The following is a 57,671-nucleotide window of genomic DNA, read 5'->3' as shown; positions in this document are numbered from 1 at the left end:
ACGGAAGAGATCGCAAAGGCCTCCTATCTAGTGAAAACGATCACAGGAATGGTAGTCCAACCGAATAAAGCGGTTGTAGGTGCAAACGCGTTCGCTCATGAGTCAGGGATCCACCAAGACGGTGTTTTGAAAAATAGAGAAACATATGAGATCATGACGCCTGAAAGTGTGGGCATCCAATCCAACCGTATGGTACTCGGCAGACATAGCGGAAGAGCCGGTTTCAAAGATAGGATTGTTCGTCTAGGATTCAGTCCTCATCCGGAAGAATTGGAAGCGGCTTACCAAAGATTTTTAGAGATCGCAGACCGTAAAAAAGAAATTTTCGATGAGGATATCCGTGCATTATTCGCAGACGAATCCAGAAAATCTTCCAACGATAAATATGTATTAGAAAGTTTTCATGTAACTACCGGAACTAAGAGCACACCTACTGCAAGTATCCGACTTTCCATCGAAGGAAATCTCAAAGAAGAATCCGCAACAGGCGACGGTCCTGTAGATTCTATATTTAAGGCAATCCAGAAGGCAACTATCTCCGATGTGGAGCTCATTAAGCTCGTGATCTCTCCTGTAACAGAAGGACAAGACGCTTTGGCAGAAGCTTCCGTTACTTTAGAAAAACATGGAGAAAGAGTTGTAGGAAAAGCAAGCTCTACTGATATTATTGAGGCTTGTTCTCAAGCGTATATCTCAGCCTTAAATCGTTTTTCTATCAATTGAAATAGTTTTGCCGAATCATGTTCGGTATCTATTTTCAAAATTCCTAGAAAAACCGTTGCCAGTTCCAAATTCAGTAAAAATCCTTTCTTAGTAGAACGAGTGTTCTACTCAAATAAAGAGAAAGGCGGACTGTGAATGTCTTCTTTAGATATTTCCCCAATCTTTCGCCCGATAGATATCGGAGCCGAAACTATTTCAAATCGTATTATCATGGGATCCATGCACTTGGGTTTGGAGGGAATGCCCCATACCGCTGATAGAATGGCTGCATTCTATGGAAGAAGGTTCGAAGGAGGAGTTGGACTAATTACCACCGGAGGAATTTCGGTAAATGCGGAAGGAAAAGGTTCTAATATTTTTTTTGATTTCCAGAAGGAAGAAGACTGCCACGAACTTGAAAAAGTCGCCTCCGTTCTCAAGCCAATGGGAATTTTCTGCGCACAATTATTCCATGCGGGAAGATACGCTTATCACAGAGAACTCGTAGCTCCTTCTGCTTTACGCGCACCTATCAACCGATTCATACCAAAAGAACTTTCAACGGAAGAAGCATGGAGAACCATCCGTGATTTCGGATCTTCCGCATTACGTGCAAAACAAGTAGGTTTCAGAGCGGTAGAAGTTATGGCTTCTGAAGGATATTTGGTAAACCAATTCTTCTCCGAAGTGACTAACAAAAGAACGGACGAGTTCGGAGGTTCTGCTGAAAACCGCAGAAGATTTGCGATCGAAACAATGAAAGAAGTCCGTAAACAAGTTGGCCCTGGTTTTCCAGTGATCGTAAGAATGTCCGGGATCGATTTGATCCCAGGCAACCCAACCTTCGAAGAAGTGATCTCACTTGCAACCGAACTAAAAGAAGCAGGAGCAGATGCACTCAATATCGGGATTGGTTGGCATGAGTCTCGTATTCCAACTATCTCTCAGTTAGTTCCAAGAGGCGCATGGGCAAAGATCGCAGGTAAAGTAAAGAATGCAGTTCCTGGAATTCCAATCATCGCTTCCAACAGGATCAATATGCCCGAGACAATCATCCAAGTACTGAATGCCGGAGAAGCTGATATAGTAAGTATGGCAAGACCATTCTTAGCGGATGCAGATATCGTAAATAAGATCAAAGAAAACCAAACGGAAAGAGTGAATACCTGTGTCGCTTGTAACCAAGCTTGTTTGGATCATACTTTTAAAGAAGAAATGGTTTCTTGTTTAGTGAATCCTTCCGCAAACAGAGAGCTGGAATGGAAATCACTTCCTCAGGCAAAAAGACAAAGAGTGGTAGTAGTCGGTTCCGGCCCAGGCGGAATGGAATCAGCAAGAGTTGCCGCTTTACGTGGGCATGAAGTTATTCTTTTAGAAGCTTCCGAAAAATTGGGGGGCCAATTGAATTTGGCCGCTGCCATACCGGGTAAATTCGAATTTTATGAAACGATCCGCTATTTCAAAAACGAACTTCCTCGTTTAAAGGTAGATATCCGTCTAAACACAAAAGCGGATCTGAAACTGTTAGATGATCTTAAACCGGATGCAGTAATCTTTGCGACTGGAGTTCTACCTAGAAACTTAAATCTTCCAGGATTAGACAAAAAGCCTCATGCAAGCTATGTGGAATTTTTGAATGGGACTTTCAAAGCAGGATCCAAAGTGGCCATCATTGGAGGTGGAGGAATCGGTGTAGACGTTGCTCATAAGCTTACAGAGGAGAAGGATCCGGATATCCCTACCTACTTCGAGAAATATAACGTAAACTCATACACACAAGCTGCGATTCAACCGGAAACAGCACATAGAAAAGTTTCTATCTTAAGAAGGAATGGAAAAGTAGGTGCAGGTCTCGGAGCCACTACCTCCTGGGCGCTTCTACAAGAATTACAATCTAAGGGTGTGGATTTCCTATCCTCTCTTACCTATAAAGAAGTGACCGATAAAGGACTTGTAATAGAGACCAAAAAAGAGGGAGCAAAAACATTAGAATGCGATTCTATCATTCTTTGCGCCGGACAAACAAGTGATGCTTCCTTATACGAAACTTTCAGCAAGGAAAGAAGCCAAATCCCTTCTTATCTGATCGGCGGAGCAAAAGATGCCTCCGGAATAGATGCCAAAAGAGCCATGTTAGAAGGTTACTTAGCGGCAACCAGGATCGGAACGGAACAAAACTAAAAAAAGTATATTAGTAAAAATTTATTTTCAACTAGGAATAACAGATGTTATACTTTTAGAATTACTGGAGGGTTACCGATTGGACGGGCAAAGAATGTTCCGTCCAACAGAATATTTCAGAAAGGTTTCCTAAAACATTCTCTAAACTTAGGTTTGTTTTGTGGCGAAGAAATGCCAAAACTATTCTTTCCCGTTGACTTTTTGTGGGTATGTTTCTTAATGGAAACCACATTTTCCTCTGGTTTCTTAGAGGAGTTGCCTAAAATGAAAGTATACTCAGCCGACAGAGTGCCGAACTCAGCAGATTATAATTTGTATGTAACCGAAGGGAGTGCCAAAACTAGGCTTAGCTTATTCGAGCCTGATATCCCTGGGTATTTTGAATTAGCTGAAAATGATAAAGTTCTAAAGTCTTTGGCATATACAGTTCTTCTAAACTACACCCAAGACAGGGAATTCGCTCTTAGAAATACAAATCGATTCCTGAATTTTCTAAATGATATTGTTCATAGAGATTCTTGGTTCTTTTTGGCAAATCGAGTAGAACAGTTTATTAAGGATGTAGAGAATTTCGGAGTCGAAATTTCCTACGACTTTTGACTTAGCCTCAAAAATCTGATTGTCCTAGGATCTTCCAAGAATATACTAACTTAAATTACGTGCCGGAACTTCCCTCCCTTCCCCGTCAAGGGCTTAACCCCGGTTGGAGCAATAAATGAACCCAAGAGTAGTGACTTTTCACTATAAATTAACAGATAAAGAAGGAAACGAAATCGATTCTTCTCAAGGAAGCCACCCTCTTTCTTATCTGGAAGGGACCGGACAAATCATTTCCGGTCTAGAAGACGAAATTAAAGGTCTGACTACGGGAGATAAAAAAGTAATCTCTGTTTCCGCTGATAAGGCGTATGGCCAAAAAAATCCTGAACTAGTTTTCGATGTGCCTAAAAGCCAATTCCCGGAAGGGGAAGAATTGAGTGTAGGAATGATGTTCCAAACCGATGAGCCGGATACTGTTTATACGATTACTGATATCAAGGGAGAATCTGTGATCGTGGACGGAAACCATCCTCTAGCTGGGGTGGATCTGATTTTCGATGTCCAGATCGTAAATATCAGGATAGCAACTGACGAGGAAGTGAGTCATGGGCATGTTCACGGTGAGGGGGGACATCACCACCACTGATCTCAAATGAGTGCGTCCTTAGAGTCACTTAACGAAAAACAAAAGGAAGCTATCGAGACCCTAAACGGCCCGGTTTTAGTGATCGCCGGTGCCGGAACGGGAAAAACAAAAACAATCGTTCACAGACTTTCCAAATTAGTTGAATCCGGCATTCCCGCCGAAAACATCTTACTTCTAACATTCACTCGAAAAGCGGCAAGAGAAATGCTCTCCAGAGCGGTATCTCTACTGGATAAACGTTGCGCCCGTGTTCACGGAGGTACGTTCCATTCTTTCGGAAGTCATATTCTCAGAAAGTACGCACCAGTGCTCGGATTTTCCTCCCAGTTTTCTGTCTTAGATGAGTCGGACACTTCTGATATATTCCAACTTTTAAGAACAGAGGGAGAATATGCCAAACAGAAGTCCAGGTTTCCTTCCAATGACACTTTGATCTCTCTTCATTCGTCCATCATCAATCGAGGAAAATCTTTAGAAGAACTTTTAGAAGCTGAATATCCTAAGTTTTTGGACCAAGAATCTGCTGTTCGTAAAATTTTCCAAGAGTACGGAGATTACAAAAAACAAAGATCTCTATTAGATTATGATGATCTTTTGACGTACACAAGAGACCTTCTGAACAAGAATGAAACCGTTCGCAAAAAGATCTCAGAACAGTACAAATATATTATGGTGGATGAGTTCCAGGATACAAACCAGATCCAGGCTCATATCACTTGCCTACTCGCATTAGATCATGAAAACATTTTGGTAGTAGGAGATGATGCCCAAAGTGTATATTCCTTCCGGGGAGCTGATGTAAACGGAATATTCAATTTTCCGAAACTGTTTCCCAAAACTAAAACGATCTATTTAGAAAGAAATTACAGAAGCACCCCATCCATTTTAAATCTGGCAAATGTGGTCCTTTCTAATTTTAGGGAAAAATACGAGAAATACCTATACACCAAAAACGAAGACTTTCAAAAACCTGCACTCGTCGGATTTTCAGACGAGTTAGAAGAAGCGGAAGGGATTGCCGATCTTATATTAGAAAGAAGAGAAGACGGTATTCCATTAAAGGAAATAGCAGTTCTATTTAGATCCGGCTGGAATTCAAACCAACTGGAACTAGTATTGTCCCAGAGAAATATCCCATTCTTAAAATTCGGCGGAAAAAAATTCGTAGAGAGCGCTCATGCAAAGGATTATCTTTCTCTTCTAAAAATTAGGGAAAATAAGACTGACTCTGTTTCTTGGCTGAGAGTTTTACTTCTTCTTCCAGGAATCGGTGCCTCAAAGGCAAGATCCATTCTGACAGATTTGGAGAAATCGGGCGGAAATCTGGAAAAGATCGTTTCCGAATCGAAAGGTGCTACTGCATCCTATTTAAAAGAATTATATGATCTGACCAACGACTCGGAAAAAGATCTAAAAAAACTTTTAAGCAATTTTATAGATTATTATTCTCCATTACTTGAAAAGAAATATGATGATTATAAAAGAAGATTAGAAGACCTGAATGCATTTTTAACTCTTTCTCAAAAATACGAAACTCTACATGAGTTTTTGGTGGATATGAGTTTAGAAGGACCTAGTCGAAGCTTAGACAAAATTTCTCCTGAGGAAGAAGACGAAAGATTGGTTCTATCCACGGTCCATTCTTCCAAAGGATTGGAATTCGATACTGTTGTAATATTGAATGTATCAGAAGGTTCTTTTCCTTCCGGAAGAGGAGAAAAAAACTTAGAAGAAGAAAGAAGATTATTTTATGTGGGAATCACAAGAGCTAAAAAGAAATTAGTACTCACCTACCCTCAGATCTCTCAACAGAAAAATACACAGTATTTTAATCGAGTTTCCAGATTTATAGAAGAGATCAGAGAACCTGAAAAAGTATTAGATAAAAGTTTTATCGTTAAAAAAGAAGAATCCTCTAATCCTTCTTCTTCTCAAAAAAACCAAAACCAAGACGAGTCAGATGCCAGAAAAAGAATTAGAGAGTTTTTCGGTTCCTGACCCTAGCCCCGACAGGAACTGGGAAGAACTTCTGGTTTCCGTTTGGGATTCTTTAAAAGGTAGGTCCAGGCGTTTCAAAGATAGTCAGGTCCGTTCCGTAGAACTCAAATTTTATCCCTACAGAAACGGAAATCACTCTGTATCTTATCATAACGGGATCTTAGCAGCCAAATTTCATACTTCCTTAATGGACGCGGAAGAAGAAACAATCCTCTCTTTTCTCTCATTACTGATTTCTAAATTATTGGGACTCAAACCGAAACAGATCTGGAAGGAAGAAGTGGCGGAGTTCTTGAATTCTCTTCCCGAATCCGGGACCGGGAATTTCAAAAAATTAAGGGAAAACGGCGTTGCTTACGATCTGAAAGCAATCTTAGAAAGAATTTCTTCTTTCTATTTTCCTAAAATGGATCCAAAACTCCTATCCATCGGCTGGGCGGATCGCCTTGGAAAAAGAAGATTGGGTAGTTACGAAAAACGGAATATGAATATACGTATCAGCCCGATCCTGGATCATAAAAACGTTCCTATCTATGTTTTGGAACATGTGGTCCATCACGAAATCCTACATCATATACTTCCTACAAGGATCAAAAACGGCCAAAATTCCATTCATAGCCCCGAATTCAAACGTAAGGAAAAAGAATACGTTAGATACCGCGAGGCGATAAATTGGTTGAAAATGGAATATCCTAAGTTCTTAATAAGACATCAAAAAGAAATCGGTCTTAGGCTTAGATCAGAATTTTACGGATAAACTTTATGCATCCGAACCATTTCGAAACAGTATATATTCGCAAAAATGTAATAGAAGAAGAACTTTCCAAACTTCTAAAAGAGTTTTCCGGTTTGAGCTACAAATCCTTATCCGATTACGACAAGGGTGTATTTGATGGATATACCCAGGCTGTTACGGAAGTATTAAGAAAAGTCCAAAGCAGAAGATAATACAGATCCGCATTCTCAAAATCCTCGGGTAATGTCTGAGTTTGGAACCTTTTGTTTATTCCGAAATATATATGGCCTATTCCTTTTTATCTCTCCGTCCAAATAATGATTTTCTTTTTTAAAGTTTGTCTTATGACTGGGATATGGCTTTCGAAAAGAAATTATTCTTTTCTATCGTTTTCCTTTTCTGCACAAGTACGATGCTGCATTCTTCTCCGTACGTTTATAACGATTTCTCAGGCTGGACAGAAGTTCATCCTTTCACTCCTGATTATTCCAAGTATTCTCCCGGATTTTATAGCCAGGAAACTTCTACTTTAAACAACTCAGAGTCCAAGGATCTACAAAAAGAAAAGGAACGTCTGCAAGTACGTCGTTCTCTTTTGGACTGGCACCAAGGTTTGGGCCTTTTGACCTGGGGATTCTGGCTCGCTACAAATATAGTGGGAGAACAAGCTCTTTCCAACCTCAAAAGAGAATACGAACCTTACGCAAATTATTTGCTGATATCGGATCCTCAAAAAAATCTGTTTTTATATACTGCGCTCATGAAATCTTCTCCTTGGGATTCGGAATCCTCCGGTAGTATGCATTCTGCTTTGGCGGGGACCACTTTTACTCTGTATGCGCTGACCGCAGGACTTGCATTCTTCTCCCCTTCCAAAACTTTAGAAAGAGAGCCTGGTCTAAGTACAATATTCACTCATAAGGCAATGATCTGGATCCATTTGCCGGCGATGCTTGCACTTCCATTCATTGGGGAAAGGATCTCTAAGGAAGGTCCGAGTGCTGCAAATGAAATGAGAGCAATCGGTTGGGCAGGTTTTGGAGCATTTAGTGTTTCTATCGCGGTTTTTTATTTTTAAGGAGTAGTTAACGTGTCTTTTATTTTACGTTTTTTGATCTTGTTTTTATTAAGTATCTCTTCCACTTTTTCGGAAGAATTGAAGCTACAAGAATCTCAGATCAATTTTATAGCAATCCATCCTTTCAAAACCGTTTATGGAAAATGTTCCGGAACCACGGTAAGTCCTACAAGTTTGACTGTCAGCGGCAACAGCTTACAAATCCCTAAACTTATAAAAATAGAGATTCCACTTTCAGAGATTAAATCCGGGGACGAGAATAGGGACGAACATATTATAGAATCTTTAGGATATCCTACGATCACCAGTATCAGCTTTACGAGCACTTCCATTACTGCAAAAGATAACGAATGGACGATCACTGGAAACTTGACAGTCAAAGGAAAAACCAAATCGATCAAGTCAATTGCAAGTATCCAGAGAGAAGGACAAGAAACAATTCTCTCAGGGAAATTCCAAGTTTTGATGAGCGATTTTGATGTGGAAAGACCTAGTCTATTATTTGCAACGGCAAAGGACGAGGTTAGTATAGAATATAGATTTCTTCTAAAACCTTAATTATCTTTTTCCTAAAAGTTCTCGGATCCCGTCTTCTAATCCGTCTACACTCAGAAAAAACATTGGAAATACTTTTTTAAGTTCGTAGATAGTAGGCGCATCCCAGTATCTTTTAGGTTCAGGATTCATCCAAATCGTATTACTAAAATGGGACTTGATCCTTCTGAAGCTGTCCAAACCGGATTCAGGATGTTCTGGCAGTTTGGATTCCTCCCTAAACCTGGAATGATAAAATCCGTAGGAAGGATCCAAAAGTTCATAAGGAGCCATGTAAGCGTCTCCCACTATGATCAGTTTGGTATCATCCTTATGTTTTTTAAAAAGATTTTTTAGAGGGATAGGATATCTGAGGTCTCCCTTAGGGTAAACTGAATCGTAAACTGAATTGTGAAAATAATAATGTCCGAATTCCTTGAAATGATTCATTTGATGGGCAGCCGAAAAAAGTTTACTTACTCTTTCGGCATGAGGAGTCATACTCCCTCCTGTATCCATTAAAAGTAATATTTTAATCCCGTTCTTTCTCGTACGATCAAATACAAGTTCCGGATCTCCCGCATTTCTACAGGTAGCATCCACTGTTTTAGGAAGATGAAATTCAGGGATCCCTTCCTTTCTTAAATTCCTGAGTTTTTTGAGCGCAATTTTGATCTGTCGAACATCCAACTGTTCGTCAGTTCTATAGTCCTTATATTTCCTTTCCATTGCCTGGAAAATCGCTGACTTTCCACCGCCTTCTCCTCCGATCCGAACTCCGCCGGGATTTACTCCGGAATGACCGAAAGGAGAACTTCCCCCTGTGCCGATCCATTTGTTCCCACCATGATGTTCCCCTTTTTGGTTCTGGAGTCGGTCCAAAAACTCTTTCCAGAGTTCTTCTGGAGGGATCATACCCGGAGGGAGTTTATTCGGATTTTCGAATATATTAGAAAGCCAATCCATAATTTCTTTACGAAAGGATTCTTTCAGAACTCCTCTTTCTCCGAAAAGTTCGGTGAATACAAGATCGAATGCATCGTAATATTTAACGTCTTTTACTAAACAAAGTCTGGAAACTCTATAGAATTCGTGAACGGAAAGAAATGTTTTGTTTCTAGTAAGAACCTCAGTCGCCTTTAGAAAATCCAGGAGTTCCACAGTCGAGATCGGGACTCCGGATGATTTCAGCCTGTAGAAAAACGGAAAAAACAAAACCTTTATCTGAACAATTTCAGATCCTCTTCATTCTTCACAAGAGCACCTATATAAGGGATCCTTCCGTCTTCCGGAAGTTTTGCTCCCATATGAATTAGAATTTGGATCCAATCCAGTAGTTCGCTTGTGCCCGGCTTTTTTTTCATATCATCCATGGTGCGGATAACATAGAAAGACTCGAGTGCCCTTTTCAAAAGGGAAGATTCAATCTTAGGAAAATGGGAAGAAACAATATCGGCCATAAAGGAAGGTTCTGGAAAATCTATATAATGAAAAATACATCTTCTTAAAAATGCCGCAGGAAGTTCTTTTTCATTATTGGAAGTGATCAGAGTCAAAGGCCTATGAATCGCCTTGATCTTACGACCGGTTTCCTGGATGACAAATTCCATTCTGTCCAATTCTAAAAGTAAGTCGTTCGGAAATTCTATATCTGCCTTATCTATCTCGTCTATCAAGACTACAGAATGTTCCTCTGCGGAGAATGCCTCACCGAGGGCGCCCAATCGGATATAATTCTCGATATTGCGTACCTTCTCCTTATCTTCCGTAAATCTGGAATCGTTCAGTCTGGAAACCGCATCATAAAAATATAAACCTTCCTTTGCAAGAGAGGTGGATTTTACATGCCAAGAATATAATTTTTTCTTAGTCTTGAAGGAAAGATAATCCGCTAAAAGTGATTTTCCTGTTCCTGGCTCTCCCTTTAATAATAAGGGTCTTGCTGTGATCTCTGCTACTTGGACCGCTTCTTCCAACTCTTTAGAAAGTAAGTATGTTTCGGGCTTATTTCTTTCTTCCGACATGATCAACCTGCTACGTGAATTTCCGAGATCAAAACATCAGGGACCTTGATAGAAGAATAACTGTCAGAATATTCGTTGGAAATCCCTTGGATCTTATGAAGCAGATCGAAATAGTTCGTATTCATTGTGATCCGATCTACTGCATGTTCCGGTTTTCCATTTTTATAATAGATACCTTGGATCCCAATAGAAATTTCCCCGGAAACCGCACTGCAGCCTGCTCCCCCCTCCAACTTGGTCACCAAAATACAATGAGTATCAGAAGCTAAAAGTTCCTCTCTGGTCTTATTCCCCAAAGGAACGATCATATTGGAAAAAGAAGTTCCGGCTCTTCCTGAATAAGAGCGAACTCCGTGGCCAGTAGGAGCAACATTGTCCTTTTTGGCGGATTCTAAATTATACAAGTAAGATTTGAGGACTCCGTTCTCCAAGACCTTGGTGCGAGCCGATGTAGGAATTCCTTCCGCATCTACTAAACGTGAACCTGGATAATCAGGAGTATGAGCTTCACAATAAATACTTAATACAGGAGATGCGACTTCATTCCCTAGTTTTCCGACCAAACGAGAAGAACCTTTTTGGACTGCATCCGCGAAATAAGGAGAAGAAAACATTCCGAATATCTGGGGACTGATACGATTTCCTAAAACGATGGTATACACACCGCTTGGGAGAGGCTTAGCCCCTAAAAGTTCAGTTCCTCTATACGCCGCTTCTTTTGCAATATAGGATGGATCGAATTGGGAAATATCTCTTCCTGAACGATAATAACTCCCCATCTTCTTGATATCGCCTTCCGCTACCACAAGACCTGTTCCGAGATAGGCAACATTCGATTCTTTTTTAACGTATACACCTTTTGAGTTTGCTATCAAACTTTGGGTGGAACTTCTTCCTACACCTACATGTGGAACATTCTCTACTCTTTTGTCCGATTCCCAAGAAGCATGGTCTAGTGCTTGTCCCAGTTCTCTCATCCAAGCAAAATCCAATTTTTCTAATTCAGGATTATAATGTTTTAGATCCACTTCTGCCAAAACTTTTGGTCCCGGTAATTCCATGTCCAAAGGATCCGTGATCTCAGTCTGGTCCATTGCATCTCTAACCATTTGAGAAAGAGCTTCTTTGCTAAAACGTTCACTGTAAGAATATCCAGGACGAGAATTGTTCAGAACTCGGATGCCCACTCCTCTGGAGCGGGAAGTTTCCGTGGAAACGATCCTTCCTTTAAATACTTCAATTCCGATATCTTCTGAATCGGTGGCGATCAGATCGAAGGAATCGATTCCGTAACGTTTTCCTTCTTCCAATACGAATCCGGCGGCTTGTTCCAAATTCATTATCTTCCCCCCACTAGGATCTCATCCACTTTCAGAGAAGGTTGTCCTACAGTAACAGGGATAGAGCCGGAAGAAGCGCCACAGGTCCCTGCAGCCAATTCCAAGTCGTTTCCTACCATGGAAATTTTAGGAAGAATTTCATGACCTTTTCCGATCAAGGTTGCTCCTCTGACAGGTTCGGAGATCTTTCCATTTCGGATAACGTAACCTTCTTCCACCGCAAAATTAAATTCTCCGGTCGCGGGGTTTACGGAACCGCCGCCCATTCTTTTTGCATAAAGACCGAAATCCACCGAGGCAAACATCTCATCTAATGAGTCCTTTCCTGCTTCGATATAAGTGTTTCTCATTCTAGAAACCGGTGCGTATTGGTAAGATTCTCTTCTACCGCTTCCTGTTCTGGGGGATCCAGTTTCCATAGATCCGATCCTATCAGCAAGATAGGCTTTTAAAATTCCATTTTCAATCAGAAGTGTTTTTTGTGTAGGCATTCCCTCATCGTCAACTTTCAAAGAGCCATATTGCTCTTCTATCGTTCCGTCGTCATAAGCTGTCAGGCAGGACTGAGCTATAGACTCTCCTAGTTTTCCTACAAAAGGAGAAGATTTTTTACGGATCGCTTCCGTCTCTAAAGGATGACCACAGGCTTCATGGAAAATTACTCCACCGAAACCGTTGCCCATGACCACAGGCATTTTTTTACCTTCTATATAGCCTGCGTCCAACATGAAGAGCGCTCGTTCTCCCGCTTTTCTTGCTATATCTTCTACAGCTAATTTTTCAAAAAATTCGAATCCTTTTAGAGCACCCGGAGATTCGCTTGCTACGAATCTTTCTCCTTTGTTTTCAGCTGTGACAGAAAGGAAAAATCTGCTTCTGACTCTCAGATCTTCTACCCAAAGTCCTTCCGAGTTTGCGATCAGAACATTTGTAACTATATCGGAAGCGCTTACTCCAACTTGTATGATCTTAGAAGAAACTTTTCTTGCTATAGAATCCGCAGTTTGTAGGAGTTCCAACCTTCTAAATGGAGGAACTTTTCTAGGATCATGTATATTCTTAGAAAAAGAATATTTGGAAACATCGCCCGGAAGTGTGAATGCACCGGAGTTATTTGCCACTTCTCCTCTAGAATCTGCTAATAAGTGGATTAAAGAAAGTAAATGTTCTTGGTCGTCGTTGCTTGTATACGCATACAATACATCGGTCCCGTATACCAATCGTATCCCGATTCCGTAATCGGTTGCGGCAAGTGATTGTTCTATTTTTTGGTCTCTGAGTGCGATGGAGGAATTTCTGGATTCTTCTTCATAAATTTCAACAAAGTCCGCTTTTCTTTTTTTACCCGCGTCGATCAGGGTTTCTATATTGGATTGATTCATAACCTTTTACTTTAGACAGAAATTTTTTGATAATAACGGAAGGAAAAAGGATCATTCGAATTTAGGGAAAGGTATCCCGACCGGAGCCGAGGCCAAACCTTCCAATGCTAATCGAATGTACTCTGGTCCTTTGACTTCTTCGTATCTAGGAACTAGATGAAAATGCATATGGGCCACTTTTTCGGCGATCAATACGGTATAAATTTTAGGAGGAGAATACTTCTTTTGGATCCAATCCGTTGCGAAAGAAAGTGTCTCTCCTAGATCCTTGAATTCTTTAGGGTCCCAGTCTGAGTATTTTTCTCTATGGGAAATCGGTTCTATATATAGATAACCTGGGATTTTTTTATCTTCGGGAGCGTGGCGGACGATAAAAGAAGAATTTTGATGAATTAAACCTGGGATCTTTGCACCACGTAGTACGGAACAAATGGGACAATCTGAAGAAACGACTAATGTCTTTTGGGCCATTACACCCCGCTGCCCTGAGAAAGATAGGATTTGTATTTTTCGTACACCCTAAAGATATAATCCTTATCCGAACAAAAACGGATAATACATCTATAGAAATGATATCTTTCCAGATCCTTTCTTTCTCCGTTCTCATCCACCTTGTATTCTTTCAGTAAGGACTTTAACATCCCCAAAAATAGGGACCTTTCTTTTTTATTATACCCGTCTTGGGAATAACGCACTCCTTCTAGAATATTCACGAATTTTTCCGCAGATGCCTGGAATGCATTAGGTGAAGAAAGGAATTCCGACTTCTCTTCAGATGAAAAAGTAGAGAGATAATCATGGAATAATGTAAGTTGTATCGCCTCTACCAAGGATTGGGTTTTGGCCTTTGTTTCGGTATAAAAGGGAGTATGGATGCTATATTCCACAAAATCCTGCCAGGAAGATTTGGTGGTTTGTATTTTATGTAGTTCTTGGAGGCTCATATTTTTAAAGCTTTTCAGTTTAGGGTTTTCGATTATGGTTTGAGTAATACAGGATAATAAAAGCCGCCTATGTCAAAGGTTTTCCGATTCTTCTTTTTGCTTTTCTTTCTCTCCTATCCCTTAAGCCTTACTGCTTCCGAAAAATCCCCGGATGAGTTTTGGAATTCATTTTTAGAATGGTCCGGACATCCTATTTTAGCCGAAGAAAGGATAGTCCGTAACTTAAGTGCTGAATATATTACAGAGTTAAAAAAAGATTCCGAACAAAGTTTGGAATTATTCCTAAAAAACGATCTAAAACCGGATAAAAAGCAAAATCAAAAGCAAGGACTAGAGAAACTAAGAAAAGACCTGCAAAGCTTGGAAAGGTTCGAAGGAATACAGATTAAATTCTCCGGAAAAGAATGGGAAACCCTATTTTACGATAAGGGCAATTTCCCCGATTCTTATCACGAATTCGAGACCGGCCCAATCTCAATTAGATACATTTTCCGCAGCCTTCCCTATCGACCTTTGCCTAAATGGGGAGAATTAAAACTACAAGGAAGCTTTCTGCTCTTCTCTGGATCAGGAGCTCTTTTAATGTACAAAACAATCCCTGAGTTTCCGATCAAAGACCTTGATATCGGAGAGGTTCGCACATTCTTCGAAGAAGATAAAAAGCATGGCGGGAATGTGAAAAACTTCTCTGAAGATAAAATCGAACTGTTCTATTTCCCGAATCACAATCTGTTACCCTTTTATATATTACTTCTCTCTAAAATACTTTTAGTATCCTCTTCTTTTATTATATTTATATTATATGCGGGAAGGTTCTGGAGATTCCTTTTGGAACAGACTAGACGTAGTCATAAGGCAGAGGTTTCGTTTTTAACGGATAAGGAAAAGGCAGAGAAAGGATTTTTGTCCGAATAAGCCCTAATTTTCCGGACCGATTCTACTTCAAGCATATTTACTATACAAATATTTGCACTTTTTTCATTCCTCTTCTAATTTTTTGGGTGACATAAGAGAGATTTCAACAGAAACTTTTCCCAGGGAATCCGAAGGTTTTTTAGATCCGACCTGGAATTTGTCCGGGACTAACAGTATCCTTCGTATTATAAAAGATTGGATTCCCATTAAAAAAGTACACGCAGTTTTATCTGAGGGGGAACCGGGTCTTGGCAAGAGAAGGAGCTAAAGAATCCATGAAAAAGCAAAAAGAAGAAGCAGCAGGTTTGGACGATTCCAAACGCCAGGCGATTGATCAGGCAATGACCCAAATCGAAAAACAATTCGGTAAGGGATCCATTATGCGTTTAGGATCTGCATCTGCAAGCGTAATCGCCCCTGTGATCCCTACAGGGTCCTTAGATCTGGATATCGCCCTCGGTGTCGGCGGCTATCCATTAGGACGGATCGTAGAGATCTATGGTCCAGAATCTTCTGGTAAAACTACTCTAACCCTTTCTGCAATTGCTGAATGTCAAAAAAAGGGCGGAGTCGCTGCATTTATCGATGCAGAGCATGCCTTAGATCCTGCTTATGCAAAAAAGCTGGGAGTCAACTTAGAAGAACTACTTGTTTCCCAACCAGACAACGGAGAGGAAGCATTAGAAATCTGTGAATCATTAGTACGAAGTAACGCAATCGATATCATTGTCTTAGACTCGGTTGCCGCTTTGGTCCCGAAAGCGGAGATCGAAGGTGATATGGGAGATTCACATATGGGTCTGCAAGCAAGACTTATGTCCCAAGCACTTCGTAAACTGACTGGAACCATTTCTAAATCGAAAACGGTAGTGGTTTTCATTAACCAGATCCGTATGAAGATCGGTGTGATGTTCGGTTCTCCCGAAACAACCACCGGAGGAAACGCTTTAAAGTTTTATAGTACGATTCGTTTAGACATTCGTAAGATCGAGACCTTAAAGGAAAAGGAAGAAGCCACAGGAAACAGGGTACGTGTAAAAGTTGTAAAAAACAAAATGGCACCTCCTTTCCGTCAGGCGGAATTCGACATAATCTTTAATAGTGGAATCAGCAGAGAAAGTTCTCTCGTTGACTTAGCGGTAAAACACGACATTATTAGCAAATCCGGGGCCTGGTATTCCTATAATACGGAAAAGATAGGCCAAGGTAAAGAAGCCGCTAAAGAATATCTAAAAGCGAATCCTGAGACTGCCTTCCAAATAGAGAATATGGTAAGAGATCTGAATGGATTACCTCCTTTAGCAGCTGACGGAAAACTACCACCTGCTCAACCGTCAGAAGAAGTCCAAAAAGCAGCAGGCTAATTACTACTGGCTTTCTTTTTAGAAACCATTGACCGCCGGATGAAATCTCATCCGGCGTTTTTTTATTCCAAGCCTAGTCCCGATTTTTAGAATTGTTTCAAACGCTAGTCAAAAGGAAGTTTCATGTCAGAGATCAGCATCATCGGAGCAGGCGGATTTACAGGAAAAGAATTATTAGGACTACTAGCGCGCCATCCAAAATACAAAGCGGTGCATATAACTAGCGATAAACTTGCGGGCAAATCTCTTTCCGAAGTTTTTCCAGACTTGGTTTCTCCTAAAGATCTAGTTTTTAAAAAACACGAAGATGAGGTCCCTAAAGGTTCACTCGTTGTTCTCGCAGTACCAAACGATGCTTCCTTAGAGTTGACTCCAAAATTCTTAGATAAAGGTCATAAGGTAATCGATCTTTCCGGAGTCTATCGTCTTCATAACCAAGAAAAATTCGAAACGAATTATAAATTAAAACATACTAGCTTCTCTTTAACAGACAAGGCGGTATTCGGAATCCCGGAAATATTCAGAGAGAAACTGAAAGGTGCGGACTTTGTTTCCAATCCTGGCTGCTTCTCCACTTCCGTAATCCTTGCATTGTATTTCTTGGGCAATCTCAGAAAAGAGATCAAACCGAGGATTGTTGCCGACTGTAAATCTGGGATCAGCGGAGCCGGAGGAAGAGTAGAAGATAGCGGATTTTCATTCAATGGAGTATATGAAAACTTCAGAGCTTATAAAATTCTGAGCCACCAACATGAGCCAGAGATCCAAGAGTATTGTTATTCTGGGTCCGGACTTTCTGAGCCTGAAATTTTATTCGTACCTCATTTACTTCCTGTGTACAGAGGGATCCTATCCACGATCTATCTAGAAGCTAATTCCGAAAATCTACCTTTCTTAGAAACTCTGACGGAAAATTCTAAATCGGAACCTTTTATCCGCGTCAGAAAAACTCCGGAAGAGATAGATCTTGCAAAAGTGCAAAATACGAACTTCTTGGATATCAGCCTTAAACAAAGAGGCAAAAACATCACGATCGTTTCCGCTCTGGACAACTTAATGAAAGGGGCGGCAAGCCAGGCATTACAAAATATAAATTTAATGTTGAACGAGCGGGAGACTTTGGGCTTACTTCCCTAATCTTCCATGGAAAAAAGAAGTATCTATCATCTGGTCAGGGACTCCTGTATCCATTACAAAGACCGGCCCTTCCAATGGATCTGGGATGAAAAATTAAAAAGTTTCTCCGGGATTTCTTACTCAGAGTGGTTCTTAAATCTGGAAAATCTTTCCGGGTTTTTTAGACAGAAAAATCTAGGTAAAGGAGATAAGGTCGGCTTATTCTGCGATAATAGGACTGAATGGGCATTATGCTCCTTCTCCGTAATGTGTTCCGGCGGGGCAGATGTTCCTAGAGGATGTGACGCGAGCGAAGAAGAAATATTCTATATCTTAGACCATACGGAATCCAAGATCACATTTATCGAAAAAGAACAGGTCTTGGTTAAACTAGGAAATATTCTAAACAGATTAAAACATCTAGAAACCGTTATACTCATAGAGTCCGAAGAGAACTTTGCTTCTTTGGCAAAATTAAGATCGTCCTATCCTAAGATTGAATTTATAGATCTGGAAACAGCGATCGCTCATGGAAGGGCTTGGGTTGAAAAAAAAGGAAAGTCACTTCTCCATTCTATAGGAGAATCCTTAACGGAAAACGATATCGCTACTATCATCTACACTTCCGGGACCACAGGAGTTCCTAAAGGTGTTATATTAAAACATAGATCCTTTACATGGACGATCGATCAGTTACAACAATTTGTACCTGCAAATTATTCGGATCGAGTCGTAGTCTTTCTTCCGCCTTGGCATATTGCAGAAAGAATTTTAGAAACAGCTCTTCTTTCTTGGGGAGCCTCACTCGCATGCTCCAATGTTTCTCAACTTACAAGAGACTTCGAGATCATCAAACCTACAGTTCTTGTTTCCGTTCCGAGGGTTTGGGAGGCATTGTATCGAAGGATTTGGGATAAGGTTTCCAAATCTTCTCCTGCAAAACTTGCAATTTTTAAAACAGCGGTTCGGATCGCTGAGACCTATAATTCTCTTTTAGATACAGTCACTGGAAACTATTCGGAAACGGAGGAAGGCAACAAAGAGGATAAGTTAACCGATATAGTAGTTTCTACCCTACTTCTACCTCTCTTTTATTCCTTAAATATTTTGGCTCAAAAAGTGCTCGCACCAGTACGAGCACTCTTCGGTGGACAATTAAGATACGCATTCTGTGGAGCCGGAGCGATGCCTCCTAAGATTCAATTTTTCTTCCGATCCATGGGAGTTCCTATCATAGAAACGTATGGAATGACTGAGACGACAGGTATGGGCGCATTAGGGAGTTTTCCTATCCCTAAGACGGGGTCGATAGGACCTGTGTTTCCTGGAGCACATATCAAATTAGTAAACGAGCAAAACGCGGTAGTTTCCAAATCGGGAGATAAAGGGATCGCCTGGCATAAGGGGCCTCATGTAACAGCAGGATATTATAAAAATGCAGAACTCACCCAATCTAATTTTTCGGATGGATGGTTTAACTCAGGCGACTTATTCGTGTGGACCAAAACAGGCGAATTAAAATTTGCAGGTAGGGCAAAAGATACGATTGTTCTTTCTTCCGGAGAGAATGTAGAACCTGAACCTATTGAGGGTAAAATTTTAGAAACCGGCTGGGCACTGACAGCAGTCGTTATAGGTCAGGACCAAAAATTTTTGGCTGTTTTACTCGTGCCGGATTTTGCAAAACTTAAAGATCATTTTTCCTCCCAAGGAATTCGTTTGCCTAATGAAAATTCTGCCCTTGTGCAGGACCAAAGAGTCGTCAAATTTTACAAGGATCTGATCAAGAATACGATCTCCGAAAAGAACGGATTTAAAAATTTTGAAAAAATAAGCGAGTTTCGCCTTTTAGACAAAGAGTTCGAAAAAGGAAAAGAACTCACCGAAACTATGAAAGTGAAAAGAAATAAGGTTGCAGAACTCTATGCGGATCTTATAAAAACGATCTTCCCTTAATCAGATGAGCGACCTTAAAATCCAGGACATCCTTTTTTGCGCGGCTTTCGCGGGAGAAATCGACAAATTAAAATTGGATCCTCGGATCCACACCTTCGAAGCGGGCATCGGAGAATTGGAAGCCGCCATCAATCTCCAGAAATATCTTTTAGATCCTTCTACCTGGAAACCTAAAGCAATTTTAGGGATCGGCTCTGCCGGAGTTTATACCTGGATCCCCAGAAAAGAATGGGAAGGTAAATTCGGAATTTCGAAAGTATTTGCAAACTATCAAATCGCTTTCTTAGACAAAAAGATCAGACTTCCCGAAACTATGACTTTTAAATACGAGTTCACGGATTTGCAATTTCCATTCGAAGGAAACGATTTTGTAGAATGCGCCACTAACGGGACAGGTTCGGTCACCTTGGAGGATCTAAGTCCTCGCGCTATGGAAAGGATCAAAGTAGAAGGCTTAGGTTTCGAGAATATGGAAGCCTTTGGTCTCGCAAAAGTATGTAATCAATTTAATATTCCATTTGGGACCATATTTGCACTTACGAACAAAGTAGGACCGAAAGGTAGCGAAGAATGGAAACTTTCCTGGAGAAAACACTCTGACAAACTCCAGGAAAAGATCCTAAGTTATCTCTGACTATTTTTCGGAAGGGAAGAATAGTTTACGGATATCGCCGATCGCGGCCTCCGTTTCTAGTTCTCCCTTCTTAATGATTTCCTTATATTTTCCGAAATCAGTAAATGCGAATTCTTCTATATGCAAATTGATAAAAAGATCCATTTTTTCTTTTCTCAATTTAGTGATCTCTCTTCCTTCCAAGGTGATGGCTCTTGCCATAATCTTTAGAATAGGAGGATAAGTAATATCTTCCCAAAGATTTTTGAAGAAGGACTTTCCGGTTACCTTTCTATCTTCCAAAAGCCTGACGATCCCCTCGTCTCTAAGCGGAGAAACGTTCACCGATAGGATCACATCTGCTCCTTTTCTACGGATCAGGTTTTCAGGAACGTTATTGATCACTCCCCCATCTATCAAAAGATGATCTCCTTTGAATACTGGAGGGAACATTCCAGGCAAACTCATCGCAGCTGCTAGGGCTTCCCAGACTGGTCCTTGGTCCATTACATATTCTTGTCCGCTATGAAGGTCCACTGCAGAAGTTGCAAATGGGATCTTTAGATCTTCTATCAATTGAGTCCCGAAAGCATCCTTTAGCATTCGGAGCATTCTTTTTCCTTTGAAGAATGAGATAAGTGGGATGGTAGGATCGAAAGGTTTTTCTATACCGCCGAAAAACTTACCGATCATTTTGAAGATAGAATCTACACTTTCCCCTCTTGCGTAAAGTGCTCCGATCACAGCGCCGAAAGAAGAACCGCTTACAAAATCAAAACGGATCCCTTCTCTTTCTAATACTTTCAAAAGACCTACGTGAGCAAGCGCTCTCGCACCTCCTCCACCCAATGCAAGTCCTCTGGTTCTAGAGACCAAATATCTGGCAAAAGTTTCTCCCTTATAAAATATCTTTTGATTTGCGGACTCTTCATGTTTACTTAATCCGTTTTCGGAAACGATGATTCGAGAAGTCCTTCCGGAAAAGTTCCGTATCCTTGGTTCCCAATAACCTAGGATCTCGTTTTTCTGTTTCAAATTTCTTTCCGGTTTCTCTTCCCAGAAAACGATCTGATCACATTGTTGTACAAGCTTATCCAACTCGGGTTGGATTACAGGGTTCTTAAAATAAAGATGTAGTATGGAAGACTTCTTTCTAAGCCCCGCGATCGTCCGTATCATCTCGGAAACCGATTTTCCTTTAAATGTATCCATTCTCAAAAGGGAAACATGGCCTTCGTGGGACTTCCTACCGTTATCTACTATGGAGTCTAAATGAACTTTAAAATCTTCTACATCTTCTATAGGGATATGACACACGAGCCTTCTGGCGGTGTGCATTTGGCTGGGAGAATCTTCCATGACCTCTCTCATTCTCATTCCCATAAGCCTCATTAAATTTTGAGAAAGTACCCTTTCTTTTGCGGCTAGTTTTAGAAAATATTCCCCATCTAAAACATACAATAATGTGTCCAGTATGGCGGTTGCGGAACCGGTGTGAGGAGTTCTAGTAAGAACGCTATTCTCTGCGAACACGTCACCTTCACCCAAATAACGAACCGTTTTGCCTGCCTCCCCTAAGGCGATCATCACCTCTCCGTGTCGGATTAGGTATAGTTCTTTGGAGATTTCACCCTTATAATAAATGACTGTGTGGTTATGGATATTCCGTTCTTCTATATGACCGTAAAGTAAGACTAGTAATTTTCTCGGGAGACCCTTGAACAATGGGATAGACGCTAAAAATTGCAACGCTTCCGGAGGTACTATTTTTTTCATGCGGGCAAAATCCTAACCTGGGAAATTTATTTTGTAAAGCGGAACTAGATCGTACTCTGGCATTAGCCGACGGACCGACAATAGGAAATCCTCTTGATTTTTGGTATATCACGTAAATTCTAGCTCCGATGAAGTTAGAATCGGCCAAAGTGGTTGAGATATTCAAAAATTCCGTCTCGGACTGGCATAAAGCGGAAGCTCTTTCTCCGAATCCATTCCCACAGTCCTCCCTTGAGTTCCTATTTTACCAAAAAAACCAGATAGATACCATCCAATGGCATGTGGAAGACGAGATCAGAAGGCCTGACCTCCCGGATAAGGATCTGGTCCAGTTCAAAAGAAGAATAGACGCTCTGAACCAGGAAAGAACCGACCTAGTAGAGCAGATAGACGATCAGATCTCTGCTATGTACAAGTCCGTGGAAAAGAAACCGAATGCCAGAATGAACTCGGAAACTCCGGCCTGGCTGATCGATAGGATGAGTATCCTGGAACTTAAAATTTACCATATGAAAGAACAAACGGAAAGAAAGGATGTGAGTCCGGAACATATCCAAACCTGCCAAAATAAGCTGAACGTTTTGCTGGAACAAAGAACCGATCTTTCCAAATGTCTGGATGAACTTCTAGACGATTTATCTAAAGGAGATAAATTCTATAAGGTGTATAGGCAGATGAAAATGTACAACGATAAAAATCTGAACCCGTCCTTATATACAAAACAAGCATGAATCTTTTGGTGCTAAGATTCTCAGCGATGGGAGATGTCGCCTTAATGGCTCCGGCATTGATTGCCGTTGCCGCCAAGTATACGAATATACAACTCACAGTTGTAACCAGAGGGAATTATGCCCCCTTCTTTTATAATATCCCGAATGTACATGTGATCGGGATCAATCTCAAAAAGTATAAAGGTCTCTCCGGCTTATACCGTTTATTCAAAGAATTGAATAAACTAGGTCCTTATGAAAAGATCGTAGACCTACACTCCAGCGTTAGATCCCGTTTTATCAGTTTTTTCTTTTGGATCAGAGGTGTTTCCGTCTTTAGGATCATCAAAGGAAGAAGGGAGAAAATGCGGCAAATACGCAGGACCCGCAAAATTTTACGTAAACTCCCTCATACAGTAGATAGATATCTTAAAGTTTTCGAAAAAGCAGGATTTCCTGCATCCGTTCGCAAAGGTCCTTGGATCAATGTGGACCCTGAATCCAAAATTTATGCCAAAGACTTTCTTCTTGCTAGAAAGATAGATAAAAAAGAAGGACTTTGGGTAGGATATGCACCTTTCGCAGGTCATAAGCTCAAAGAATGGCCTTTGGAAAAAAGTCTAGAGCTGCTCAAACTATTAAAGGAAGAATTTCCTAATATTCGAATATTCTTATTCGGTTCCTCTCAAGAAGCGGTTCAAATGGAAGAATGGAGAAATGGGGATCAGTCCATGACGATCGTTTCCGGCGGTAAACTGGGGATCCGAGGCGAATTAGGCATTATGGAAAGAATGGATGTGATCATCGGAATGGATTCTTCCAATATCCATATTGCTGCACTTCTCAAACGTCCTGTGATTGCTCTATTCGGGACGACTCACCCACTCTCCGGATTTGCACCTTTCGGCCAGGAGGACACTGGAGTTTTGCAGATAGAAGATCTACCTTGCAGACCTTGTAGTATTTACGGAAATACCACCTGCTATCGGAAAGATTTTGCCTGTATGGAAAGAATTACTCCAGAAGACGTGATCAAACGGATCAACGTCATCAAGAATATCAATACACTTTTCTGATCAGCCCATGATCCCGAAAGGATCCAAAGAAAAGATCGTATTGAGTAAAGATCTTTTCTTCTTCTTATTCTTTTGGTCTGCGACTGATCTATATACTTCTTCCATTCTATCCACACAAGCCTTCATCTCATGGTTTTGGGAAATTTTTAGGGATTCCTTGGAGAAAGATTCGTACAATGCTGGATCTTCTAAGATTCGAATCGTCTTTTCTGCGATATCCTTTACATCGAACGGTTTTGCGATAAATCCGTTCACGCCGTCATGAACCAGTTCCGGAATGGCAAATGAATCCACACCTACAGCAGGAAGACCGCAGGCCACTGATTCCAAGATCACAAGCCCTTGGGTTTCCATGGTAGAAGCTGTTAAGAATAGGTCGTAGTTCGGATAATGTTTTGGAAGTTCCGCTCTATCGATAAAACCAGTAAATGTAATTGCATCGTCTATTCCGAGTTTTTGGGCCTGAACCTTAAGAGAAGCTAATGCTGGTCCATCCCCAATGATCGTCAGAGTTGCCGATGGGATCTTTTCAATGATGAGTTTGAAAGAGTTTATGATCACATCGCAATTTTTCTCGTAGGAGATCCTGCCCACGTGCAGAAGTTTAGGACTTCCTGAAAGAGTTTTAGGACTTCCTTTAAATTGAGAAAGATCTAGACCGTTAGAGATAACTGCGACAGGCTTCTTTAATCCAAACTCCTCCAACTGTTTTTTGATCAGATGGGAAGGAGAAATGATCAGATCACAACGATCGTATAAATTATTCGTAATTTTCAGAATGATCTTTTTACGGATATTGAACTTGTCGAATTTTTCGAACTTTACCAAGTCCTTTAACTTGATCTTCTTATTCAACTTTCCAATTCTCATGAAAAGTTTGTCTAATTTGAGAAGTCTATAAAAAGAAAGATACATGTCCTGCTCGGACATCAAAGTATGATAAGTCCCTATGCTTGGGATCCCGTATTTTTCGGTAGCGTTGATCCCATAGACTCCCATGAGTCCAGGCGTGTGAATATGCACCAGATCCGGTTGGAATTCCTTGATCGCTCTTTTGATCTTAGAAGGAGAAGGTAAAACTACCTTGATATCTGGATAACTCGGCAGGTATCCGCTTCTAAATCTTTCCACACGGATATGATCCCCCATTCTGTCGAAATCACCTTCTCCATAACGTGGACAACAAATCAAAAATTCATGTCCTCTTTCGGCAAGGGCTTCCGCAAAATTTCTCATCGAAATAGCTACCCCGTCTATTTTGGGTAAAAAGGTGTCCGAAAAATAAAGAATCTTCATTTAGGTTCCTAATGCGGAACCAATCTCCTCCATAATATGGATTTTGCTACTCCATTCCAGAAATCTATGTGAAAAATAATCGAATTTACAAAGAATAGATCGGTGAGATTATTTCCAGAAACCAGATGAAAGAGTTTTTGAAAAAGGCACATCTATTCTGTTTACTCGCAACCCTTCCTTCGATCGGAATTTCGGTCAGCCTCAGCCAGGGATTTCTGGTGCTTTCCTTTTTTTTCGGACTCGCGGATCAACTAAAAGCAGGAAATTGGAAGGAGATCCTACCGAATCATCCTGTTTCTAAAATTTCCATTTCTCTTTTCCTCTGGTATGGGATCGTATTTCTGATCCATCTTGTTTTCGACAATTCCGGACCTGGATATGTAAAAGCAGCTTGGAATGGAGAACTCAAAGACTTCTTTCTATTTTTCGGATTCCTTTCTGTAGGATTTACTACAAAAGAAGATTTGCCCAAAGTACATCGTGCGCTCTTCTGGCTTTTTTTAATCCTAGTTTTTACTGGGGTTGCAGGAGGTTTTACCTCGGTACGACTTTCTAGACTAATTAGCGATCTTTACAAAACTTCCAGCAGTTATAGATTCACTCATCCATTAGGATCGATCTCTTCTATCCCTCTTTATATCTCAATAGGTTTGATGAACACTCATTTGACTTTCGGCGGTTTGTTACAATTTTTCTCAGCGTATGCGGTATTCGGCTTTTTAAGAACATTGATCCAAGGAGACAAGAAGAAGCTCCTGATCGCTGGACTTCTACTCTTTTTATACTGCTTAGTATTCCTATTGAACCAAGCAAGATCCAGTATGATCGGAGCTGGAGTGAGTATCTTTTTTGCAGGAGTCCATTTATTCTTTATCCGAAAAGAATTTTCCAGATCCTTTTTGATCAAGGGAGCTTCTTTATTCTTAGGACTTTTGTTCTTGATCGGACTCGTACTGGCATTCAGTCCAGCGGGTAAAAAGGTAATAGGTCCACTCTTCGGAAAAGAAAAACATACAGACTCCGGAAGAACATTCATCTGGGATTCCAGTTTTCCATTGATCCAAGAACATCCAATCATCGGAGTTGGTCCCGGAAATTATAATAAAGAGATCGAAAAAGTAAGAATTTCTCATTCAGAAGAATATCCGGAACTCTCCTACTTTTACGAAGTCACCCAAAGAGGACATGCTCATAACGATTATTTTCATCTGGCTTCCGTATTTGGGCTCCCCGCCGCATTGATCTACTTAGGATTAGGTGCAATTCTATTAGCTTATTTATTCCAGTCCAAGCAGGACTTCCGGATCATATTATTCTTTTACGGACTGATCGGATTTTTTGTTTCAGGTTTATTCCAATGCTATTTCCAGGATGACGAAGTAGTTATCCTGTTTTGGATCCTATTAGGGCTTTTCATTAAAGGAGAGATCTTAGAATCAAAGAGAGATAACGCATAAGTTTTTCCTTCTTCTGTTTGGAAGTCCCGGTTCTGCAAAATATTCCAAATTGGATTTAGAATATTGGTCAGGAAAGCTGGAAGCTTCCCTGAAATTGTAAATGGCAAATAAGACCTGCTCCGGCCAATTCAGATTATAATTGATGGACTTATAACAAAAATACAACCCGAAGTTCTCATATTCGACCAAGACCACGCCTGCATTAGAACTTATACTTTCCGAAGTATAGAATACACTATCTTCTACTGAAATTCCGAGCTTCTGAGGAAGTTTACTTCTTTCTAAGATCCAGACTTGTTTTGGAGAATTTTCAAAAAGAAGAAGATCTTTTAGTTCAGAATTTTCCGGAAAAACCCAGGCTCCTCCTGCTCCTAAAAATTGGGATGGTCTTAAAAAGAAAGAAGGTTTTAAAATACCTGATTCGAACTCTGCCATCAAGTTTGATTTGGGAAAAGAAAATCCCAACTCTCCGGATCTAGAAAAATGTCGAATTCCTAGATCTTCCGTTCCATCTTTTGGAAATTCGTTTTTTCCTCCAAAATAATGAGAACTGATAGATTCATAGTCGGTTATGGACTTACAAGATTCTTCCTTCCAGAGATACAAATTGATCCAACGAAACCAAGCGAATCCAACCTCTAAAAACGAATCCTCTGTTTGTATATTTGATCTGCAGATCTGGTCGTTCTCAGGCTCAAAGCTATAAGTGTTTCGAGTCCGCAATTCCGATTCAAAAGATTCTACACGTTTGGATTTGTTTCGTATATTCTCCCATTCTTGTTTAAATTCATCTGCGATGCGTGCATCCTTCATGGCGATCAAAATTTCTCGATTAGAATCCCTTGCGCTCAGAGAATAATTATAAGAACCCGTCAGAACTTCCAAATCATCTAAGATCATAGTTTTATGATGAAGAAGTCCTCCTTTACCGATCGTCGGATCATCTAAAATATCTTCATTTCCATCTTCCAAAATCTCGATCCCGGGAATTCCGGAAAGAATATCACCTTCCGGATCCACAGGCCGATTATAGGTCCCGCTAATAGATCTATGATTTGCGCGAGTAAATCCTGAACTTAAAATCGGATCATAATGATCAAAGATCAGATAGCGGATAGAATGTCTAGAAGACAAAACAGAATCCAAAAGTCTGTTCTGGATTAGATTTCCCTCCAAAGGAGAATTCCAAAATTCTAATTCACCAATTTTCAAAACAGGAAATGGATATTCTTCCTTTAAAAAGGAATAAAAGTTTCCCCATTCTCTCCCGTTCAGTTTGAATTCTAAATACCCATTATGATCCTGTTCCAAACCGTAATAAGTAAAATTACCAGTTCCAAGAAATACTAAAGATCTATCCGAAACCAAAACCTTGGTATGTTGTAGCCCAGTTCCTTTCCAATATTTAAGAAAAGGTAGAATAGAATTTGGATACGTTTTTCCCCATTCTCCCATGAGTTCCAAATGAACGCCTCTTTTGTCAGCTTTCAAAAGTTCTGATTCAATCTCCGGATCATCGAAAGAATAGATATGCATATAGATAGATTCTTTAGTTTCTCGGATAATTCGTAAGATCTCGTCCCTTACATTTCTCTTTTTGCCAATTGGAACAAACCTACCTGGATAGGAAAAGAAAACCTTAGGATATAATTCATCCTCCCAGAAAAGAGATATATCTTCTTCTGTTCTTTCGCAGGTAGGGAGAAAAAGAAATACAAGTAGGATCAGGATCAACTTATTCATTTCCAAACTCCTCCTATCTTAAAAAGCATGTACCATTGCCTAAGTCCTGTTGTTTCGTCTGATTCAAAACCTCCTAAGTCTACTTCGATCTTTGCTGATCCATCTTCCAATGGAGACCAGGCAATACTTACACCTGCCTCTCTTATGAATTTATTTTGCATATTTTTTGAAACTGCCCAAAGACCGGAGGATGAATTCTCTTCTTTCAAGAATCCGATATATGTAAAATGGATCCCGGGAGAAATTCCTGAAAACTTTCCTTCCGCCTTCCAACCGAATAGATTTGCAGGCCTTTTACCTGGAAAATTTGTCTCTTCCCTTTCTAACCCCTGGTCTGTAATCCAAGCAGAAGGATAGAATCCCCAGATTTGTTGTAAGATCGGGTTCGAAATGGGAGAAGCTCCCATTCCTACAAAACCCATTTCTAAAATTTCACCTTGAGAGGATTTTTTCTCTCGATCCGGTAAAAATCCGAAAAAGGAAATTTTTCCGTAAGAATTATAAAAACCTAAATCAAATCGAAGAGCTTCTCCACTGATTGGTACGGATCTTTCAGAACGATTAGGATGGTATCCAGTCTTATCGATCCCTCTGGTAAGAAAAAAATCCCCGGAAATATAAAATACCTTCCAGAGAAATCCGAGTCCTAGTCTCCATTCTACTAAGTAGTCTCGGTCTCCTTCTATCATTTCCGCTTTAGATTCCTTTGTATCCGACCCGAACCTTCCCCAGTCTCCCAAAGAAAGATAACGCACCCTAAATCGATAAACAAGACGATCTTCCTTGTTTCCAGTCAGACTTATGCCTGCCCTATATCTGGATTGTGAAACTAGCGAATCATCTTTTTCAGCGATTAATTCGTCTCTTGCTTGTTTCGGAAGGAATAGTTCCCTTCCTTGCAATTTTAACCATTGGTTTTCTAACAAGGGAAATCCTCTGTATAGATCCAAAACGTCGAATCTGATCTTGATCCGATCCAATTCAGTTTCCGCAAAGAGTCCTTCTACTCCGTCTTTCCAAGAAGACCAGGAGGGAAATTCATCCGGATCTGACTTTCTTCCGGCTCCCCATAAAAAACCCTTATACAGGAACCCGAAGTAAGAGTTTCTTCCTGGCAAAAACACAAGTCCTGAATTAGTAGTGGAGATAAGGGTCCAATCTAAGTTTGTTTGGAATTTCCCGTTATACTTCTCGAATTTGAAGCCAAGTATTGCAGGAGAAGACAATGCTGAAATCCTAGAACTTTCTTTTTCGTCTGAAATCCTTCCTTGGGTCCTAAACAAGATCCACTGGAAATATATCTCTAAAGAAGGATCCCGAATTTCTTGGGAAGATACGACTCGGGCCGATAAAAATAGAAATAAGAAGAAGATTCTTTTCATGAGGTTTCTTCTTATTCCAAAATCCCAGGATGAGCATCTGTCAAAGCGCAACCAGGATCACGATAAGGCTTTCCCAAATATTGGCTTACCGACCAAACCCTCGAACCGTATTCCATTTTTGAATATGCAGACTTTCGAATTTTGTTTCTGGTATCGTTTATACCAGGACCGGATGAAGTATAAATAAACTCATCCCAAAGTTCTCCACTGTATGGATCATAAACTCTGAGAATATTCGATCCAGAAGAAGGTAAACTGAAACTTGTATCCTTCCAAAACTCGGTTTGCGGAAAACAAATAGATTTTCCGGAAGAAAGGACAGTAAGGCTTTCTTTCTCCAAAGGTAAAAGAATAGAAATTACAGTTCCGTTTCCTTGGATAATCTCTAGATAAGCAGAATCGGGATAGTTTTCAGAAAGCGATACAAACTCCAGAAATCTATCTTTAGAAATCGGATCTACTCCTTGGTAAGATCCCATCCACGAAACTTCTGAAAATTTAGCTTTGTCTACTTCCTTTCTTGGACAAAACTTTCTACCTGCAGAAGTCCTGGAATTTTCCAAACCGATCTCTGACTGTACATAATCAGAATCTGCATTTACATATGGATGAAGAAATATATTTCCATTCTCAAAACAAATACTAACAGTTTCTCCATTCGTTTTTTGGAGAACGATACGAGTCGGACTTCCCTTAGGAGTTTGAAAGTTCCCATCCCAAAGAACCTTCTCTATTCCTTTAGAATTCGATAAGGAAACTTTATCAGTCGCAGCGACAGATTTAAAGATCGAAAAGGAATAAGAAGAATTTCCTAATAGAAATGGAAGATTTCCAATACTAAGCAGCTCCCCTTCCGAAATTTTCCTGGAGATCCTGATCGGGAAAAGATTTTTTCCCCAGTTGATCTTTAAAGAAGAAGGATCACAAATTTTCCTCCCTTTATAGATCAGATCTAAGTATTTCCAATCTTCATGTAAAATATGCTTATGCAATAATCCATTTGGATTCAATTCCTCTAATTCAAAATCATTTGGATCACAACTGGACTTACTCTCAGGTTCGGAGGTTTGATTCTCTCCAGGATCCATACAAAATTTAGAAGAAGTTTCACAGTTAGAGAAAGAATTTCCCTTCCAAGAATAATACGTTTCTCCGAATAGATATCCTGTTCCAGGAAGATTGAACTCGAAAGAAAGACCTTCTCGGGTTAGGCTAAGTTTGCCCGGCTTTTTCAGATCTGCCCATTTGATCCCTGAAAGAGATATCCTTTCGAATGAAGCTGTGTCTTCTGCATAAACCCGTGACTCGTAAGGAGAAAGAAAACCTGTTGTTTTTGGAATTGAAACCTTGGTTCCGAATAAACCTAGTTCCATACCTTCTTCGCAGATCGGGAAAGTGTTTGGATTATAGATCTCAATCCACCTTCCTAAACTGGAGGTTTCACCGAAAATTTCGGTGACGATTGGCAAAGAAGAAACGCAGGTTTCCAAACCGATCTCATTTTTGGCTCGAAGCAAATTTTGGATCTCTTCTTCCAGACCAGGCGCTCTAAAAGAAAGTCCTAGATAAACATCTCTATCTCCAAAAGGAGAAAGAACCAATATGTATGTTCCATTAGAAAGGAAGAATATACTAAATGTTTTAAAATGATTTTTAAGATTGAATTGAGATCTATCCCATGCCAATCGGCTGCTTAAAGAATTAAATTTTCTGTCTCCAATAAGTGCAAATTTGTAGGTTTCAATCTTGTTCTTAATTCCAGAAAACGGATACGTTCCGATCCTGTATTCGGAACCGTCCGAAAGGAGAGAGTTGAATTCAGAAACCAGCGTATCTTCTTTCCAAGAGGAAAGAATTTGTGCAAATTGCGAGATTCCTTCTTCGTTTATGCAGACCTGGATCTTAAAATTGGGATCTTCTCCAGAGGCAAAACAAGTCTGTCCATTCTCTTGGACTAGATCCGAAAGAATCCTCGGATACTCTTTATAGAAAGGATCGTATAGGAACTGGACAGACTTTTCAGTTTCTTTCCAGACTAACTCAGAATCTGAGTCCTGTTTACAAGAAGCCGAAATAAAAAAGATGATTGAGACAAAGGTAAATATCAGTGTTCGCATTTTTCCTCCAGAGCTACTTGTCTGGGGAAAAACTTCTCACTTACGATTTTTAGGAATTAGTTGAGGAATTTTCTGGAATTATGATTCCGTCGGACATAGAGGTGGAATGAAAATAGTTATAAATCTTTTCTGCTAACGCGTCTCCTATACCCGGGACCTTCATGAGTTCTGCTACATTTGCTTCCTCAATCTTTTTCTGACCGGAGAATGATTGTAGTAATAGTTTACTTCTTTTTAGACCTATATCTGGAACTTCTCGGATAAGACCGGTTAAAGCTTCTCGATTTCGTCTAGAACGATGGTGTTCGACACCGAATCTATGTGCCTCATCCCTAAGATGTCGGAGTAATCTCATTCCAGGTGAATTCATATCGAAACTATATGGAGAACTTTCTCCTGGGAAATAGATCTCTTCTCTTTTTTTGGCAAGTCCCACCATAGGAAGATTTGCAGCACCTGCTTCCACTGCAGCCTCACATGCCTTTCCCAGTTGTGTTGGACCTCCATCGATCACGATCAGATCAGGCATGACTCCATCTTCATTGATGATCCTTTGCAATCTTCTGGAAATTACCTCGTGCATCATTCCAGGATCATTGATCCCTTCATGACCTCGGATATTATACTTTCTATAACCCTGTTTGAAAGGTTTTCCTTCCACGAACATCACACCACTCGCCACAGGAAAAGATCCTTGGAAATGGGAAATATCGTAACATTCTATAATATGAGGAGGCTCCTTCAATTGGAACATCTCTTGTATCTCTTTTAAAGCGACAGTTTGGTCCTTATAATGAGTAGCGAGAAGTCTTTCAGTAAGTCCAAGTTCCGCGTTTTTTTCTGCGATCTTTAATAAGGACTTTTTCTCTCCTGCTTTAGGAAATCTTAATTTAGGTCTAAAGCCGGTTTTCTCTTGTAGGAAATCCAACACGGTCTCCCCTTCTTCTTTTAAACCGTATGGAACTACTATACTCGCAGGGATCATTCCTGCTCCCATATAATAATCTCGGAAGAAGGAGGATAATATTTCCTCTTCTGTCGAATTTTGCACACCTTGCAAAGGAAAAGATTTTTTATTATCCAGAAGTCCGCCCCGAACTTCCATAAGAACTACCTGTCCTTCATCCTCTTTACGGGCGAACGCTATCACATCCTCGTCACCGCCATCCATACTCACTACAGTTTGTCTTTGGCGGAAGATCTGCAACCTTCCAAGCATGTCTCTGTACCGAGCTGCGATCTCGAACTCCAGTTTTCCTGAATATTCGTCCATACGTTTAGTGAGTTCGTTTGCTAGGATCTCTTTTTTGCCTTCTAAAAATTGGATTATCTGATTTACAATAACTGCATATTCGTCTTCTGGGACTGTTCCTTGGCAAGGCCCTAAACATCTTCCCATTTGAAAATTCAAACAAGGACGTTTGGGCTTAGGAAGCGGGAGTTTTTGGCGAACTTTCCTGATAGGAAAAATTCTCAAAATCACATCTAAAATTTCCCGAGTGGTTCTTACATCCGTATAAGGTCCGAAATATTTGTCCCCATTGTCTTTTAGTTTTCGCGTGATAAAAACCATCGGGTAAGGTTCCGAAAGTGAAACGCAGATATACGGATATTTTTTATCGTCTTTTAAACGTACATTATATCTTGGATTATGTTTTTTGATCAGTGTAGCTTCTAAAATTAAAGCTTCTTTTTCTGTGGAAGTGGCAAACCAATCCAGATCGAAAATTTCTCTCTGTAAATATCTGGTTTTTAGATCCGTTTGTTTTTCTTTTAGGTAATTGCGGATCCTTTTGTCCAGATTTTTGGCCTTGCCTACATAGATCACCTCTCCTTCCGAATTCTTCCAGAGATAACAACCTGGAGAGCCCGTAAGGTTTTTGAGTTTTTCTACAATCAGAGTATGATTGACTACTTCCGGCATGACTTAATATTCTTCGCCCCAATTGTTTTCGGGCGAGGTTTTTCTTTTTAGACCTGATAAAGACTTAGAAGCGGCCTTTCTTTTAGCTTTTCTTGCCTTATCCGCCTTGGCCTTTCTGATCTTTGCAAGTTTAGGGTCTTCTATTTTGGAAGCTTCTAAAATTTCCGCCTCCAATTTTTCGCACAAAAGAATCCTGGCCTTATATCTATTTAATCCTTGGGTACGATGGATGGAACATTTAATTTCGAGGCCTGTTTTTTTATAAACTAATCGGACGGCAGTCGAAACCTTGTTTACGTTCTGGCCGCCCTTGCCTCCGCTTCTTACGAAAGTTTCTTCCAGATCTGATTCCCGAATGCCTAACTTTCGCATTCTGGAAAGAAGAAGGTTTACTTTTTCAGGAGAAACCGGGAATTTCGCACTCATTTTTATCTCTTTAGAAATTCATCCGGATCGAATTGGCTGAAATAAGGGAATGGTTTTCCGGAATCGTCTAAACATACATAGGTTACTCTACAATCTATGATCTCTCTTATTTCTTTTTTCATCTGGTTCTTGGCAATTGCAGCACTTCGGATGGTGATAGAACTTTTTCCCACTTTTTCTATTTTAGAAAAAATTTGAATAATCTCTCCGAGTAACCCCGGGCTCTTAAAGATCACGTTATCCATCGTTACTGTAACAAGATTAGAATATCCTATTTTTTCGATGACGAACATCGCACAGCCCTCGTCTATCCAAGCAAGCATCTGTCCTCCAAAGAGGAAACCGTGCTGGTTTAAGTCCCTAGACATGACTATATGTTGGGTACTTAATTCCATTCCTTGGATTTTTTCATCTAAAAAGACTTCTACGCTCATTTTGGCCTCTCTAATCTTTGGGTGAAGTGGAAGAAGGACATTCTTTTCTCAGAATACATGTCTCGCAGAATGTCTTATGCGCCTTACAGTATTTTCTTCCTAAAAAAATGAAATATAAAGACAGATCCATCCAGTATTCGGATTGAACATTTTTCATTAGGTCCCTCTCCACTTTTACCGGATCAGTTTGTTTGGTAAGACCTAACTTTTTAGAAACCCTTTTCACATGAGTGTCTACTACGAATCCTTCCGAAATATGATGGATTTCGTTTAAAACTACGTTTGCGGTTTTTCTTCCTATGCCCGGAAGTTTGATCAGTTCCTTGATACTTTTTGGCAATTTGCCATCGTATTCATTGAGAAGTAGATTCGCAAAACCGGAAACCGACTTAGCCTTATTCTTATAAAAGCCTGTAGAATAAATGAGCTTTTCTATCTTCTTTAAAGGAGCGGAAGCAATAGCTTCCAGGGTAGGAAACTCTGCGAATAATATAGGAGTAACCTGGTTTACCCTTTCATCCGTACACTGTGCGGAAAGGATAACCGAGATCGCAAATTCGTAGTCTTTAGAATATTGGAGAGGAGAATTTACGTCCCCGAATTCCTTCCTAAGCAGGAAGTAAATTCGAGAAACATATTCAGGGGTAGCGGAAAAAGAAGGACTAGACTGCCTTTTTTTGGATTCCGACGTACTTTTTGGGGGCAAGTGCTTTTAGTGATTCGCCGTTATCTTTGATCGCTGCCTTGATCCCTTTCTTTTTCAGGGTTCTTAAAGCGCGGGTAGAGATACGAACGGTTACCCAACGATTCTCATCTTCTAAGAAGATACGTTTTTTGATCAGGTTGATTTTCCAGGTTCTACGGGTTTTAAGGTGAGAGTGGGAAACATTGTTTCCTGATATCGTTCCTTTCCCTGTCACAACACATTTTCTGGCCATACTGCGACCATAGTTTTCTTACGTACGCTTATGTCAAGGAATCCAAAAAGATTTGGGAAAAATCCGAGAATTTCTCCCTTTTTCAGGCTTAGTCGCCATCCAGTGGGACCTTCTTCTTTAATGTTTCTAAGACATCTTCAGGAGTATCACAATAAGTGATTAGATTCAGATCTTCAGGATCGATGAGTCCATATTCTATCATTCTTTCCAAATGGAATATCTCCCTCCAGAACTTGGTTCCATACAAGATCACTGGAATTTTACGATTATTGCGACCAGTTTGGATAAGAGTTAAAGTTTCGAATAATTCATCTACTGTCCCGAAACCTCCAGGAAAGGCCACCACTCCCATGGACAATCTCAAAAACCAAAGTTTTCTCATGAAGAAATAATGAAATTCAACGCTGACTTCCGGATCCACATAAGGATTCACGAATTGTTCAAAGGGAAGTCTGATATTCAATCCAAGGCTTGGCCCCCCCGCTTCTTTGGCTCCACGGTTTGCAGCCTCCATAATACCTGGTCCACCGCCTGTGCAGACCGCCATTCTTCTGGTATCTTTTGAAATTTCTTTTCCCCAAGAAGTAATGAGACCTGCAGTTTTTCTGGCTGCCTCATAATAAACGGACATTTCTTTTTGTTTTAAGAATAATTTCCTTTCCTGTTCTGAGAGAGTTCTGGTTTCTTTCTCTCTACATTCGTCCGGACTTAAGATCCGAGCGGATCCGAATAAACAGATCGTATCCTGGATCTTTCCTTCTCTAAAAAGGGACTGAGGATAATCAATCTCCGCAAGAACCCTTAGATGGAATGCATCTATGGATTTTAAAAACTCTTCATGTTCTAAGGACGTTCTTCCCATATTTCTTTCCTTTTTTTAGGGGAAGTTAGGCTTGCCTTTCCCAACTCTATCTATTAACCTATCTCCAAGAATGATCGGACTCAGAAGTTTAAAAGAAAAAATTTTCTCCTGGTTTCGATCCTCCTTTTTTCACCTTTCCATCAAATGGGAAGCGGGAAAGATCAGACTCCAAAAAAGATTGGATCCTTACGTTACAGCCGAATCCCATTCCTATAATTTTCGCAATTTAAACGGTAAAGAATCTGCCACGGCCGAAGACTGGTCGGAAAACCTACCGCCCTTCTCCTTTACCGAAACCGAAAGAGAGGAAGTTTTCCCAAACGCAAAGAGAAAATTCCATCGAATCCGAAAACATAAAGTTTCTCTCTGGTCCTTACTCTTTTTTCTTCCTTGGAAATCCAAGATACGGGAATCCGAACCAAGTTTTAGAGCATTCCATCCAGGAGAAAATTTATTCCAAGAGGAACCACAGAAGAAGGTCCGCAAAAAAGAAACATTCCAGCTCCGAAACAAGCCTTATTTCTGGGAAGTTTGGTTTCCCCAAACAAGCACTCTTACACTTTCTCCATTCGTAATTTGGGAGACCTCCGTTCCTTCCGATCTGTTCCAAGATTGTTTGCCTGAATCCGCTCTTCCTGTAGGCGAACCCGGAAAATGGAAAGTCCGGATCCAATCTATGAGAGTACTTTCTCACCAATTGGGAAATTTATACGAGGACACTTATCCAAGTCCAAACAGAGTTTATAGAACGGAAGTCTGGGTCTACGGACACACAAAAGAACAAGAAATCGATCCGGAAAGACCTTTGCTATTTCCGTTAGGAGTTTGGATCTCTCCAGAACTTTTAAAAGGAGAAGATCCTAGACTTAGACAGGGTTTGCCTTTTAGAACAGGCGAGACTTATTGGAAAATCCAAGGAGAAATTTTAAAAATAGGGATCAGAGGTTTAGAATGGACCTGGAAACCTGCCGGTGAAAATTCCCGCTTCGAAAGTATATTAGAAAGTCCTCATGTATTTCTAGGAAAATCCTATTTCACTTTGGAATCAGGATCATTTATCCGAGACAGACAGATTGCTTATTTGTTCAAAAGAGCGATTGTATCCGATCCTAAACTGCTCCAACGCTCAAGACCTAGACGAAATCTTTCTTCCGTTTCTCCAAATCCGAGTCGGATATAACCTTCTGTTTCAAAATCAGCAGAAGGTAAAACGAATACTCCAGCTTTTTCATACAGAAGATCTGCAAATTTCCGAGACTCTAAACCTGCCTGTAATTTTGCAAAACCTACTACTCCGCCCCTTGGTTCTTTAAAACTTGCAATTCCTGGGAGTTTGTTCGCTCTCACGATCTGGGCGAAGTTTCCCACATTCTGCCGCAAAGTTTTTCTGATCTTACTCTGTAAAAATTTACGATTCTGTAGAAGTTTCAAGGTCAGAAACTCAGAAATCGGAGAAACTGTATGAGTCAGATAATCCTTCATGGATCTAGCTTTCCTGATCCAGTCTTTTGGCCCAATCAACCAGCCGATCCTTAGGCCCATTACGCCAAAACATTTCGTGATAGAACCGGTAGAGATCGAATTTTCACAAATACCAAAACCGCTCCAACCTAGATCCTCTTCTTCCGAAAGAAATCTATAATGTTCGTCGAATAAGATCCAGTTCGAAAAATTTCCGGCGAAACGTTTGATCTCTTTTTTATCTTCTTCTTCAGCGATGATCCCAGTAGGATTATGAGGATGATTGAATACGATTAGCTTGGGAGAATTTTGGAACAGGTTGTTTAGATTCCCTTTTCCGAATCCTAATTCTTTACTTTCTAATCTGGAAAGAAGATTTACTTTTTGGAGATTTGCACCTAGTGATCTTGGAACTTCATACAATGCCTGGAATGCAGGCCAAAATAAGGAAGTAGTATCCCCTTTTTGTAAAAGTAGATGAAATGCGATAAAGAGCGCTTCTCCAGTTCCTGTAGTCACAAGAACCTGATCTGGAGAAACATGATTATAAAGTTTTGAAATTTCTTCCCTTAGATCTTTTCTACCTGAATTGGGAGAATCCGCCAAAGAGAGTTTTCCCAAATCTCTTAGATCCAAATCCAGATATTCTGCAAGCGCATCCAGGTCCAGATTTCTGATCCCACTTTCTCCCAGATTACAAGGAGATTCCGTCCTAAATTTTTCAAGACGATCTTCTATGAAAAATTCTCTTAAACCCACTTCCGGATCATGGTTTACTGATTCAGGAAAGAAGCAACGCAAAAGCTCCAAAAAAGGAAAGTAAAAATAGACCGAGTAATATCCAACCAAGCCCACTTAGGAAAAATCTCAGATCCTTGAGAGCGAATAAGATCTGCTCCGGATCCTTCTCCTCCAAGACCAAGGATTTACGGAAAGAAAGAGAAGCACCGTAACCCAAGATCCCTAAGATAAAAAATAAGACGGCTGATACTGCTTGGATGACAATCTTTCCAGGGGCTTCTTTCAAAAAGGCTCCGAATGTTAAAATTCCAGAAAGTAAAAACAGAAGAAAGGAAATGTTCCTTAATACCGCTCTAAGAGAGTCCAGTTCCCTATGTTGTTCTCGGGAAATTTCATTAGATTCCATACTAATAGAATCGGCGAAAAAACGTCTTGAACCAGGAAGAACTAGATTTTTTATTCCAAGTATAGGGTGAACTAGAGAAATATATGAGCACAGAATCCCACATAGAATCCTGGACCAAAGCCCCCTTTTCTCCCCAGGTGCAAAAGGAAGCGAAAGCCGTCCTGGATAGATACAAAAAGGGAGAAACAAACGGCCTAGAGATCGAGGCCTTTACCGTACCTTTAGAATTCGGAACCGGAGGAATGAGGGGAAGGATCGGAAACGGGATCGGTAGAATGAACGAGTTTACCGTGGGAAAAGCAGCCCTAGGCTTTTCCAGGTACCTGGTCCAAAAATCCAAAAAGCCGATCTTAGTGATCGCTTACGATTCGAGAAGAAGATCCAGGGAATTTGCTGTGGTCACCGCCGGAGTGGCTGCATCTTTCGGGATCAAGGTCATCTTATTCCCCGAGGTAGCTCCTACACCTTTACTCTCATACGCAGTTCGTTATTATAAGGCAACCGGTGGTGTGGTTCTAACTGCATCTCATAACCCACCCGAGTACAATGGATTCAAGGCTTATCTTTCTAAGGGGGAACAGCTTGCTCCTCCGGACGATAAAAAGATCATCCTATTGATCGATAAGGTACAAGACTGGAATGAGATCCCCTTTCTTTCTTCCAAGGACCCGAAATATAAAAAGCTCGTTCAAAAAGCGGGAGAAGATTGTTTTTCTTCTTATCTAAAAGCTCTTAAAAAATCTGGGATTGTATCAGCAAAGGTTACTCCTAAAGAAAGATCTCAAACCAAATTGGTCTATTCTCCTCTCCATGGAACCGGAGGAAAATATATGAAGAAGCTACTACAAGACTTCGGATATAAAAACGTAACCTTGGTTCCGGAACAAAAAGATCCTGATGGAGAATTTCCAACAGTAAAATTCCCGAACCCGGAAGAACCGGAAGCTCTGGAAATGAGTAGAAAGCTTTCCGAAAAGATCGGAGCGGATGCGTTTATCGCAACCGACCCGGATGCGGACAGACTCGGTATTGGAGTGAAAAATCCCAAAGGAGGATATGCTCTTCTAAACGGAAACCAGATCGGTTCCATTCTTGCGGCCTACCTAGCGGAAAAGGTCGGCTCCAAACCTAAAAAAGGAAAAAAACCGGTCCTTGTAAAAACTGTAGTCACCACAGACCTGCAAGCTGAGATAGCAAAGAAAAACAAAATTGCTCTTAAGAATGTTCTAACAGGTTTCAAGTTTATCGCAGAAGTTATGGGAAAACTGGATAAAAGCAAAACCCAGTATTTCCTGTTCGGAGGAGAAGAATCCTATGGTTATCTGCCTGTGGATTTTGTAAGAGACAAGGACAGTTTGTCTTCTGCACTTCTTCTTATGGAAGTCCTTTCCGAAAAAAAAGACCTTCTTTCGTATATGGATGATGTCTATCTTAAGTATGGATTGTACCAAGAAAGTCTAAAGTCTTTGACCTTAGAGGGACTTGCAGGCAAAAAGAAAATCCAAGATTCTCTACAATCTCTTCGTGACAACGATCTGATCGGAAAATCGATCGGCAAAAGAAAGGTCACTGGATTTTTAGATTTCAAGAACAAGATCGCAAAAGGGAGCGCTTCTAAATCTGCGTTTTCAGGTTTGCCTTCTTCCGATGTGATCCAATTAGAATTAGAAGGTCAGGCAAAGCTGACCATCCGTCCTTCCGGGACGGAGCCTAAGATCAAAATTTATTCTTCTTTCAAGAGCAGGACTTCTCCTAAGACCAAAACTGAGATCCCAAAACTCACAGAAAGTTTATTAGCAGAATTGAAAGAAACAGAGTCCTTATTTTTACAATTGGCTGGTTTATCATGAACGAAACTGCATCAGAATTCCAAAAGACAAAAGAACTTTCAGACAAGTATCTTCTAGACTTATTCAATCGTTACCCTGTTGCATTTAGATACGGAGTGAACGAATTATTATTCGATCAAAACAACAAACAATACATAGACTTTTTGAGCGGTGTAGCTGTCACAAATCTTGGACATAGCGACCCGGATATTATAGAAGTTATTCGTAACCAGATAGACAAACTTATGCATACTTCCAATTGGTTCTATTCGGAAGAAGCATCTCGTTTAGCGGAACTTCTCATCCTAAATACATTTCCTGGAAAAGTATTCTTATGCAATTCAGGAACGGAAGCGACAGAGGCTGCATTCAAATTAGCAAGAGCCTACGCGGAACAAAAGCAGATCCACGATCCGATCATCATTTCTCTACACAAAAGTTTTCACGGAAGGTCTGTTTCCGGGATCAGTCTGACAGGGCAGAAAAAACTTCATACCGGTTTTGGAAAACTTTTAGAGGGAATTGAATTTGTCAGTCCCAATAGCGAAGAAGAATTGGTGGAAGCGTTCGAAAGATTTGCGGGAAGAGTGGTAGCATTCATCGCAGAACCTATCATCGGAGAAAGCGGAATCATTCCGCTCTCTCATGGATACATGAACTTAGCTAGAGAATTGACCTCGGAAAACGAGGCTCTTCTGATCCTAGACGAAATCCAAACAGGTTTCGGAAGGACGGGTACAATGTTCGCATTCGAAACATATGGTTTTTCTCCGGATGTAATGACTCTGGCAAAAGGACTTGGTTCCGGATTCCCGATCGGCGCTCTTATAGTTGCGGAAAAATACCAAAACGTTTTAGCGAAAGGAACTCATGGAACCACTTATGGCGGGAACCATTTGGGTGCTGCAATCGCTTATGAAACGATTCGGATCATCCAAACAAGAGACGTCCTCGCTAATGTTAACTCTTGCTCTGAGATTGCATTCAGTCGTTTGAACCAGATGAAACAAAAGAATAAGATCGTAAAAGAAGTCAGGGGAAAGGGTCTGCACATTGGAGTAGAATTAACAATTCCGTCTAGACCGGTCGCAGAAACCTGTCTGGAAAAAGGACTGATCGTAAATGCAACAGGAGATACTGTCATTCGTATCATGCCTCCTCTTACGATCTCTACACAGTATTTAAACGAAGGATTGGATATTATAGAATCCGTCCTAGCGGAAGCACATAAATAAAAAGGAAAACAATATTCTCTATGAAAAAAGTAGCCGTATTAGCAGGGGACGGAATCGGCCCCGAGGTCATGAAGGTGGCTTTATCCGTTCTTAAAAAAGCGCTCGGCTCCAAAGCCTCCGACTTCCAATTTACGGAAGCGCTTGTAGGAGGAATTGCAATCGATAAAACCGGAGGCCCTCTTCCTCCGGAAACATTAAAACTTTGTGAAGAATCGGATGCCATTCTATTTGGTTCTGTGGGAGGTCCTAAATGGGAATCCCTTCCTCCAGAAAAACAACCGGAGAGAGGAGCACTACTTCCTTTACGTAAACATTTCGATCTATTCGCAAATTTACGACCTGCGATCATCTATTCTGAACTCAGAAACGCTTCTCCCATCAAAGCTGAGATCATTGGGGAAGGTCTGGATATTCTTATCCTAAGGGAATTAACCTCCGGGATCTATTTCGGTCAGCCAAAAGGTAGAGAAGGAAGCGGAGCAGAAGAATTCGCATTCGACACAATGAGATATTCTCGCAGAGAGATCGAAAGAGCTGCAAGAGTTGCGTTCGAAGCCGCACGAAAAAGAAATAATAAGGTCACAAGCATTGATAAGGCAAATGTATTAACCACTTCCGTTTTTTGGAAAGAAGTGGTCATTGATCTGCACAAAAGAGAATTTTCCGACGTCCAATTAACTCATCTTTACGTAGACAATGCTGCGATGCAGTTGATCGTAAATCCGAAACAATTCGACGTGATACTTTGCGAGAATATGTTCGGGGATATTCTGTCCGACGAGGCTTCTATCATCACTGGTTCCATCGGGATGCTTCCTTCCGCTTCCCTTTCTGAATCCGGTTTCGGTTTGTATGAGCCTTCCGGCGGTTCCGCTCCGGACATCGCAGGCAAAGGAATTGCAAATCCAATCGCTCAGATCTTGAGTGCTGCTCTACTCTTACGTTACTCTTTCTCTATGGAAGAAGAAGCACAAAAGATAGAATCAGCGGTCCGTAAAGTGATTTCCGCAGGAAAACGTACCAGAGATATCGCCGAGAAAGGCGCTGAAATTTTGGGAACCGAAGAAATCGGAATAGAAATTGAGAAGGTTTTATAAAGCCTGGAATTGAATTCCATGCCTGAAAATTTCATATTTTTACGTATATAAATACTAAAAGTGCGAAACTTTCTGGAAATTTCTTGAATTAATAGGGACGGTGACTGGATGAAAGGCGGAGTAGCTCCATCAGGAAGACCTTATCAGGTAATCATTGCGGAAAATTCTAAATTCCAAGCCAAACAATTGGCTCAGATCCTGGAATCCGAAGGTTACGAAGTGGTCGGTTTTGCGGAAACGGGCAAAGAACTCCTGAATATGTACAAGGAAAACCGAAAGGTGGACCTGATTACCTTAGACCTTCACCTCCCTGTGATAGACGGCTTTGCCGCTTTTTACGAAATGAAAGATATGGGGGTTCTTCCCAGAGTGATCGTGATCACTGACGAAAACACCCCAGCGGTCATGAAAACTCTAACAGATGACGGTATCATGGACTATCTAGTAAAACCTATCAAAAGAGAGAAGGTTCTAGAAAAAGCAAACGCTACCGTTCGCAAGACGATCAAGATTTGATCGTAAATTTTCGTTAGGATCTTATTCCAACCAGATACAGTTTAAATTCCTACCAGTATCTCCCCTTCTATGACTGAAAAATTTAGAATTGGGAGACATGGTGCAAACCCCTGCAGTTTCCAAAAAAGGCTGGATTCCCAGACTTTTGATCCTATGAAGTAAAAATGTTTTTTGTTCCAAGAGAAACTTCCCAGGCTCCTCTAGAGCTTTCAGAGAGTTCGGAACTTCCTTTCTGAAAAGAGAAGCCACATCTTCTCCTACTTCATAATGTTTGCCGGTCGCATAAGGGCCTAAATAGAAGTGAACCAATTCTGGATCTACTCCGTATTTCTTTTTCACATGAGCCAAGGTCTTTTCCGTAATCCCTGCAAGAGTTCCCTTCCAACCAGAATGTATCACACCTACAAGGGCAGGCCTCCCCGTCCAAAAGAAGATGGGCATACAGTCGGCTGTTTTTACGACTAGGATCTTTTTAGGTTCGGTGGTAAAGAGTGCATCCCCCGTGGGAATTTCAGTGCTCGGGGATCCGTTCACTTCCAGGATATTAGTCCCATGCTCCTGATTCATAAAAAACACTTCTGCACCGGCGACTCCGGAGGCTTGGGCAACCCTCTCCCGGATAAAATTCGGATCGTTCGGATCTCCGGAGGCTTCTTTGTTTCCCAGGATCAAAAGTCTCAGGCTTCTTTTGTCTTCTAGAAAAAATCTATGATCGATCATACTTGACTTGGGGAAGTCCTGGTCTTGTATAGAAAAGAGAGGAAATATTTCGAGCCGTAAAACGGAACTGAAAGACAATCCCGGAAAAAAAATCCCATGTCCCAAACCCCTAAAGTAAAAATCTGCGGAATACGAAAAGTAGACGATCTGAAAGTCTGCGTAGAAGAAGGAGCCGATCTGATTGGGATCAATTTTGTTTCTTCCAGTCCAAGACTTGTCTCTCCTAAAGAAGCGGAAATACTGATTACCTACTTATATACTTCTGTTCCTTCCTTTTTACGTCCGAAGATCGTATTCCTTTTTTATAAATCTTCAACCCAATATATAAAAGCACTTTTAAAAAATTTAACCCACGACTATGTCCAATACGTTAGCGACGACTCTTTGGCTCCCGGAGAAACTTCTCCCCTTTACCAAACCAAGGACTCTAGAATTCTTTCCTATCGTGTCCGAGGAAAAGTGAACGATGACTCTCTACATTTCCTAAATTCTGAATTATTGATATTAGATAGTTATAAATCAGATGCAGGCGGAGGAACCGGAGAAAGTTTTCCTTGGGAACAGGTCTCCGAAGTCCGTAGACCTTATCTGCTCGCGGGAGGCTTAACTCCGGAGAATGTTTCAAAGGCGCTTTCCCAAACCAAAGCATACGGGGTGGATGTGGCAAGCGGTGTGGAATCTTCTCCTGGGAATAAGGACCAGGAACTCATTCGGAATTTTATCAGAAATGCAAAACGATTCTCTTACAACGGAAACTAATTCTCCGGATCTGACAGAAGCACTGGATACTCCTATGATGAGGCAGTATCTGGAGATCAAGGCCAAGTTCCCTGATTCTATCCTATTCTTCCGCATGGGGGATTTTTATGAGATGTTTTTGGAAGATGCAAAAATTGCCTCAGCCATTTTAGATATCGCGCTTACCAAAAGACAAAACTCGGTTCCTATGTGTGGGATCCCATTTCATAGTAAAGACGGATATATCTCCAGGTTACTGACTGCTGGAAAGAAGATAGCGGTTTGCGAACAGTCAAGACCTGAAGATGGAAACACAAAACTTATGACCAGGGACGTGGTGAGGATCATCACTCCAGGCACGGTAATCGAAGAACATCTACTTTCAGGATTCCAAAATAATTATCTATGTGTGTTAGTCCCGAAAGCCGCTTTAATCTTTGTGGGAATGGCAGACGTTTCTACTGGCGAAGTTTTGCATTTCGCGGTCCCAATCTCGAGGACCCAAGTATTGGAGTCGGAGTTCGTAAAATTCAAGCCGAGTGAGATCTGCGTATTCTCCCAAGACTTGGAAAGGATCAGAGCCTGGCAGAACTTCGGAGAAAGAGAATTAACCGTTTTAGATGCTTCTAAAGTCGGATCCGAAAACTCAAACGACCCATTCCAAACAGTCACCAAAACATTAGAATATTATATTAGAGAAAATTACAGGGATGGAACTCTCACCTTAAGAGAACCTCGTATCTTACAAACTGGTTCTTATTTGGAGATGGACAGAGAGACCATCCTGAACCTGGAACTGATCGAAAATGAAAAGGAAGACAAGGGTCATACCTTGTTTTCTGTTTTGAATTTCTGCAGTACTGCGAAGGGAAAAAGAGTTCTGAAACAAAGGATCCTATTCCCGGAAACAGACCCTGCCATTCTAAAATCCAGATGGGAAAAACAGGATATTATCAAAAAGATCCCGCTGGCTCATTTGACCCAAGCATTAAAAGACCTGGGGGACCTGGAAAGAATTCTGGGCAGATTCAGAGGAAACAAGGCCTACCCTAGGGATTTTAAAACGATTCTTTCTTCTATCCAAACTTTGGATTCTCTTATTGGTTTACTTTCTCCTCTTGGATATCCGATCTCCAAACCAGACAGATTGGATGAGCTGAAAACATATATAGAAGAACGGATCCATACGGACGAACTTCCTGTTATATTAGGAAATGGTAAATTTCTAAAAGACGGTTATGACAAAAATCTGGATAGAGCCAGAGAAGCCGGATCCAAAGGTGCAGACTGGATCTTAGAATTAGAAACGGAAGAAAAAAAGAAAACAGGACTTTCCACTCTTAAGATCAAGTACAATAAGATCGTAGGTTATTTTATAGAGATCTCTCGTGCACAAGCTGAGCAGGCTCCTAAAGAATATCTTAAAAAACAAACATTAGTCACCTCAGAAAGATTTACCACTGCCAGATTAGAAGAGATAGAAAGAACTATTTTAGAAGCAGATGAGATCATCCAAAAAGTAGAAAAGGCAGAATTCGAAAAAATGGTGCAAACCGTTTTAGGATATTCTTCCGAACTCCTACTCGTCTCCGAAGAATTCGGGGACCTGGATTTCCAAATTTCACTCTTAAAGGCCGAGGAAAAATTCGGCTGGATCCGCCCTGAACTGAGCGAAGATTCCACTTTGGAAATGAGATCTTCTAGACACCCAGTGGTCGAAGCAAGTCTTCCAGTAGGTGCAAAATTCACTCCGAACGATGTGGGCCTGGATGGAAAAGAGAACTCAATCGCGATCTTAACTGGTCCGAATATGGCCGGTAAGTCCACATTCATGAGGCAGATCGCGATCAATCAGATCTTATTCCAGATAGGAGGAAGCGTGGCCGCAGAAACTGCGAAACTTCCTATTTTGGACAAGCTGTTCACTCGTATTGGAGCAGGAGACAATCTGAATGCAGGAGAGTCCACATTCTACGTGGAAATGAAAGAGACTGCGAATATTCTTAAGAACTGCACCTCCCAATCTTTATTACTCTTTGATGAAGTAGGAAGAGGAACTTCTACTTACGACGGAATGAGTATAGCCTGGGCTATTTTGGAATCTCTTTCCGAGATGCACCCTAGGCCCAAAACTGTTTTTGCCACCCACTACCATGAGCTTACGGAACTTTCCAGACTTCCTGGTGTTTGGAACCTTCATATGGAAACAGTGGAGAAGGACGATAAGGTAATTTTCCTACGGAAAGTTAAACCTGGTAAGGCCAAAAAATCTTTTGGTATCTATGTTGCTCAACTAGCAGGGGTTCCTGATTCCGTTGTAAAACGTGCCGCAGAAATTCTCACAGATATGGAATCGAGAAAAAAAGAGATCCGCATCCAAACCAGAGAACCTTCTCTTTTCCAAGATTTGGGTTCTCCAAATGCAGATAATCAGTTTTGGCAGGACTTTAAGAAAGAGATCACAGATCTTCCGATCGATTCCATGACTCCGATAGAAGCGTTAAAACTTTTAGATGATTGGAAGAAGAGAGTTAGCTCGCGGGGTTGAGCCCGGTCCGAGCAAAGCGAGGAGCCGCCCCCTCTCATCTCACTCTGCAAACAAATACAAAAGCACATCCATAGATGCAAAGTCTATCCAATTAGAAATATTGGACTTGAGACCTTCTTTCGCATGAAATCCGATCCCGATCCCGGAAGCTTCTAACATCAGTTGGTCGTTTGCGCCGTCACCTACAGCCACTATGTTTTCCGTCTCCATTTGAAAACGAGACTGAAGTTCTAAAAGAGAATCTCTTTTGATATTCTTATCTACAACGGTTCCTGAAACGGTTCCTAAAAGTTTATCCCCTTCCCTGTCCAAATAATTTGCCCGGATCTCGTCTATGGAATATTCTTGTTTAAATCTTTCTAATATATCGGTGAAGCCACCGCTGAAGACGGCGGTTTTTGCGTTCTTACTTTTTAATCCTTTGAATAATTCAGGAACACCATGATTTGGATGTAATTTAAAGTATAATTCGTCGAATATGGAAACAGGAAGATCTTTTAGATAATGGCATCTTTTTCGGAGAGCTTCTTGGAAGTTCAGGTTTCCTTCCATGGCTTCTTTGGTAACATGAGCCACCTCTTCGTAAACGCCTGCATATCTTGCGAGTTCGTCTATGACTTCTTCCCTGATTAGAGTGGAATCCATATCGAAACAGAACAATGCACCGTTGCGTAAAAAGGAAGAGATTTGGATAAGATCGATCTTTCGGAATCTTTGCAATTCTTGTCTAAGATAGACCAATTCTTCTCTTGAAAGAGTATGAGCTGTATCCCAAACATCGCAGACGTAATCTTTGGAAACTTCGGACCTTCTTTCTATAAATACAGGTTGTTTGAATCGGTCGGAAAGTGCTTCGGATAATCTTTGGGGATCCGAATCGTTTTTAGGACTGAAAAATAAGATCACTTAGTTTATCGGAGAAGAGATTTAATTTTGCGAAGCCAGATGATATAGGCGTCTCTATTGATATGGATGGGATCTTTTTTTCCATCATAAGAAAAAGCCAATTCTTCTCTAATGAATGGGATCTCTTTTTGTCGAAACTCCGGCCAAATATCCAAAAACTGCACGTTCTGGTTTTCGTTTGCGATCCGCAATAGCCAAGAGTTTACGATTGGAGACACTGAATTCACATTTCTGCTCAAAACAGGCGGGATCCCAAGTATAAGCACCTTTGTATTCGGGAGGCTCGTTCTGATCTTTTGGATCAGAAGCCTATGGATTCCTTCTATATAATCTAGGCATTTACCGTCCCGGATATCGTTTCCGCCTATCTCCAGGATAATTGTAGAAGGTTTTAGGTTCAGAACAGTCGAATCAAGACGGTTCAAAAGAAGTTCCGTCATATCCCCAGCGATCCCACGGTTCACAGAACCTGGAAAATCCGACTGGATCAGATCCGGTGGAATAGCTGCAATCAGGCTATTTCCTACGAAAACTATATTCGCTTTCTTTAATTTTTCGTTCTCAGTCGAGTAGATCAGAACAGCTTCCAGATACAATTTCTGGTAGGATTCCCATTCGTCGGAATCCCTGATACCGACCTTGTCCACACATTTGAAATCTGGATTGTAATAGTCGTAGATTGTCCTGGGCTGGAAAACAGAACAAGAGATTAGGGAAAGAAGAAAAAAACAAATCCCTAATGCTTTCATTTGAACGGTCCCTCTAAAAACTCTCAGTTATCGGATTCTTTCATATGGAATCGTTTATGCCAGTCGGCGATCTGAGCTTGCAGATATTCTTCTGTATCACAAATACGAAATTCAATTGGGTTGTTGGAAACTGTGTCGATCAATTTGGCTTCAATGTAGCCGTTTTTTAGTTTATTGATCTCTATTTTATATTTCATCCGACAATCTCCGTTATATCCAGGATTTTCACCCCTACCAGAGTTTCAATCTATTCCGAAATTAATCTTGGAAAACCACCGAGCCTGGGAATCTTCCCATAGTCGGTCGGAAAATGCTATACGATTTTGGTTCTCAACTCAAAAAAACTATTTCAAGGATTTCCGATATTTGTAAAGTTCCGGGAAATTTTCAGGAGCATAAGGATGGTCTTTTCCGAGAGCGGATTCCCAATCTATTTCTTCTCCCATTCCGGAAGAAAATTCAGGATAAAATCCAGAGTCCAAGATCATTCGGATCGTGTCTGCAGCATCGGAACCTTTTACGTTCAGATACCCGCTTGCAAACAAGGAATTCGCTGCGTATAAAGCCATTCCTTGTAATCCTCTAAGATGGCCTTCTCTTCCTGCTGCGATACGGACTTCTGAATCAGGATTCACTAAACGAAATGCAATAAGCGTTCTGAGGCAAAATTCAGGGGTCAAACTTTGAGGATTTTTGATCGCATGTCCTGCAACCGGGATAAAAAAATTCACGGGAATAGAGATCACTTTAAGGTTTTTGATCTCGTATATAACATCCGTTAGATCCCAAAGAGATTCTCCCATTCCAACGATCACACCGGAGCACATTCCCACTCCAGCCTTCATCAAATGGGTGATGGTCTCCACTCTCTGTTCGTAGGTATGCGTGTCACAGATTTCGGGATAGTGTGCCTTAGAAGTATTTAGATTATGATTGTATCTGTCTAGACCGGCTGCCTTTAAACGTTCCGCTTTTTCTCTGTCTAATAGACCCGCGGACAAACATACTTTTAGGCCAAGCTCTTTGCTGATCTTTTCGATGGTGAATGCCAGTTTTTCTGTAGCTAGGGAATTAGGTCCTGTTCCTGCTGTGACCATACAGAAACGGTATGCACCGTTCTCCTTGGCTTGGACCGCATCCTGAAAGATCTCCTCAGGAGATTTCATAGAGTATTCTTGGACTCCAGAGCCTGCATTCTTTCTTTGAGCGCAATAACCGCAGTCTTCTGGACAATGTCCGTTCTTAATATTGTCTAGAACATGGATCCGGACCGTTTTACCGAAGTATTTTTCACGGACCTTGAACGCCTTATCCAAAGCTTCAGTCAAAGGGATCTGGCCGCTTAGAATTGCATGTGTTTCCTCCCGATCGATTATACTTGGCACATCCGAAAATACTTTTTCTTCAGTGACTTGGGGAGTTTCTAGACTAAGTTTCATTCTGCTGATAGTTTTCGAAGCAGTGTTTTCCTTGGCAATCTATATTCAGACTAAAAAACGGGTGTTCGTCAATCTTGGATTTTGTAAGCGGAAAGACCTTCTCGGATTGCTTGGAATACCTTATCCAAAGAAGATTTGGAAATATTATATGGAGGAGTGATATAGATCACATTACCAAGAGGTCGCAAGATGACCCCTTTCTCTTGGCAGATCCTGCGAAATTCTCTGGCAAATGGATTCACGTAACCTGGCTTCAATTTCCCTGTAAAAATTTCTCCTACACCTACTGAACCAAGGACTCTTGTATTTTTAATCTTATCTGGAAATTCAGATCTTAGTTTGGCCCAACCTTCTTCCAAATAAGACTCCAATCGTTTTACATCAGCGAGTCTGTTTTCTTCTTTATAAATTCGTAATGATGCAAGAGCGGAAGCACAACCCGGCGGATATCCAGTCATTGTGTGCCCATGATAGAATGCCTTCATAGGCTCTGAGGACAAAAATTCTTTGTAAATTTCTTCGCTGACCAGGGTTACTGCCAAGGGTAGAATTCCGGCAGTTAGTCCTTTTGCAAGCGCTATCATGTCCGGACGGATTCCTGCTTTTTGGTAGGCAAAGTCGGCGCCAGTTCTTCCAAAACCTGTAAACACTTCGTCCAGTAGAAGAAGCACATCATAACGTTTAGTGATCTCTCTAAGCCTAGTAAGAACACTTGGTTTATGGAATAACATCCCGCCAGCTCCTGCGATCAAAGGTTCCATAACCACTCCCACTACTTCTTCGGAGTGAGCGGATAAGTATGCCTCTAGTTCGTCCAAACAATCCTCCGCACAGGAATGTGGGGATTTGGAAACTGGACAATCATGGCAGGCAGGAGAAGGAAAATTTTTCGTTTGGAATAAAAGGCTTTGGAAGACCCTGTTAAATACTGAATCTCCTCCTACACTCATTGCACCTATCGTGTCCCCATGATAGGAATAGGAGAAGTTGATAAAGACCTTTTTCTTTTGTCTACCTTGGTTCCTAAAATATTGAAGAGCTATCTTCAGCATGATCTCTAAGGCAGTGGAACCATTGTCTGAATAGACTACTTTACGAAAATTCCAGTCTGTGAATTCTAAAAGCTCATGGGCCAGTTCTAATGCGGGAGGATGAGTAAAACCGGCCAGAAGTACATGATCCAAAGAATCCAACTGTTTTTTGACAGCATCAACAAGATTGGGATGATTATGACCGTGGATGCTTACCCACCAGGAAGAGATTGCATCTATGTATTCTTTTCCGTTCTCATCATACAGAAATTCTCCCTTAGCAGAAACTATCTTTAAAGGAGGATCGGAATCTAGTTGGATTGTGTATGGATGCCAGATCAAGGGAAAAGTAAGTCCGGGAGGATCCTATCCGGATCGAATTCTTTTACAACCTTATCTAAGAATTCTTTTCTAGACAACTTTCTTTCCGGTAGAAGAAATGTCCCCAAAAGTCCGATTTCAGCTGCTTCTATTATGGTCCGGATATTATCTGAACGGAGTGGATTTTCAGGACCTATAAAATACACTCCTAATACCTTGATATCTCTTTTTCTAAGAGCATCAATGGACAATAACGTATGATTGATCGTTCCAAGTTCTGTAGAAGCAACCAGTACTAAGGGAAGTTTTGCCTGCTCCACCAAATCTGCGGTAAAATAATAACGTGCAATAGGAACGTATACGCCTCCCGCGCCTTCTACCAATATTTTCGCGTCTTTGATACTGAATAGATGCCTGGAAAGTTCATTTGTATCCACTGCAGTATTTTCCATTTCAGCAGCAAGATGAGGAGAAGCAGGAAGTTCGAATGTATAATAATTTTTTAAAAAATAAGACTCACCAAGTCCCGTAAGATTCATGATCTTCACTCTATCGGAGTCGGAACCTGTTTGGATCGGTTTTAGATATTTTAGTCCAAGCTCTTCTGCATACTTTGCCATAATAAGAGAGCAGAAAAATGTTTTACCAATATCGGTACCGGTTCCGGTTACAAAAATGGACAAACTTAATTCTCCCGAACCAATTGTATGAATTTTTCAAGATCTTTTCTTTGGATCTTAGAATTGAGAGAAACCCTGATCCTAGAAATATCTACAGTCGGAGGCCGTATCGCTTTAGCTTGGAATCCGTTTTGGTTTAGGCGAGAAGAAAGTTCTAATGCTTCTTCTTCCGATCCCAAGAGTATGGGAACAATTTGAGTATTAGAATTTCCTGTATCTCTTCCGATCTGGCGGAGAGAATCCCGGAAGAATTCTGAATTTTCTGCCAATATCTTTCTTTCATGATCCATCTGCCTTGCTAGACGGATTGCAATCCTACCCGCATGAGCGATCGCAGGAAGTGGACCAGTCGAAAAAACAAATGTCCTCGCAGAATGGAGCAGATATTTTCTGGCATCCTTGGTAGTCGAAATGACCGCTCCTTCTAAACCTAATGCCTTTCCTAAGGTGGACATTCTAAAATCTATTTCAGAAGTATTGGAGATATTTTCTTCTAAGGAAACTCCAGAACCTTCTTTCCCGAAAAGCCCGATGGCATGGGCCTCATCCAAATAGAGAAGCGCTCCGTATTTTTCTTTCAGATCTAACAGTCCGCGTACATCTGTTTTGTCCCCGTCCATACTGAATACGGACTCGGTTACGATCATCTTATGTTTGGTGCCGGAATATTTTTTTAAACAATCTTCCAGATCGTTTAGATCGGAATGTTTATAATATACTTTTTTGGCCCCGGAAAGTCGGACCCCGTCCATTAAAGAAGCATGATTCTTTCGATCACAAAAGATCGTATAAGAAGGATCTGCTACGCAAGAAATCGTTCCTAAATTGGCGGCATATCCATTCGCAAAGAAAAGAGAATCTTCGGAATGCACCCAGTTTGAAAAATCGTTTTCCAATTCTTCGAATACAGTTCTGTGACCTCGAACTAAACGGCTCGCAGTGGAACCGGCACCGTATATATCGATACCTTCTTTTAAGGCTTGTATGATCTGAGGATGGGAAGAAAGCCCCAGATAATCGTTGGAGCAAAGGTCCAGGCCAGAAGGAGGATCCAAAACTCGGATCCTCTTTTGGGATTCTAACCTGGAAAAGAAGGCAGGAAGCTCCGAAAAGAAAGGAAGTTTCGTGGATGGAGTTTCCTGCACAGGATATTTCCGAAAGGGATTATAACATCCCTTTTACTTCGTCTCTTTCCGATTTAAGTTCGTCGTGAGTGATATTGAACTTCTCTTTTGCAAATTCGTTCAATTCCAATCCTTTAACGATCTCTACTTTATTGCCGTCAGACTTCACAGGGTATCCGAAGATGAGTCCCTTGTCAGCCCCGTAAGATCCGTCGGAAGTTACAGCAACGCTGAACCAGTCGCCTGCAGGAGTAGGAGTGATGATTTGACGAACGGTATCCACAACTCCGTTAGCAGCAGATGCGGCAGAGGAAGCTCCTCTAGCTTTGATGATCTCCGCTCCACGTTGTTGAACGTTCTTAATGAAATCGCCTTTTAACCAATCATGATCTTTGATCACGTCGGTTGCGGCTTTTCCACCGATCTTAGCATTATAGAAATCAGGGTACTGAGTAGAAGAGTGGTTTCCCCAGATCGCAACATTCGTTACGTCTTTTACTAGATTCGAAGATTTGATCGCGAGTTGGGATTTTGCACGGTTCTCATCCAGCTTGGTCATTGCAAACCAACGATCTGTAGGAACTCCTTTCGCATTGTTCATAGCGATCAGACAGTTTGTATTACAAGGGTTCCCAACAACGAGAACTCTTACGTCGGAAGAAGCGTTCTTCTCGATCGCTTTTCCTTGGTTTACGAAAATCCCGCCGTTAATTTTGAGAAGGTCGCTTCTCTCCATTCCCGCTTTTCTTGGAACTGAGCCTACTAATAACGCCCAATTGATATCTTTAAAAGCGACATCAAGATCCGCGGAAACAGTTACTTTTTGCAAAAGAGGAAAGGCGCAGTCTTCCAATTCCATGATCACACCTTTAGCAGCTGGAAGAGCCGCCTCCAGTTCCAACATTTGGATCTCTACAGGAGTGTCCGCTCCGAACATTTGACCGGATGCGATCCTAAATAATAGAGAATATCCGATCTGCCCTGCGGCACCCGTAACTGCTACCTTAACTGTTTTTGCCATTTGAAACTCCTAACTTTTTGTATACGATAGAGCTTAGTTGTTTTTCAGCTCTTCGTCGATGATCTTCGTGAAATTTTGGATCGGCATATTGCCTTCCACTAAAATACCGTTAATGAAGAAGGCAGGTGTTCCGTTCACTCCGTAACTTTGTCCTGCCTGCAGATCCGCTTCGATCTCGCTCTTAATCTTATCCTCGTCAGCGATACAACGATTGAATGCGCCCATGTCTAAACCGACTTGTTGCGCCAGTCTGATCACATTTCCTTTTTCCAATTTTCTTCCGTTCTCAAAAAGAAGACTATTGTATTGCCAGTATTTTCCCTGAGGAATAGAACAATTTGCAGCTACGTGAGCGAACATCGCGTTTCTATGGAAATCCATAGGGAAATCCCTAAAGACCCATTTTATTTTATCCTTATATTGTTCTCTAAGAGCCTTAGTGGTGGTTTGGCTCATCGCGCAATAAGGACATTCGAAATCTGAAAATTCTACGATAGTTACTTTTGCGTCAGAAGGTCCGATAGTCGGATTCTCACTCGCATCGATTGCCACTCTTGTTGGAGGAGGAAGTTCAGGCCCGATGATCTCGGTATTGTATTCTTCTCTCATTCTTCCGAAGAAGGATTGTCTCTCTCTATCCGCCTGAACTGCTTTTAAATATTTTACGATCTCGTCTTGGACCGCAGCTAAAGGTTTTCCTTTTAAGCCAGGCTCATTCTTGAATTGATTATAAGCAGCAACAACTTCGTCTTGAACAGGCTCGTAACCTCTTCCGAACTTAGTCAGCTCATCTACAGGAACTCCTTTGGCAGACGCTTCCTTTTTTAAGATCTCTTGGGAAGCAAGTTGAGAGAACATTCGATACATCTGCTGGTTATTTTCCTGCAGATACTTACGATAAGCAGCTGGGTTTTCCTTTTTTATATCGGAGACAGTGTAAAATCCGAATGTTCCGATCCTCATATAATGTTCCGGGATAAAGAACTTCACAATCGGATAAATAGATAATAGAACGTAAGCTAAAAAGACCCAAGGAAGAGCAGCCTTAAATTTCTGACCGAAAACACGGTCTAACAGATTGGAAGAAGTTTCTTCAGACATAATATCCTTACCAAGGGTGAAAAGTTCCCCTAGCTGCCAATTTAGAAAGCCGAGTATTGGAGGCAAACGAATAATTCGGGGGGTGAAAAAGGCAGAAATCCTCTCCAATCCATAGGAAAAAAAACCTTCAAATTCAGGCTTATATAGGAATTATTTCGAAAAAAAATTAAGCAAGCGAACGGATATCCGATAGGAATTAATAGGGACCTGAAAACGGAGGTTTAGGTTTATGAACATAAATGGGATACAACCGGGACATTATCCGGCGACTTGGTCACCGGTACAGAAAGAAACGAAACCCGAATCAGAACCGGTCGGCGACGTATTGGAGATCCAAGGTGTCGATTGGAAAGGGATCAAACTTAAAAACGAACATGGAGCCGATGAATTAGTAATGAAACCGAGCCCTGTAAGTGCGGAAGAAAGAATGAGCCAAGTGATCAGTCCGGAACAAATGAAGGATCTTTTATCCATGATCGTAAGTTCCAGATTTAGCTCCTTCTCTGAAACAAAAACCGGTCGCGGTAAGATAGATTTAAAAGGATAAAACTTGGCTTTTGAGTTAGGTCTTGTATTTTCTCCCAAGCTGGATTTAGCCTTAGGCGTCCTGACACTTATCGCAGTTTCAGGGATGGGTTTCTTTTTTTATTGGGAAGTACTTCGTCCGTACGCTGCCAAAACACGCCCAGGCCAAATGGACCCTCCTGAAGAAGGAGACACCTACGAAATCGTAGTTCCGGAAAGCACCAGATTTTATAAATTTTCCGTAGGACAAATCTATGGAGACATCCCTACCCTCTGCAAGTCCATACAAGACGATCATCTAGTATTCGTATTAAAAAAAGGAAAAGATACGGAAGATTATGATATTCTAATCAATCGTTCCGGTCCTGCGATCATGAAGCCCCCTCGTATGCAGCACTTTGCTAAAATGGAATCCCAGGAAAAACTGGAAAGCCATGAGATCATAGGACAAACGGCGTCTTTTAGGATTTCGGATAAGATCATAAAAGATCGTATGACCCAGTACTTCGAGATAGGTCTTACTTCTAACTTCTTTATGAATAAATTAGGAAAGGAAAGAATGAGATTCGTATTCTCCGTCCAAAAGATCCATCCAGGTCTTGCCACCAGATCCAGAGATAAAAAAGGACTATATTCTTTCGGAAAAGAAAGATCTTCGGAAGAAGATTAAGAGATCTTTTTAAAATGGATCTTAGCTCCACCCGTATCCGTAGAAAGACGCACTAGCCTACAAGGGATCCCTGATTTTTCAGAAAACTGTTTCGTAAGTTCCGAGAATTTTTTCTCCAGTCTTTTGGAGTCTTTTCTTCTGGTATAAATAAGAACAGCAGGCCCACTTCCGGAAAGAGAAACACCTATCGAGGATTTTTGGATCTCTTCTACCAAAGGTAAAAGCGGAAATTCTGAATTCATTCTGTAAGGAGTATGGATCTTATCTTCCAACGCCCTTTTTAGAAGTCCAGGTTCTCCTGAGTCTAAGAATTCCCACCAAGTAGATATCCTACTCATATTAAAAATAATATCAGAAACCGGATAAGAATCCGGAAGGCATTTTCTGGAATGATTGGTCGCGATCTCCAGTTCGGGAATAAGAAAGAAACAATGTATATTCTTAGGAAACTTTTTCTTAAAATAATAAAGTTTCTCTTCTGCAAAATAAGAGAAAACAAATCCTCCTAAATAAGCCGGAGTTGTATTATCAGGATGACCTTCTAATAAAGCGAGTTGGTAAAGGAACTCTGACTCACTCGGAAGTTTTGTTTCCGGAAAATAT

56 protein-coding genes (2 of these 56 cut by a window edge) are annotated in these 57,671 nt (G+C 40.9%); 26 read left to right on the top strand and 30 right to left on the bottom strand.

What is annotated here, in order from left to right; translation table 11 throughout:
* The 9 genes from LPTSP_RS02860 to LPTSP_RS02820 all read left to right on the top strand — a co-directional run.
* Window positions 1-723, top strand: partial view of a 2-isopropylmalate synthase gene (locus tag LPTSP_RS02860; protein WP_108927326.1) — the 3' end only. The gene continues 795 nt to the left of window position 1, outside the view; 723 of the gene's 1,518 nt are visible here — the last part of the coding sequence; its start codon lies off the left edge, out of view; it ends in the stop codon at window positions 721-723.
* 135 nt (window positions 724-858) lie between these two features.
* On the top strand, window positions 859-2,883 hold the full coding sequence (locus LPTSP_RS02855) for an oxidoreductase (RefSeq protein ID WP_108927325.1): 2,025 nt from the start codon (window positions 859-861) through the stop codon (window positions 2,881-2,883).
* Between the two features lie 264 nt (window positions 2,884-3,147).
* Window positions 3,148-3,483, top strand: a complete 336-nt coding sequence (locus LPTSP_RS02850; protein ID WP_108927473.1) for an LIC14007 family protein — start codon at window positions 3,148-3,150, stop codon at window positions 3,481-3,483.
* A 115-nt stretch (window positions 3,484-3,598) separates the two neighbouring features.
* Entirely contained in the window at window positions 3,599-4,069 is a 471-nt protein-coding gene (locus tag LPTSP_RS02845; protein WP_108927324.1) for an FKBP-type peptidyl-prolyl cis-trans isomerase, read from the top strand.
* 6 nt (window positions 4,070-4,075) lie between these two features.
* Entirely contained in the window at window positions 4,076-6,067 is a 1,992-nt protein-coding gene (locus LPTSP_RS02840; RefSeq protein WP_108927323.1) for an ATP-dependent helicase, read from the top strand.
* Window positions 6,030-6,824, top strand: a complete 795-nt coding sequence (locus tag LPTSP_RS02835) for a SprT-like domain-containing protein (RefSeq protein WP_108927322.1) — start codon at window positions 6,030-6,032, stop codon at window positions 6,822-6,824. Before LPTSP_RS02840 ends, LPTSP_RS02835 begins: the two co-directional genes overlap by 38 nt.
* 5 nt (window positions 6,825-6,829) lie before the next feature.
* Window positions 6,830-7,015, top strand: a complete 186-nt coding sequence (locus tag LPTSP_RS02830; protein ID WP_108927321.1) for a hypothetical protein — start codon at window positions 6,830-6,832, stop codon at window positions 7,013-7,015.
* A 143-nt stretch (window positions 7,016-7,158) separates the two neighbouring features.
* Window positions 7,159-7,881: a hypothetical protein gene (locus LPTSP_RS02825; RefSeq protein WP_108927320.1), complete on the top strand. Its 723-nt coding sequence runs from the start codon at window positions 7,159-7,161 to the stop codon at window positions 7,879-7,881.
* A 12-nt stretch (window positions 7,882-7,893) separates the two neighbouring features.
* Window positions 7,894-8,439 carry a YceI family protein gene (locus LPTSP_RS02820; RefSeq protein WP_108927319.1) on the top strand — a complete coding sequence of 182 codons (546 nt, stop codon included), beginning with the start codon at window positions 7,894-7,896 and terminating at the stop codon, window positions 8,437-8,439.
* On the opposite strand, the gene LPTSP_RS02815 is transcribed toward LPTSP_RS02820, so the two are convergent.
* The 6 genes from LPTSP_RS02815 to LPTSP_RS02790 are packed head-to-tail and all read right to left on the bottom strand — an operon-like array spanning window position 8,440 to window position 14,105.
* Window positions 8,440-9,630 (bottom strand): VWA containing CoxE family protein, encoded by a 1,191-nt coding sequence (locus tag LPTSP_RS02815; RefSeq protein WP_108927318.1) that lies wholly within the window; start codon window positions 9,628-9,630, stop codon window positions 8,440-8,442.
* A 5-nt stretch (window positions 9,631-9,635) separates the two neighbouring features.
* On the bottom strand, window positions 9,636-10,439 hold the full coding sequence (locus tag LPTSP_RS02810) for an AAA family ATPase (RefSeq protein WP_108927317.1): 804 nt from the start codon (window positions 10,437-10,439) through the stop codon (window positions 9,636-9,638).
* 2 nt (window positions 10,440-10,441) lie between these two features.
* Window positions 10,442-11,779, bottom strand: coding sequence for a TldD/PmbA family protein (locus tag LPTSP_RS02805; protein WP_108927316.1), 1,338 nt, complete (start codon window positions 11,777-11,779; stop codon window positions 10,442-10,444).
* Window positions 11,779-13,161: a TldD/PmbA family protein gene (locus LPTSP_RS02800; RefSeq protein ID WP_108927315.1), complete on the bottom strand. Its 1,383-nt coding sequence runs from the start codon at window positions 13,159-13,161 to the stop codon at window positions 11,779-11,781. Before LPTSP_RS02800 ends, LPTSP_RS02805 begins: the two co-directional genes overlap by 1 nt.
* Before the next feature lie 51 nt (window positions 13,162-13,212).
* Complete coding sequence (locus LPTSP_RS02795; protein ID WP_108927314.1) at window positions 13,213-13,632, bottom strand: HIT family protein; 420 nt, start codon at window positions 13,630-13,632, stop codon at window positions 13,213-13,215.
* A complete protein-coding gene (locus LPTSP_RS02790; RefSeq protein WP_108927313.1) occupies window positions 13,632-14,105 on the bottom strand; it encodes a hypothetical protein in 474 nt (157 codons plus the stop codon). The genes LPTSP_RS02795 and LPTSP_RS02790 overlap by 1 nt, the downstream gene beginning before the upstream one ends.
* A 69-nt stretch (window positions 14,106-14,174) precedes the next feature.
* Here LPTSP_RS02790 and LPTSP_RS02785 point away from each other — a divergent pair, with 69 nt between their 5' ends.
* From LPTSP_RS02785 to LPTSP_RS02765, 5 genes are all read left to right on the top strand, one after another.
* Window positions 14,175-15,020: a hypothetical protein gene (locus tag LPTSP_RS02785; protein WP_108927312.1), complete on the top strand. Its 846-nt coding sequence runs from the start codon at window positions 14,175-14,177 to the stop codon at window positions 15,018-15,020.
* A gap of 275 nt (window positions 15,021-15,295) precedes the next feature.
* On the top strand, window positions 15,296-16,384 hold the full coding sequence (gene recA / locus LPTSP_RS02780; protein WP_108927472.1) for a recombinase RecA: 1,089 nt from the start codon (window positions 15,296-15,298) through the stop codon (window positions 16,382-16,384).
* Window positions 16,385-16,507: 123 nt separating this feature from the next.
* Window positions 16,508-17,521 (top strand): N-acetyl-gamma-glutamyl-phosphate reductase, encoded by a 1,014-nt coding sequence (gene argC / locus LPTSP_RS02775; RefSeq protein ID WP_108927311.1) that lies wholly within the window; start codon window positions 16,508-16,510, stop codon window positions 17,519-17,521.
* A gap of 6 nt (window positions 17,522-17,527) precedes the next feature.
* A complete protein-coding gene (locus tag LPTSP_RS02770; protein ID WP_108927310.1) occupies window positions 17,528-19,456 on the top strand; it encodes an AMP-binding protein in 1,929 nt (642 codons plus the stop codon).
* Between the two features lie 4 nt (window positions 19,457-19,460).
* Window positions 19,461-20,090 (top strand): phosphorylase, encoded by a 630-nt coding sequence (locus tag LPTSP_RS02765; protein WP_108927309.1) that lies wholly within the window; start codon window positions 19,461-19,463, stop codon window positions 20,088-20,090.
* Here LPTSP_RS02765 and LPTSP_RS02760 read toward each other — a convergent pair whose 3' ends face one another.
* Window positions 20,091-21,845 (bottom strand): patatin-like phospholipase family protein, encoded by a 1,755-nt coding sequence (locus tag LPTSP_RS02760; protein ID WP_108927308.1) that lies wholly within the window; start codon window positions 21,843-21,845, stop codon window positions 20,091-20,093.
* Window positions 21,846-21,973: 128 nt separating this feature from the next.
* Between LPTSP_RS02760 and LPTSP_RS02755 the strand changes: the two genes are divergently transcribed.
* Window positions 21,974-22,576 carry a DUF4254 domain-containing protein gene (locus LPTSP_RS02755; RefSeq protein WP_108927307.1) on the top strand — a complete coding sequence of 201 codons (603 nt, stop codon included), beginning with the start codon at window positions 21,974-21,976 and terminating at the stop codon, window positions 22,574-22,576.
* Window positions 22,573-23,631, top strand: a complete 1,059-nt coding sequence (locus LPTSP_RS02750) for a glycosyltransferase family 9 protein (protein ID WP_108927306.1) — start codon at window positions 22,573-22,575, stop codon at window positions 23,629-23,631. The genes LPTSP_RS02755 and LPTSP_RS02750 overlap by 4 nt, the downstream gene beginning before the upstream one ends.
* On the opposite strand, the gene LPTSP_RS02745 is transcribed toward LPTSP_RS02750, so the two are convergent.
* On the bottom strand, window positions 23,632-24,927 hold the full coding sequence (locus LPTSP_RS02745) for a glycosyltransferase (RefSeq protein WP_108927305.1): 1,296 nt from the start codon (window positions 24,925-24,927) through the stop codon (window positions 23,632-23,634). It abuts the gene before it with no gap.
* 125 nt (window positions 24,928-25,052) lie between these two features.
* On the opposite strand from LPTSP_RS02745, the gene LPTSP_RS02740 reads away from it, so the two are divergent.
* Complete coding sequence (locus LPTSP_RS02740) at window positions 25,053-26,384, top strand: O-antigen ligase family protein (RefSeq protein ID WP_108927304.1); 1,332 nt, start codon at window positions 25,053-25,055, stop codon at window positions 26,382-26,384.
* Here the strand turns inward: LPTSP_RS02740 and LPTSP_RS02735 are convergent.
* From LPTSP_RS02735 to LPTSP_RS02695, 9 genes are all read right to left on the bottom strand, one after another.
* A complete protein-coding gene (locus LPTSP_RS02735) occupies window positions 26,364-28,127 on the bottom strand; it encodes a phospholipase D-like domain-containing protein (RefSeq protein WP_108927303.1) in 1,764 nt (587 codons plus the stop codon). The two genes, LPTSP_RS02740 and LPTSP_RS02735, sit on opposite strands and share 21 nt — an antisense overlap.
* Entirely contained in the window at window positions 28,124-29,509 is a 1,386-nt protein-coding gene (locus LPTSP_RS02730; RefSeq protein WP_108927302.1) for an LA_2168 family protein, read from the bottom strand. The genes LPTSP_RS02735 and LPTSP_RS02730 overlap by 4 nt, the downstream gene beginning before the upstream one ends.
* A gap of 11 nt (window positions 29,510-29,520) precedes the next feature.
* Complete coding sequence (locus tag LPTSP_RS02725) at window positions 29,521-31,626, bottom strand: LIC11755 family lipoprotein (protein WP_108927301.1); 2,106 nt, start codon at window positions 31,624-31,626, stop codon at window positions 29,521-29,523.
* Between the two features lie 49 nt (window positions 31,627-31,675).
* Window positions 31,676-33,550 carry an excinuclease ABC subunit UvrC gene (gene uvrC, locus LPTSP_RS02720; protein WP_108927300.1) on the bottom strand — a complete coding sequence of 625 codons (1,875 nt, stop codon included), beginning with the start codon at window positions 33,548-33,550 and terminating at the stop codon, window positions 31,676-31,678.
* Window positions 33,551-33,553: 3 nt separating this feature from the next.
* Window positions 33,554-33,976, bottom strand: a complete 423-nt coding sequence (locus LPTSP_RS02715; protein ID WP_108927299.1) for a peptide chain release factor family protein — start codon at window positions 33,974-33,976, stop codon at window positions 33,554-33,556.
* Window positions 33,977-33,978: 2 nt separating this feature from the next.
* The gene (locus LPTSP_RS02710; protein ID WP_108927298.1) at window positions 33,979-34,410 is read right to left on the bottom strand and encodes an acyl-CoA thioesterase; all 432 of its coding nucleotides are present in this window, start codon (window positions 34,408-34,410) and stop codon (window positions 33,979-33,981) included.
* Window positions 34,411-34,420: 10 nt separating this feature from the next.
* The gene (locus LPTSP_RS02705; RefSeq protein WP_108927297.1) at window positions 34,421-35,116 is read right to left on the bottom strand and encodes an endonuclease III domain-containing protein; all 696 of its coding nucleotides are present in this window, start codon (window positions 35,114-35,116) and stop codon (window positions 34,421-34,423) included.
* A complete protein-coding gene (gene rpmB / locus LPTSP_RS02700; RefSeq protein ID WP_020768365.1) occupies window positions 35,073-35,348 on the bottom strand; it encodes a 50S ribosomal protein L28 in 276 nt (91 codons plus the stop codon). Before rpmB ends, LPTSP_RS02705 begins: the two co-directional genes overlap by 44 nt.
* An 88-nt stretch (window positions 35,349-35,436) precedes the next feature.
* On the bottom strand, window positions 35,437-36,210 hold the full coding sequence (locus tag LPTSP_RS02695) for an LOG family protein (RefSeq protein WP_108927296.1): 774 nt from the start codon (window positions 36,208-36,210) through the stop codon (window positions 35,437-35,439).
* Between the two features lie 31 nt (window positions 36,211-36,241).
* Between LPTSP_RS02695 and LPTSP_RS19030 the strand changes: the two genes are divergently transcribed.
* Window positions 36,242-37,390 (top strand): hypothetical protein, encoded by a 1,149-nt coding sequence (locus tag LPTSP_RS19030; RefSeq protein ID WP_135354745.1) that lies wholly within the window; start codon window positions 36,242-36,244, stop codon window positions 37,388-37,390.
* Here LPTSP_RS19030 and LPTSP_RS02680 read toward each other — a convergent pair.
* Both LPTSP_RS02680 and LPTSP_RS02675 read right to left on the bottom strand, forming a co-directional pair.
* Window positions 37,288-38,430 carry a pyridoxal phosphate-dependent aminotransferase gene (locus tag LPTSP_RS02680; protein ID WP_108927471.1) on the bottom strand — a complete coding sequence of 381 codons (1,143 nt, stop codon included), beginning with the start codon at window positions 38,428-38,430 and terminating at the stop codon, window positions 37,288-37,290. The genes LPTSP_RS19030 and LPTSP_RS02680 overlap by 103 nt on opposite strands.
* Before the next feature lie 22 nt (window positions 38,431-38,452).
* Window positions 38,453-38,818, bottom strand: a complete 366-nt coding sequence (locus LPTSP_RS02675) for a hypothetical protein (RefSeq protein WP_020768199.1) — start codon at window positions 38,816-38,818, stop codon at window positions 38,453-38,455.
* A gap of 83 nt (window positions 38,819-38,901) precedes the next feature.
* Here LPTSP_RS02675 and LPTSP_RS02670 point away from each other — a divergent pair, with 83 nt between their 5' ends.
* The 4 genes from LPTSP_RS02670 to LPTSP_RS02655 all read left to right on the top strand — a co-directional run bounded on the left by LPTSP_RS02670 (window position 38,902) and on the right by LPTSP_RS02655 (window position 43,495).
* Window positions 38,902-40,668 carry a phospho-sugar mutase gene (locus LPTSP_RS02670; protein ID WP_108927293.1) on the top strand — a complete coding sequence of 589 codons (1,767 nt, stop codon included), beginning with the start codon at window positions 38,902-38,904 and terminating at the stop codon, window positions 40,666-40,668.
* On the top strand, window positions 40,665-41,882 hold the full coding sequence (locus LPTSP_RS02665) for an aspartate aminotransferase family protein (protein WP_108927292.1): 1,218 nt from the start codon (window positions 40,665-40,667) through the stop codon (window positions 41,880-41,882). Before LPTSP_RS02670 ends, LPTSP_RS02665 begins: the two co-directional genes overlap by 4 nt.
* A gap of 20 nt (window positions 41,883-41,902) precedes the next feature.
* Window positions 41,903-42,979: a 3-isopropylmalate dehydrogenase gene (gene leuB, locus LPTSP_RS02660; protein WP_108927291.1), complete on the top strand. Its 1,077-nt coding sequence runs from the start codon at window positions 41,903-41,905 to the stop codon at window positions 42,977-42,979.
* A 108-nt stretch (window positions 42,980-43,087) separates the two neighbouring features.
* The gene (locus tag LPTSP_RS02655; RefSeq protein ID WP_108927290.1) at window positions 43,088-43,495 is read left to right on the top strand and encodes a response regulator; all 408 of its coding nucleotides are present in this window, start codon (window positions 43,088-43,090) and stop codon (window positions 43,493-43,495) included.
* Between the two features lie 21 nt (window positions 43,496-43,516).
* Here LPTSP_RS02655 and pgeF read toward each other — a convergent pair whose 3' ends face one another.
* The gene (gene pgeF / locus LPTSP_RS02650; protein ID WP_108927470.1) at window positions 43,517-44,215 is read right to left on the bottom strand and encodes a peptidoglycan editing factor PgeF; all 699 of its coding nucleotides are present in this window, start codon (window positions 44,213-44,215) and stop codon (window positions 43,517-43,519) included.
* Window positions 44,216-44,311: 96 nt separating this feature from the next.
* Here pgeF and LPTSP_RS02645 point away from each other — a divergent pair, with 96 nt between their 5' ends.
* The gene (locus tag LPTSP_RS02645) at window positions 44,312-44,974 is read left to right on the top strand and encodes a phosphoribosylanthranilate isomerase (protein ID WP_108927289.1); all 663 of its coding nucleotides are present in this window, start codon (window positions 44,312-44,314) and stop codon (window positions 44,972-44,974) included.
* Window positions 44,943-47,501, top strand: coding sequence for a DNA mismatch repair protein MutS (gene mutS / locus LPTSP_RS02640; protein ID WP_108927288.1), 2,559 nt, complete (start codon window positions 44,943-44,945; stop codon window positions 47,499-47,501). Before LPTSP_RS02645 ends, mutS begins: the two co-directional genes overlap by 32 nt.
* Before the next feature lie 39 nt (window positions 47,502-47,540).
* On the opposite strand, the gene serB is transcribed toward mutS, so the two are convergent.
* From serB to LPTSP_RS02600, 9 genes are all read right to left on the bottom strand, one after another.
* Window positions 47,541-48,407, bottom strand: coding sequence for a phosphoserine phosphatase SerB (gene serB / locus LPTSP_RS02635; protein WP_108927287.1), 867 nt, complete (start codon window positions 48,405-48,407; stop codon window positions 47,541-47,543).
* 5 nt (window positions 48,408-48,412) lie between these two features.
* The gene (locus LPTSP_RS02630) at window positions 48,413-49,156 is read right to left on the bottom strand and encodes a GDSL-type esterase/lipase family protein (protein WP_108927286.1); all 744 of its coding nucleotides are present in this window, start codon (window positions 49,154-49,156) and stop codon (window positions 48,413-48,415) included.
* 23 nt (window positions 49,157-49,179) lie between these two features.
* Window positions 49,180-49,353, bottom strand: coding sequence for a hypothetical protein (locus tag LPTSP_RS19060; RefSeq protein WP_167396398.1), 174 nt, complete (start codon window positions 49,351-49,353; stop codon window positions 49,180-49,182).
* A 147-nt stretch (window positions 49,354-49,500) separates the two neighbouring features.
* Window positions 49,501-50,595: a biotin synthase BioB gene (gene bioB / locus LPTSP_RS02625; RefSeq protein WP_108927285.1), complete on the bottom strand. Its 1,095-nt coding sequence runs from the start codon at window positions 50,593-50,595 to the stop codon at window positions 49,501-49,503.
* 68 nt (window positions 50,596-50,663) lie between these two features.
* The gene (bioA, locus tag LPTSP_RS02620; protein WP_108927284.1) at window positions 50,664-51,968 is read right to left on the bottom strand and encodes an adenosylmethionine--8-amino-7-oxononanoate transaminase; all 1,305 of its coding nucleotides are present in this window, start codon (window positions 51,966-51,968) and stop codon (window positions 50,664-50,666) included.
* Window positions 51,965-52,630, bottom strand: coding sequence for a dethiobiotin synthase (gene bioD, locus LPTSP_RS02615; RefSeq protein WP_108927283.1), 666 nt, complete (start codon window positions 52,628-52,630; stop codon window positions 51,965-51,967). The genes bioA and bioD overlap by 4 nt, the downstream gene beginning before the upstream one ends.
* Before the next feature lie 2 nt (window positions 52,631-52,632).
* Entirely contained in the window at window positions 52,633-53,691 is a 1,059-nt protein-coding gene (locus LPTSP_RS02610) for an aminotransferase class I/II-fold pyridoxal phosphate-dependent enzyme (protein ID WP_439956980.1), read from the bottom strand.
* A 100-nt stretch (window positions 53,692-53,791) separates the two neighbouring features.
* Complete coding sequence (locus tag LPTSP_RS02605) at window positions 53,792-54,772, bottom strand: malate dehydrogenase (RefSeq protein ID WP_108927281.1); 981 nt, start codon at window positions 54,770-54,772, stop codon at window positions 53,792-53,794.
* A gap of 33 nt (window positions 54,773-54,805) precedes the next feature.
* Entirely contained in the window at window positions 54,806-55,873 is a 1,068-nt protein-coding gene (locus tag LPTSP_RS02600; protein ID WP_108927280.1) for a DsbA family protein, read from the bottom strand.
* A gap of 229 nt (window positions 55,874-56,102) precedes the next feature.
* Here LPTSP_RS02600 and LPTSP_RS02595 point away from each other — a divergent pair, with 229 nt between their 5' ends.
* Entirely contained in the window at window positions 56,103-56,420 is a 318-nt protein-coding gene (locus LPTSP_RS02595; protein WP_108927279.1) for a hypothetical protein, read from the top strand.
* A 3-nt stretch (window positions 56,421-56,423) separates the two neighbouring features.
* A complete protein-coding gene (locus LPTSP_RS02590; protein WP_108927278.1) occupies window positions 56,424-57,068 on the top strand; it encodes a hypothetical protein in 645 nt (214 codons plus the stop codon).
* On the opposite strand, the gene thrB is transcribed toward LPTSP_RS02590, so the two are convergent.
* Window positions 57,065-57,671: the 3' portion of a homoserine kinase gene (thrB, locus tag LPTSP_RS02585; RefSeq protein ID WP_108927277.1), read on the bottom strand. The gene runs 368 nt beyond the window's last position; 607 of the gene's 975 nt are visible here — the last part of the coding sequence; its start codon lies off the right edge, out of view; the stop codon is at window positions 57,065-57,067. The two genes, LPTSP_RS02590 and thrB, sit on opposite strands and share 4 nt — an antisense overlap.

This window comes from Leptospira johnsonii (genome assembly GCF_003112675.1).
GTDB lineage: Bacteria > Spirochaetota > Leptospiria > Leptospirales > Leptospiraceae > Leptospira_B > Leptospira_B johnsonii.
This window is presented reverse-complemented; position numbering and strand designations above follow the sequence as displayed.

Bases quoted from the DNA above. Each gene is read 5' to 3' on its own strand.
- LPTSP_RS02855 (WP_108927325.1), top strand. From the start codon at position 859: ATGTCTTCTTTAGATATTTCCCCAATCTTTCGCCCGATAGATATCGGA.
- LPTSP_RS02850 (WP_108927473.1), top strand. From the start codon at position 3,148: ATGAAAGTATACTCAGCCGACAGAGTGCCGAACTCAGCAGATTATAAT.
- LPTSP_RS02845 (WP_108927324.1), top strand. From the start codon at position 3,599: ATGAACCCAAGAGTAGTGACTTTTCACTATAAATTAACAGATAAAGAA.
- LPTSP_RS02840 (WP_108927323.1), top strand. From the start codon at position 4,076: ATGAGTGCGTCCTTAGAGTCACTTAACGAAAAACAAAAGGAAGCTATC.
- LPTSP_RS02835 (WP_108927322.1), top strand. From the start codon at position 6,030: ATGCCAGAAAAAGAATTAGAGAGTTTTTCGGTTCCTGACCCTAGCCCC.
- LPTSP_RS02830 (WP_108927321.1), top strand. From the start codon at position 6,830: ATGCATCCGAACCATTTCGAAACAGTATATATTCGCAAAAATGTAATA.
- LPTSP_RS02825 (WP_108927320.1), top strand. From the start codon at position 7,159: ATGGCTTTCGAAAAGAAATTATTCTTTTCTATCGTTTTCCTTTTCTGC.
- LPTSP_RS02810 (WP_108927317.1), bottom strand. From the start codon at position 10,439: ATGTCGGAAGAAAGAAATAAGCCCGAAACATACTTACTTTCTAAAGAG.
- LPTSP_RS02805 (WP_108927316.1), bottom strand. From the start codon at position 11,779: ATGAATTTGGAACAAGCCGCCGGATTCGTATTGGAAGAAGGAAAACGT.
- LPTSP_RS02800 (WP_108927315.1), bottom strand. From the start codon at position 13,161: ATGAATCAATCCAATATAGAAACCCTGATCGACGCGGGTAAAAAAAGA.
- LPTSP_RS02795 (WP_108927314.1), bottom strand. From the start codon at position 13,632: ATGGCCCAAAAGACATTAGTCGTTTCTTCAGATTGTCCCATTTGTTCC.
- LPTSP_RS02790 (WP_108927313.1), bottom strand. From the start codon at position 14,105: ATGAGCCTCCAAGAACTACATAAAATACAAACCACCAAATCTTCCTGG.
- LPTSP_RS02785 (WP_108927312.1), top strand. From the start codon at position 14,175: ATGTCAAAGGTTTTCCGATTCTTCTTTTTGCTTTTCTTTCTCTCCTAT.
- recA (WP_108927472.1), top strand. From the start codon at position 15,296: ATGAAAAAGCAAAAAGAAGAAGCAGCAGGTTTGGACGATTCCAAACGC.
- argC (WP_108927311.1), top strand. From the start codon at position 16,508: ATGTCAGAGATCAGCATCATCGGAGCAGGCGGATTTACAGGAAAAGAA.
- LPTSP_RS02770 (WP_108927310.1), top strand. From the start codon at position 17,528: ATGGAAAAAAGAAGTATCTATCATCTGGTCAGGGACTCCTGTATCCAT.
- LPTSP_RS02765 (WP_108927309.1), top strand. From the start codon at position 19,461: ATGAGCGACCTTAAAATCCAGGACATCCTTTTTTGCGCGGCTTTCGCG.
- LPTSP_RS02760 (WP_108927308.1), bottom strand. From the start codon at position 21,845: ATGAAAAAAATAGTACCTCCGGAAGCGTTGCAATTTTTAGCGTCTATC.
- LPTSP_RS02755 (WP_108927307.1), top strand. From the start codon at position 21,974: ATGAAGTTAGAATCGGCCAAAGTGGTTGAGATATTCAAAAATTCCGTC.
- LPTSP_RS02750 (WP_108927306.1), top strand. From the start codon at position 22,573: ATGAATCTTTTGGTGCTAAGATTCTCAGCGATGGGAGATGTCGCCTTA.
- LPTSP_RS02745 (WP_108927305.1), bottom strand. From the start codon at position 24,927: ATGAAGATTCTTTATTTTTCGGACACCTTTTTACCCAAAATAGACGGG.
- LPTSP_RS02740 (WP_108927304.1), top strand. From the start codon at position 25,053: ATGAAAGAGTTTTTGAAAAAGGCACATCTATTCTGTTTACTCGCAACC.
- LPTSP_RS02735 (WP_108927303.1), bottom strand. From the start codon at position 28,127: ATGAATAAGTTGATCCTGATCCTACTTGTATTTCTTTTTCTCCCTACC.
- LPTSP_RS02730 (WP_108927302.1), bottom strand. From the start codon at position 29,509: ATGAAAAGAATCTTCTTCTTATTTCTATTTTTATCGGCCCGAGTCGTA.
- LPTSP_RS02725 (WP_108927301.1), bottom strand. From the start codon at position 31,626: ATGCGAACACTGATATTTACCTTTGTCTCAATCATCTTTTTTATTTCG.
- uvrC (WP_108927300.1), bottom strand. From the start codon at position 33,550: ATGCCGGAAGTAGTCAATCATACTCTGATTGTAGAAAAACTCAAAAAC.
- LPTSP_RS02715 (WP_108927299.1), bottom strand. From the start codon at position 33,976: ATGAGTGCGAAATTCCCGGTTTCTCCTGAAAAAGTAAACCTTCTTCTT.
- LPTSP_RS02710 (WP_108927298.1), bottom strand. From the start codon at position 34,410: ATGAGCGTAGAAGTCTTTTTAGATGAAAAAATCCAAGGAATGGAATTA.
- rpmB (WP_020768365.1), bottom strand. From the start codon at position 35,348: ATGGCCAGAAAATGTGTTGTGACAGGGAAAGGAACGATATCAGGAAAC.
- LPTSP_RS02695 (WP_108927296.1), bottom strand. From the start codon at position 36,210: ATGGGAAGAACGTCCTTAGAACATGAAGAGTTTTTAAAATCCATAGAT.
- LPTSP_RS02675 (WP_020768199.1), bottom strand. From the start codon at position 38,818: ATGGAATCTAATGAAATTTCCCGAGAACAACATAGGGAACTGGACTCT.
- LPTSP_RS02670 (WP_108927293.1), top strand. From the start codon at position 38,902: ATGAGCACAGAATCCCACATAGAATCCTGGACCAAAGCCCCCTTTTCT.
- LPTSP_RS02665 (WP_108927292.1), top strand. From the start codon at position 40,665: ATGAACGAAACTGCATCAGAATTCCAAAAGACAAAAGAACTTTCAGAC.
- leuB (WP_108927291.1), top strand. From the start codon at position 41,903: ATGAAAAAAGTAGCCGTATTAGCAGGGGACGGAATCGGCCCCGAGGTC.
- LPTSP_RS02655 (WP_108927290.1), top strand. From the start codon at position 43,088: ATGAAAGGCGGAGTAGCTCCATCAGGAAGACCTTATCAGGTAATCATT.
- pgeF (WP_108927470.1), bottom strand. From the start codon at position 44,215: ATGATCGATCATAGATTTTTTCTAGAAGACAAAAGAAGCCTGAGACTT.
- LPTSP_RS02645 (WP_108927289.1), top strand. From the start codon at position 44,312: ATGTCCCAAACCCCTAAAGTAAAAATCTGCGGAATACGAAAAGTAGAC.
- mutS (WP_108927288.1), top strand. From the start codon at position 44,943: ATGCAAAACGATTCTCTTACAACGGAAACTAATTCTCCGGATCTGACA.
- LPTSP_RS02630 (WP_108927286.1), bottom strand. From the start codon at position 49,156: ATGAAAGCATTAGGGATTTGTTTTTTTCTTCTTTCCCTAATCTCTTGT.
- LPTSP_RS19060 (WP_167396398.1), bottom strand. From the start codon at position 49,353: ATGAAATATAAAATAGAGATCAATAAACTAAAAAACGGCTACATTGAA.
- bioB (WP_108927285.1), bottom strand. From the start codon at position 50,595: ATGAAACTTAGTCTAGAAACTCCCCAAGTCACTGAAGAAAAAGTATTT.
- LPTSP_RS02605 (WP_108927281.1), bottom strand. From the start codon at position 54,772: ATGGCAAAAACAGTTAAGGTAGCAGTTACGGGTGCCGCAGGGCAGATC.
- LPTSP_RS02600 (WP_108927280.1), bottom strand. From the start codon at position 55,873: ATGTCTGAAGAAACTTCTTCCAATCTGTTAGACCGTGTTTTCGGTCAG.
- LPTSP_RS02595 (WP_108927279.1), top strand. From the start codon at position 56,103: ATGAACATAAATGGGATACAACCGGGACATTATCCGGCGACTTGGTCA.